Genomic DNA, 57671 nt, shown 5'->3' on the forward strand with positions numbered 1-57671 from the left:
ATAATGGCTTCGAGGAAGGTCAGGTTCGTAGCCACGCCGCGAATACGGAACTCGCGCAGCGCACGGTCCATACGGCTGATGGCCTCCTGCGGTGTGCCGCCAGACGCCGTGACCTTCACCAGCAGCGGATCGTAATAGCGGGTGATGATCGCGCCCGTATAGGCCGTGCCGCCATCCAGACGGATGCCAAAACCCGCGGCCGAACGATAGGCCGTGATACGCCCGTAATCCGGGATGAAGTTCTGTTCCGGGTCTTCCGTGGTGATGCGGCACTGCAGCGCATGTCCGTTGAGACGGATATCCGCCTGTGCCGGAACACCGGACTCCGGCGTGCCGATGGCAGCACCTTCCAGAATGTGGATCTGCGCCTTGACGATATCGATGCCGGTCACGACTTCCGTGACCGTGTGCTCGACCTGAATACGCGGGTTCACCTCGATAAAGTAGAATTTGCCGGTGTCAGCATCCATCAGATATTCGACAGTGCCAGCCCCGATATAGTTCGTAGCAGCAGCGATCTTCAGCGAATAGCCTGCCAGTTCCTGCCGCTGCGCCTCGGAAAGATAAGGCGCCGGTGCACGCTCGACCACCTTCTGGTTACGGCGCTGGATAGAGCAATCGCGCTCGAACAGATGCACCACATTGCCATGCGTATCGCCAAGGATCTGGCTTTCAACATGACGGGCGCGCTCGACGAGCTTCTCGAGATAGACCTCGTCTTTACCGAAGGCTGCCATGGCCTCGCGCTTGGCTTCGGTCACCTCCTTGGCAAGATCTTTGGGATCGCGAATGGCACGCATGCCGCGCCCCCCGCCGCCCCACGAGGCCTTCAACATAACCGGATAGCCGATTTCCTCAGCCATCCTGGCTACTATCGTCATATCGTCCGGCAACGGCTCCGTTGCTGGCACGACAGGAACGCCGACGGAAATTGCCAGGTTGCGCGCCGCCACCTTGTTACCGAGCTGGCGCATCGTATCCGGCCTCGGGCCGATGAAAATGATTCCTGCAGCGTTGCAGGCCTCAACGAATTCCGGGCTTTCAGACAGCAGGCCGTATCCCGGATGGATCGCGTCCGCGCCGGACGCCTTGGCAACCCGGATGACTTCCGGAATGGAAAGATAGCTCTCGATTGGTCCCAGATCACGGGCCAGATGCGGGCCACGCCCCACCTGATAGCTCTCGTCCGCTTTGAACCGATGCAGCGAAAGTTTATCTTCCTCTGCCCATATGGCCACCGTTTTGATGCCAAGCTCGTTGGCGGCGCGGAACACGCGGATGGCAATTTCGGATCGGTTGGCGACAAGAATCTTCCGGATTTGCAAAGCTATCCCCCTCGACAGTAACAGTGCATGTTGCACTGCGAAGGAACATTAGCGGCATTTTTCGGAATGGCAATTTCCGTCTTATTGAATCGTTTAAATTTATGTCAGTTTCACGTCAGCTTACGCCAGTCACGTCACGATCCCCGCCCGGAACGCCATCGCGATGACATGCTGCCTGTTGCGCGCATTGAACTTTTCCTGAATGACGTTGATGTACCAGTCGACCGTATGGTTCGAAATCTCCAGCGCCTTGGCGATTTCATTCGATGTCATTCCGTCGCATAACAAACGCAGAACCTCGAGCTGGCGCTGCGTGAGATCCGCCTCCAGCGCGGTGCGCTTTTCGAGCTCTGCTGCAGCGCCGCGCAATTCCAGCAATCGCCACAGTGATTTTCTGGCCACGGCCTCAAAGAGGCAGATCTCGACGGGAGAAAGGTCGATGGGCTCTCCCGCGATGGTCATCGTACCAATCAGGCCGGTCCTGCCATAGATCGGGAACACATACCCATCATAAAGACCATTCTTGGCTGCGTCCCGCAGGAGCCGCAACGCCTTCTTTTGCTGCGGATCATCCTGATACGCGGCAATGGCGTCCTTCCAGCGAAATGGGCGCTGCGTGACGGCAAGCATCCGGCGCAGCGGATCAATGGAGGCATATTTCCGGGCAGCATAATGTTTGCGCCATCCGGCCGGCCACCGACCCGTCAGCATGAAATCGGTCGTATCTGCAAAGACCTTGTCGTGAAACCAGATACCGTAATAGCGGAACGCATGGATATTAAGCAGGGATTCAAGCTCTCCCACGAGTTCGCTCGCGGTTTCCGCTTCATGGGATATCGCCAGAAATTGCACAAGCGAGTGAATATTCACTCCGTCCCCCAATTATCACGCATGTCCAGCAAGTTCCCGATCTATGCAGGCCAAGAGCGCATGCCTAAAATTTGTTTATATATGGTTGCATTTGTTTGGGTAGATCTCGCCTGATTGAAGATTAAGACACCGGGTGTCAATGTCAGCCTTGCAGATCATCCCATTCTTTCTATACCCGTTTATGATCGCGTTCACGCTGCATACAGGTGCGGGCTGCTATGCAACAAAATGTGATATCAGCATGAGGTAATGCCGTGAGCCTGTTTCAAGTGTACGCACGCGCCCTGAGATACCTGGGAGCTCATCGCCTCCGGGTCACGATGGTCGTCATCGCTAACATCGTGCTGGCAGTCATTACGATCGCTGAACCCATTCTGTTCGGTCGAATCATCGACGCCATCTCTTCACAGGGAGACGTAACCCCCATTCTTCTGATGTGGGGCGGCTTTGGTGTCTTCAATACAATTGCCTACGTGCTGGTCGCGCGCGAGGCTGACCGTCTTGCCCATGGCAGACGTGCATCCCTTTTGACGGAAGCATTTGGCCGCATCGTTTCCATGCCTCTTTCATGGCATCATCAGCGCGGCACATCCAATGCGCTGCATACGCTGTTGCGCGCCAGCGAAACGCTGTTCGGCCTCTGGCTGGAATTCATGCGCACGCACCTCGCTACGATCGTCGCACTCGTGCTGCTCGTTCCCACCGCCTTCTCGATGGATTGGCGCCTGAGCTCGGTGCTTGTGGTTCTGAGCGTGGTCTACTGGATCATCGGCCGTGTGGTCATGAACCGTACGAAAGAAGGCCAAGCCTCCGTTGAAGGCCATTACCATACCGTTTTTTCGCATGTCAGCGATTCCATCAGCAACGTGACAGTCCTGCACAGCTACAACCGCATCGAGGCAGAGACGAAGGCATTGAAGGGCTTCACCGAACGGCTGCTCTCGGCCCAGTATCCGGTTCTCGACTGGTGGGCAATTGCGAGCGCGCTGAACCGCATGGCTTCAACGATTTCCATGCTGATCATTCTCATTATCGGCATCTTTCTGGTTCGCAGTGGCGAGATCAAAGTAGGCGATGTCATTGCCTTTATCGGCTTTGCGAACCTGCTGATCGGCCGTCTGGATCTGCTGCGCCAGTTTGCGACGCAGATTTTCGAGGCACGCTCCAAGCTGGAGGACTTCTTCCGCCTTGAAGATTCGGTGAAGGATCGCGAAGAGCCCGCCAACGCCGGTGAGCTGAATGCCGTTCGCGGCGAGGTGGAATTCCGCAACGTTTCCTTCGACTTTGCCAATACCACGCAAGGTGTCCGTGATGTCTCCTTCACCGCCAAGGCCGGTCAGACGATTGCTATCGTCGGCCCGACGGGCGCAGGCAAGACCACGCTGGTGAACCTGCTGCAACGCGTCTACGATCCGCAGCAGGGCGCGATCTTCGTGGATGGCACCGATATCGCGACGGTCACCCGCCGCTCGCTACGCCACTCCATTGCCACTGTGTTCCAGGATGCAGGTCTGTTGAACCGCTCCATCAGCGATAACATTCGCCTTGGACGCGAAGGGGCAAGCGAGGCGGAAATCGTTGCCGCCGCCGAGGCAGCTGCCGCGACGGAATTCATCGAGAGCCGTCTGGCGGGCTTTCAGACGGAAGTCGGCGAGCGCGGCAATCGTTTGTCGGGGGGCGAGCGCCAGCGTATTGCCATCGCCCGCGCCATTCTGAAGAACGCTCCGATCCTGGTACTGGATGAGGCGACATCTGCACTCGACGTGGAAACCGAAGCACGTGTGAAGGAAGCCATCGACCGCCTGCGCCAGAACCGCACCACTTTCATTATCGCGCATCGTCTCTCGACCATCCGTGATGCCGATATGGTTCTGTTCCTGGATCATGGCCGGATCATCGAAAAGGGAACCTTCGACGAACTGAGCGCCATGGGCGGCCGCTTCGCCTCGCTGCTGAAGACCAGCGGCATTCTGGCGGATGAACACAAGCCTGCTTTGGAACAGAGACTGCTGCAGCAGGCATAGGCCATTTGAAGGCAAGGAACGATTGAAGGCGGCGGGCTTGTCCTGCCGCCTTTTCTATTTTCGTCAAATGAGACCATAGGGCTTCGAGGCAGGACGGTATCATTTGTAGAGGTGCAATGCGCGGTCCCCGATCTTCCAATCTCTTCGCAGCCACAGCAATCTCAAGCTTTTCGCTTCTCTCCAGGCCACGCAGGCGCCGGGGCTATCGACACCAATGTTTCTTTCGCTCTCGTTATGCGAGGAGCGGAACCGGTAACGGGACCCGCCAAGGTAGAAGATCAGCGAGTCGAAACGCTGCTGGTGCTTCGGTAGCGTCAAGTCATCGGAAGCTTGAAGCTGATCATGCAAAAACGCAGATACAACAAAGCCCGGCCTGCCATCAGCAGACCGGGCTTCATTATTTCAGCTCTAGGCACTCAGCCGATCACAAAACCCTCGTTCCCTGCTACCGCAGTGCCGTTGATCGTGACAGCCGCTTCGCTCGAACCGGCAGCCTTCTCCACCTTGATGGCAAAACTCTTGCCATCAAGCGTCAGCGTCGCCTCGAAGCCGGTCCACTCGGTGGGCAGGGCGGGACGAACGAACAGGCGGTCGCCTTCACGCTGGATACCGAGAATGCCTTCCACGGCAGCACGGTAGAGCCAACCTGCCGAACCGGTATACCAGGTCCAGCCGCCGCGACCGGTGAGGTCGCCAGCACCGTAAACGTCGGCAGCCACCACGTAAGGCTCGACGCGGTAGCGATCGGCATCATCCTTGCCCAGCGCATGATTGACCGGGTTCAGAAGCCGGAAGGCCTTCCAGGCATCGTCCCCGCGTCCAAGCCTTGCCAGCGCCAGCACGACCCAGGTGGCAGCGTGCGTATACTGGCCACCATTTTCGCGCACACCCGGCGGATAGGCCTTGATGTAGCCGGGATCCTTGGGCGTCGAGGCAAAGGCCGGTGTGAACAGGCGGATGATACTATCCTGCTCGGAGACGAGCTTGCTCATCACCGCATTCATGGCCTGTTCCGAGCGCGCCGGATCACCTTCGCCGGAAAGAACGCTCCAGGACTGGCCAAGCGAGTCGATCGCGCATTCCAGATTGCCATCGGCACCAAGCGGGCTGCCATCGTCGAAGTAGCCGCGACGGTAGTACTGGCCATCCCAGCCTGCCGTCTCCAGCGCCTTCTTCAAGCTTTCGAGATGGCCGGACCAACGGGCGATGCGCTCCTGATCGCCGCGCTGTTCGGCAAAGGCCAGGAACCGGCGAAGCGCTGCGGCCAGGAACCAGCCGAGCCAGACGCTGGTACCACGACCGCCGATACCGACGCGGTTCATGCCGTCGTTCCAGTCACCGCCAAGGATCAGCGGAAGGCCGTTCGACCCCGTGCGCTTGATGGCAAGATCAAGGGCACGCGCGGCATGCTCATAAACCGTTGCCGTCTCTTCGGAGATCTCCGGCTTATAGAAGGCGTCATGCTGACCTGGGGTCAGAGCTGCGCCCTTCAGGAACGGCAGTTGTTCGTCCAGAACAGACACATCACCCGTTGTCTTGATGTACTGATCGGCCGCGTAAGCGAGCCATACCACGTCATCGGAAATCGTCGTGCGGACGCCCGCGCCGGTGACCGGCAGCCACCAGTGCTGCACATCACCTTCCGGGAACTGACGACCGGCAGCCGTGACGATCTGGCGACGCGCCAGTGCCGGATCATGCATCATGAAGGCCAGCGTATCCTGCAACTGGTCGCGGAAACCATAAGCGCCAGAAGACTGGTAGAAGGCCGTGCGTGACAGGATGCGGCAGCTGAGTGCCTGATAAGGCAGCCAGGTATTGATCATGTGATCCAGCGCCTTGTCCGGCGTCGAGATCTTCAGGCGACCCGTAAAGTCGTTCCAGAAGCTCTTTGCCCCTTCGACAATCGTATCCGCACTGACGCCCCGAACTTCAGCGGCCAAGGCCGCCGCTTCGTCGCGATTGCCACAATCACCGAGGAAGAAGGTGATTGTCTTCTCTTCACCGGCTGCCAGTTCGATATCGCAGGCGAGAGCCGCGCACGGTGCGCCGTCCGGCTCCAACGATCCGGTCAGCGCAGCACCTGCAGCGACCGCCGCAGGGGTTGCCATGGAGCCGAAGCGGCCGAGGAATTCGCGGCGGCTGGTCGTGAAGCCCGAAACCGGAGCATCTGCCCCGAACAGAGCCGTGTGGCTGCTGTAATCGATGCTGTATGGGTTGCTGGCAAACAGCGTTCCGGTCGCCTCATCCCTGCTGGAGAGTATGAAGGCTTGCGTCCGCTGCGGGTTGTTGCCCAGAATCCATTCCGCATAGCCATAGACCCGCAGGCGGCGAGCCTGTCCGCTGGTGTTTTTGAGCACCAGCTTGGAGAACTTGACCGGACGTTCCCGGTCCACAGTCTGCGTAACTGACATGGCGACACCTTCGTCTTCCGAACGGAAGACCGAGTAGCCAAGGCCATGCCGCGCTTCGAAAGCAACGGAGGGCTTGCGAGACAGGGCCGCATAGGGCGTCATGACAGAGCCGCTGTCCAGATCGGCCACATACAGCGCCTCGCCCGGACGGTTGATAACCGGGTCGTTCGACCAAGGCGTCAGCTGATAATCACGCGAGTTCTGGCTCCAGGTGAAGGCAGCACCTTCAGCAGCAACGTGGAAGCCAAAGCGCTCGTTGGAGATCACGTTGATCCACGGATGTGGCGTTGCGGCCCCACCCTGAAGGCGCACGACATATTCCTGACCATCGGTCGAGAACCCGCCGTAACCGTTCCAGAAATCGAGATCAGATGCACCGGCCTCGTCCGCCACGGTGCCGAAGTCGGCAGCTGTCAGAAGGGCACGGCGGTCCATTTCCACTTCGACGCCGCGCTTGTCGGAGAAGAGCGAGACTGCGCGGTTGACCTGATCCTCGATCTTGCCGTTGCGGGCATGGAGCACGACACGCGAGGCAGCAATAAGCGCCGCCCACGTGGACTCGTCCATCAGGTCGCGGCGCAGGGCAAACACCTGCTGGCGGCCTTCCGATTGACCGAGACGGCGAATGCTTTCGCTGATCTGGTCAATGGCATGCTGCATGTCCTGCGCGTAAGATGCTGGCTTCTCGTTGACGATGACGAGATCCGCCATCACGCCGCGAGACCGCAGATATTCCTGCGCCGACAGCGCTTCCTTGACGACTTCCATGTCCATTTCGTCGTTCACGCGCAGCGTAAAGATCGGCAGGTCGCCGGAGATCGACAGGCCCCAGAGCTGGCGCTGCGAGGCAAGGCCGGCATTGACCGTGGCCGCATCGGCACGCAGGTGCATATCCGGATAGACCAGGTAGCGACCGAGATGCTGGAAGGCTGCCGCCTGCTGCGAACTGATGCCGATATGGCGCATTTGCACCTGAACACGCGTCCAGGCCTGCGTCAGTTCAGAGCCAAACGCATCCGGATGACGGTAACGTTCGACGGCAATATCCAGCTCTTCGCGGCTTGGCGCGGCAATCGTCCAGAAGATCACGCTGACCTTCTTGCCTGCCGGCACGCGCACGACACGGCGCATGGAAAGGATTGGATCCAGCGTAAAGCCATCCGTGCCGGAAAGTGTCGCATCCGCATCAAAGGCAGCCGCTTCTGCAAGCGTGCGGCCACGGCCGATGAAGCGGCGACGATCCGTTTCGAACTCTGTCGGGCGCGACGAACCGGCATTGTCTGCCGCCAGATGCGCAATCTGCATCGACGGCTCGTTCGGGTTGCGGCGGTTGCGCCAGGCGCGGATCACATCGCCACGCCGACCGATCTCGGTGCGAATGAACATGCGCGAGAAGACCGGATGCGCGTTGTCATCGTCCTCATGCGAGAGAACCGGCTCGATATAGGAGGTTACTTCGATGAAGCGATCTTCCGTCCCCTGGTTGAGCAGGGTCAAACGACGACCTTCCGCATCATGTTCAGTCGCGACAATCACTTCGACGGAGCTGGTGAGCGTGCCGACCGTCTTGACGAATTCGGCTTTCTCATCGCCGAACACGGTCTTGACCTTCTCGCCTTCCGCACGGCGCGGCTCTGACGTGGTCGACCACCATTGGCCCGTCGTCGTATCACGCAGGAAGAGGAAGCTTCCCCAGCGGTCCTCGACCGGATCCGCCTTCCAGCGGTTGACTGCCAAACCGTTCCAGCGGGCATAACCCGTACCCGTTGCCGTCATCATGGTCGAGTAGTGACCATTGGACAGCAGGATCAGTTCGCGATCGCGGCCGGCCGGATTCTGGATGGTGCGGATTTCCGAGCGCAGCAGATCGGCCTGCCCCTTGCCGGGCGTTTCCGGCTCGTACTTGGAACCCATGACAGGAACTTCGCGCGGTGCCTTTTCCTGCAGCAAGAGTTCTGCAGCTTCGACGACCGGATCGGCATGGAAGAGTTCGCGCAGCTTGCCATTGTTCACGACGTTGGCGATGGCCGCAATCGACATGCCATGGTGGTGGGCATAGTAGTTGAAAACCACGGCGCAACGCTTGCCTTCCGGCACACGGGTCGGCGTGAAATCGACCGCATCATGGAAGCCGTAGCGGCCCAGCGCGCCCACGGCCCGCAGTTTCTGAAGGTTTTCGAGCGCTTCCAGCGGCTTGTACTGGCTGGCGAGGATCGAGGCATAAGGCGCGATGACAGCGTTCTGGCCAAGACCACGCTTGAGGCCAAGCGTCGGAACACCGAAGTTGGTGTACTGATAGTTCAGGTTATGATCGCGGGCATTGAACGCGGCTTCCGAAATACCCCAGGGGATATTCAGGCGGCGGCCATGGTTCATCTGCTCTTCGACGATCAGATTGTTCGTCTGGTTCAGAATGCCACCCTGACGCTCCTGCATGACAAGCGGCGGCATCAGATATTCGAACATCGAGCCGGACCAGGAGATCAGCGCACCACGGGCCCCGATCGGCACGACCTGACGGCCAAGGCGATACCAGTGTTCTGTCGGCAGATCGCCCTTGGCAATCGCAAACAGGCTGGTCAAACGGCATTCGGAGGCCAGAAGGTCGTAGCAAGCCTCATCGAGATCGTTGCTTTCCACACGATAACCGATGGAGAGCAGGCGACGATCCTTCCGGTAGAGGAAGGTGAAATCCATGGCGAAGGCCAGCTGGCGCGTACGATCGCGTAGCTGGATGAGGCGCTGGCGCAGCGGCTCGATATTCGTCATGTCAAACGTCGTGTCCGCAATATGCGCTTCACAGGCTTCAACCAGCGATTCCGACCAGCGCACCAACTCTGCTGTCTGGTTGGAGCTGACTTCGTGGTCGAGGTTGGCCGCAAGCTTCTGGATATCGCGGGCAAGAACGGCCAGGTTGATGATGCGGATGGAGGCAAACTCGTGCTCGCGCTTCACTGCGGCCAAGGCATTGCCGAAACCGATGATGCGTTCGTCGATGCGGCGGCGCAGCGGACGCACCGTCTTGCGGTCGTCAGGCAGGTCCTTCAGCACTTCCGAAAGAATACCGGCAACATCGCCGATACCGTCGAGATTGGCCTGAAGATGCGCGGACGGCGCTTCTGCCCATTCACGGCAGGCAGACGACACAGCAATCAGGTGACCGGCAAGGTTGCCGCTATCGACCGTCGAGACATAGCGAGGGCCAAGCGTCGCCAGCGTATCCGTATGATACCAGTTGTAGAGATGGCCGCGGAACTTCTCCATTTTTTCGACGGTCGTGACTGTCTTTTCGATCCGCTCCAGCGTTTCCTGGAAGCTCAGCCAGCCGAAGTGGCGGGCAGAAACAACCGACAGAAGATAGACACCGATATTCGTGGGCGATGTGCGCTTGGCAACAATCGGCTCCGGCGTTTCCTGGAAGTTGTCCGGCGGCAGGAAGTTCTGGTCTTCCGTGGTGAAGGCTTCGTAATAGCGCCAGGTGCGACGGGAAATCTTGCGAAGCTCGACGGAGACTGCTTCCGGCACGAACAGACGGTCTTCCGTCTCCGCAGACTGGCTCACATACCAGGCGACGATCGGCGACAGGATCCACAGAAGCGCAAAGGGAATGCCGACGAGGAAGGCATTATCGTCCGGCAGGGCCGCAAACATGATGGCGAGGATAGCGGCGACCGGCGCATGCCACATGGAGCGGAAGTAAGCCTGCGGGCTGCCCTGAGCGGACGATTGAACGCTGGCGGCGGTTTTCCATTCCAGCATCAGCTTGCGGCTGACGAACAGGCGATAAACGGAGCGAATGATCGCATCCATCATCATGAAAGCGGAATCGGCAATGAAGACGATACGCAGCGCGACCTGCGCATTGGCCGAGCGGATATCCGACCAGACGGAATAGAAATGCGCGCGCGGCACAATATCGGTCGAACGCGGCAGAAGACCGGTGATGAGCGAAAGGGTCGGTGCCACGAAGAGCGAAAAGATCAGCAGGATCTGCCAGATCAGCGCCCCAAGCGGCGACATGAAATACCAGCCGAGAACGGACGCGAAGAACCAGGCGATCGGCGTCAGCGACCGGCGCAGGTTATCGATCATCTTCCAGCGACCGAGCGCAGTCACGCCACGGGTGGTATCGAGAATATAGGGCAGCAGCTGCCAGTCGCCACGCGCCCAGCGGTGCTGACGGGAAACTTCAACCTCGTAACGTGTGGGGAAGTCTTCCACCAGCTCCACGTCGGTGACGAGCGCGCAGCGGGAGAACGAACCTTCCAGCAAGTCATGGCTGAGAACGGCATTTTCCTCGATGCGGCCGCGAAGAGCCGTCTCGAAGGCATCGACATTGTAGAGACCCTTGCCGGTAAAGCTGCCTTCGCCGGTCAGATCCTGATATACGTCGGAAACCGTGAAAACGTAAGGGTCAATACCGCGGCTCATCGAATAGACGCGCTGGAAGACGGAGGCATCCTTGCCGGTCGTCAGCGACGGCGTCACGCGCGGCTGCAGCAGGCCGTAACCATGAATGACCCGGCCAGAGTTCACATCGTGAACAGGGCGGTTGATCGGGTGGTGCAGCTTGCCGACGAGCTTGGTCACCGCATCGCGCATCAGGCGCGTGTCGGCATCAAGCGTCATCACGTACTGAACGTTCTCCGGCACCGTGTTGGCACCCTGCAGATAGGTCGTATCCTTGTCGCCGCGCAGCAGCAGGTTCAACTCATGCAGCTTGCCGCGCTTGCGCTCCCATCCCATCCACACGCCTTCCGACGGATTGAACAGGCGGCGGCGATGCAGGAGGTAGAAGCGGGTTTTGCCGTCGAAGGCATAGCGGCCGCTGAGGGCCGCCACTTCGCGGCGGGCATATTCCAGCACTTCGAGGTCTGCATCGGACTGTTCGACATTGCTGTCTTTCCAGTCGCTCAACAGCGCGAAGTAGATTTCACCGTGCGGATTGGCGAGATAATGAACCTCGAGATTGCGAATGAGCTCGTCAACCGTGTCGCGATTGGTGATGAGGCAGGGCACCACGACAAGCGTGCGCGCCTCTTCCGGAATGCCTTCCTTGAACTCATAGCCAACCAGGCGCGCCGGTTTGACCACATAGGTCACCAGCGTATTAAACAGGCCTGTCGCGCCTTCCGAAGCAGGCAGCGAGAACATCAGCAGGAAGAGGATAATCACCGGCCAGGACATGCCAGCATGGCCAAGGAAAAAGCCGACAATGGCCAGTGCCAGGAAGGTCAGGAAAAGAACCGGGGCCGCAACGGCGAACCAGTTCATTTTCTGAACCGTCCGCAGCGCCTGCTGGGGCAGCGTCGGCGTATAGCCCACGCGCTTCTCCAGCTCTTCCCGATACATGCCGTTCAGGAAGGCACCGACATTGGCCTTGTGCGGATCGGGCACTGGAGCCTGAGCGGCTTCCTGGGCCAACGCAATTGCAGCGCTCGCCACTTCGATTTCGGTCTTCTTGGCGTAGCGTGCCAGCTTCTCGATGCGGTTACGGTAGGAGTTGCGAGAACCGAAATCGAGTTCGTTGTAATCGCTCTGCTCGCGCAGAACCTTGTCGACAAGGCAGACGTCCTCGAACCAGACACTCCATTCGGTGTCGTCGATCTCGCGCAGGCTCTTGATGATGTTGCCCATCGTCACGTTGCCGGAGGAGAGGCGGTTCTGCTCCGCCATCATCACTTCTTCGGTGTCCGTGCCAGCGGCTGCCAGGCGTGCTTCAAGCCACTGGATGGCAAAGCTTGGCGACTGCGACGCATTACGCAGGCGATAGAGGAACTGGGTCGAGAAGGTATTGTCCTCGGTCAGCGGCTCGATCTTTTTCAGGAGATCGGCGCTTGCCACTTCATCGTTCAGCTTGATGATCGCGTCCGCAGCGTCATTGGCCTGCTGGCGCATACGGCGCGATTTTTCCACGCGAATGGAAATGCGGCGCAGGTTTTCGATCAAAACAAAGCGCAGGAAGGACGGCAGCGCCCACAGCTCGCCGATTTCCAGCGACTGATGTACCTGGAAACCTTCCGTCATGGCGGTCAGGTTATCGCGGTTTACCGTGCTATGGGTGTGCGCCACGTAAAGCCATGCGAGCGCCAGAACGCGCGGGATCTCCATCGAGCCGATCCGCATGGTTGGCAGCTGACGGTAGAACTTCTTCGGAAAGTCGCGACGGACTTCCTGAATGGCTTCTTCCACGATGTAGTGGTTGTCCAGCAGCCATTCCGCAGCCGGCGTGATCGTGGCACCGGCTTCCACATCCTTGGCCGTAGACCGGTAGACGCGCAGAATTTCGCGCTCATTCTCCTTGTGCCGCTCGCGGAACTCGAAACTCATGAAACCCGGCAAGGTGGCCGCGCCATCGCGCGCCAGAGCCTCGCCACAGGACCGCAAAGCCTCGGCATTGAAGTAAGTGGCGCGGATCGCTTCATTATGATCGATCTGCTTGCCTTCGGTTTCGCGCGAGGAGGAAGCGGGCGTATTATGAAATGACATTGTGTCGACTTCTGATCAGGAGTTGGGCTGTCTTTAGCGGCTGGCCGAATGGCCGTCAGGCGTACGCGGTTAAACCATCAAAATTGGGAACGGTAGCGACGAGACTGACAAAGGATTGGCAACCTTCCGGGCCGGATTGCAGGACACATGAAGGCGGAAGACTTGCAGATAATCAACGGTCTCTCCAATACGAACGTCTCTCGCCACTAGCCGGACAGGCATGAATGAAACCTGAACGTATTCAGCTGTTTGGAATATAGGATACGATACATTTCCTGTTTCGCGCAGCAAGTTCCAGATCCGTGGCCTGGCCCTCAATTCTCTGCGTTTCACCAAGTTCCATGACACCAAGATGTTTCTTCTTCAAGCAACTTATTTTCACCCGACAATGACTGGCGTTTAGGGTCCTTCGATCTGGAAACGGCAGGAAAGGATTTACCCACAGCACCACGGGCTGCTATGTCTCATGCTTTGCTAATGATGCTTTAACTGCCAGCGGTGGTAACGATATGACAATCCAGATCTCGAACGACATGCCGGAACTCGTGGCGCTGCGGCGTTTCCTTCATCAGAATCCGGAATTGGGCCTGTCCGAGTTCAAAACCTCCGATTTCATTGCCGATCAGCTCACACAGATGGGTTACGAAGTCACGCGCGGGCTAGCCAAGACCGGCATCGTCGCCACACTGCGCAACGGCTCGAGCGAACGCGCGATCGGCATCCGCGCTGATATCGATGCCCTTCCGATCTTCGAGGAAACCGGCCTCGATCACGCCAGCCAGACGCCGGGCCTGATGCATGCCTGCGGCCATGATGGGCACACGGCCATCCTCTTGGGCGCCGCGAAGGCTCTGGCGGAGCGCCGGAATTTCGATGGGGCGGTTCATCTCATCTTTCAGCCGGCGGAGGAAAATTTCGCCGGAGCCAAGATCATGATTGATGACGGGCTGTTCGAGCGCTTCCCCTGCAACGTGGTTTTCGGTCTCCACAACGATCCATCCATCCCCTTCGGCAGGATTGCCGTGAAGGAAGGGCCAATGATGGCCGCAGCCGACGAATGCCTGATTGTCGTCAACGGTCGCGGAGGTCATGGTGCCGAACCGCAGGAGGCGCTCGACCCGATCGTTTGCGGTGCAAGCATCGTCATGGCCTTGCAGACGATCGTAACCCGCAACCTGCACGCCATGGATCAAGCAGTCATTACCGTCGGCGCTTTCAATTCCGGCAAGGCCAGCAATGTCATTCCGGAACGCGCGGAACTGGCGGTTACCATCCGCTCCTTTGACCCGAAAGTGCGCGACACGCTGGAAAAGCGCGTGCGTGAAGTGGCCGAAGGTCAGGCGGCCAGTTACGGCATGAGTGCTACGATCACCTATGAGCGTGGCTACGAGCCGACGATCAACCATGTGGAACAGACACAGTTCATTCGTCAGGTGGCGGAGCGCGTGGTTGGAACCGAAAACGTCATGGATCTGCCGCGCCCCAGCATGGGAAGCGAGGATTTCGCATTCATGCTGGCGGAGACACCCGGCAGCTACATCCTGCTCGGGACCGGCAGGACAGACCGCGATCCGCCGCTACATCATCCGAAGTTCGACTTCAATGACGATGCCTTGCCAATCGGCGTATCCATGTGGGTAGAAACGGTGGAGACTTACCTGAAGAATGACTGAACGAAAAAGCCCTTCCGTGGGCGGCACGGAAGGGCTTTTTTCAAGATCCGTACGGTGCGTACCGTTCAGATCAGGCGATGATACCAAGGGTAACAGCGCCGATGAAAGCGATTGCGGCAAATGCCAACAAAGTGGGTAGCAAGGCCGGATAGCCAATTCTGGCCGATCCCGGAGCGGCAAGCTCCACGGGAAGATGTTGCAAGGACTGGGTCATGAGATCCTCCGTCACATTGTCGCCTTATTCTGTAACATTACCTTAACACGACCAGATTGATAGAGATTTCCTTTCTCGGGCACGGCCTCTCTGGAAATATCCTTTCGCGATAATGCCAAGCGCGCAATAAATATGCTGCACCAGAGGCGAGTCTCATTTCAGAAGGGTTTTGCGAGTGATGGACACAGACGTGGTGGTGGTCGGAGCAGGCGTCGTGGGTCTCGCCTGCGCGCGCAGTCTTGCAAGGTCCGGCCATTCGGTCCTCATCCTCGAAAGGGAAGGCGCCATCGGCACTGAGACCTCATCCCGCAACAGCGAGGTCATTCACGCCGGTCTTTACTACCCGAAAGGCAGCCTGAAAGCGCAACTTTGTGTTCAGGGAAAGGCTCAAGTTTACGCCTTTTGCGAATCCCACGGCGTATCGCACCGCCAATGCGGCAAGCTGATCGTCGCGACATCTACAGAGGAATTGCCCCTTATCGAAGCTCTGAAGAGCAAAGGCGAGGCGAACGGCGTGTCGGATCTGGTGATGCTCGATCAGCGGCAGGCACGACAGCTCGAACCCGCCCTGAATTGCGTTGCAGCTCTCCATTCTCCATCTACCGGTATCATCGACAGCCATGGATACATGCTCGCTCTGCAGGGCGATGCGGAGGATGCGGGAGCAGCCATCGCGTTTCATGCACCTTTCGAGGGTTCAAGCCCGATCGCGGGAGGCTTCGAGATCCGGGTGGGCGGTGCAGATCCCATGACGATTACCAGCCGGATGCTCGTCAACGCAGCAGGTCTTCACGGCAGCCGTGTCGCTGCGTGCATTGAGGGATTGCCGGTGTCGGCCATTCCGCAAACCGGCTATGCCAAGGGCAACTATTTCATGCTGACAGGCCGCGCGCCGTTCAACCATCTCATCTATCCAGCCCCGCACGCGCACGGACTGGGCGTGCATCTAACCTTCGATCTTGGCGGACAGGCGCGTTTCGGTCCCGATGTCGAATGGGTGGATGAGATTGACTATGAGGTCGATCCGAACCGTGTCAACGGCTTCGAAGACGCCGTGCGGCACTATTGGCCGCAAATGCCTCGCAATGCACTCGTTCCCGGCTATAGCGGCATCAGGCCCAAGATTTCCGGCCCGTCTGATCCCGCGGCAGATTTTCGGATCGATGGCCCGCAAGCGCATGGCGTGAGCGGCCTCGTGAACCTCTTCGGCATAGAGAGCCCCGGATTGACTGCCTCGCTTGCCATGGCAGATCGGGTGAAGGACCTGCTGACGGCCTGACGTCACAGGGCAGTCCGTTGCCCGGGGGTGCGCAACAGAGCCTTGATCGGTAGATGGTCGGAAGCCACCCGCGCCAGTGCCGTGTCGTGGACATGCACCTTTTCAATCAGCCCCTCATGCGAACACATGATGCGATCAAGCGCCAGAACCGGCAGCCGGGAGGGAAAACTCGGCACCGCCGAGGGCATTCCGCGAAATGTCGAAGCGAGTGAGTTCAGCGACGAACGATTGCCCAGCCTCCACTCATTGAGATCGCCCATCAGAAGCGTCGGCTGATCGTCCCGCAACCGCAGGAGATCGAGGATCATTCTCGCCTGACTTTGCCGCGATCTGTTCAATAGACCCAGATGCGCAGCAACCACCCGCAAGGCTGTACCGTCGGCAAGCTCAAGTTCGGTCAGCAGCGCCCCGCGCGGCTCAAGGCCCGGAAGCTTGACCGGATGCACGTCGCGGACAGCGCCGTTCCGGAAGAAGAGGACATTTCCATGCCATCCATGCGCCTTAGCGATGCCGCTGATCGGCACGGGACAAAGCCCGGTTTCTCGCTCGATCCAGTGGAGATCCAGCAGACCGCGGCGTTCCCCGAAGCGGGTATCGGCCTCCTGCAGGGCAATCACGTCGGGATCGATTTCACGAATGACATGGGCAATGCGGGCAGGATCGAACTTGCCATCGACACCGACACATTTGTGAACATTGTAGGAGGCGACCCGCAGGCCCTCTCCTTCCGTCAACATCCCGTCCACCGCAGCAGCGCCACGAGTCTTGCGGTTTCGAAGGGAAGCGATGATGTTCGCCGGTATCGTTCTGGTCTTGGTCATGCGGTCACGATCGCTGCTTTAGCAGAGCATATAATGCCGTTCTCATCTACTTCCACCATCGGTCAAACACATCGGCTCAGAGATAGGGAGAACCGAGCCAGAGAATGCGCTCGAACAGACGCACGGCAAACGGTCTGGCACGCAACTCCTCAAGGCTGACCCTGCTCGCGGTCTCAATCGAGCGATCGATCCGCCTTTCCAGATCTTCGGCAAAGGGGATATCGAACACTTCGAGATCGACCTCGAAATTCAGGCGATGCGACCTGGGATCCATGTTCGACGATCCGACATAGGCCCAGCGGCCGTCGATCACCAGAAGCTTGGAATGGTTGAATGGGCCCGATGCGCGCCAGAGGCGGCAATGCCCTTTCAACACCTGATCGAACTGAGCCGTCATCGCCCTATCGACCAGTGTCAGGTTATTGGAGGCGGGCACAACGATGTCGACCACCACGCCGCGCCGCGCCGCTGTTGCCATGGCGCTGATCAACTCGCGATCCGGCAGGAAATAGGGTGAAACGATGCGAATGTTCGAGCGGGCGACCGAGAACGCGCCCATCAGCATCTTGTGATTGGTCTCCACGCTCCGGTCTGGACCGGAAGCGACCGCCCGAATGAGTTTGGCATGGCCCGGGGCATGGGCAGGCGCTGCAATCTGCCATTCCTCGCCATCGAGAATTTCATCGCTGGCATAGTGCCAGTCTTCGGCAGCAATGGCGAACAGATCAGCCACCACCGCGCCCGTAATGCGGAAATGGGTGTCGATCGCACAGCCTTCGCCCTTGCATGTGCGCGAGAAATCTTCGCGAATGTTCATGCCCCCTGTGAACGCGACCGCACCATCGACAATCATGATTTTCCGGTGCGTACGCAGGTTCGCATAGGGCTGGCGTAGCCCTACGATGACATTGCCGTTGAACACCGCGACGCTGATACCAACATCCTTCAGCATGCCGAGAACACTGGGCACGGAGTAACGCGCGCCAACGGCATCAATCAGAACCCGCACCTGAACGCCGCGCGCCACCGCTTCTCCCAGAGAAGCGACAAAGCGACGACCAATCGTGTCACGATCAAAGATATAGGTTTCCAGGATGATACTGCGCTTGGCTGTGGAAATGGCCGACAACATGGCCTCGAACGCAGCATCGCCACCGTCCAGCAACTGGATTTCATTGCTGCTGGTCATCGGGTGGCGCGCCACGCGATCACCAAGCGTCTTCATCGCCAGAAAACGCCGACCGAACTCCATGGCGACGCTAATGTCATCCGCATCGTAATTGTCGAGGTGGGCAAGAACACCGCCCTGCCGCAGTCGCCTGCGGTTGAAGATGACCTTCCGGCGAACGCGGTTGATGCCTGCAATAAGGTACAGCAGCGCACCGACGATCGGAGACAGCAGGATAACGCCCACCCAGCCGACTGCTGAGCGAACTTCCTCCTTGGTCATCGCCACGTGAATGGCAGCGGTCGCCCCCATGACGACCGACAAGACGAAAACGATGTGCGGCCAATAGGGCGAGAGGAAATCCAGCATGCCTCACGATATAGGCGCGGCGCAGGAAATCGCAATCGCTTCAGACGACGTCCCACGCGAAAGTCACCAGACGACGTGTCTAGATATCTAGACATGTAGACATCATTTGATCGTCATCGCAGCAACCGGAGGCTCCGCCCCTTCAGGAATCGGGCTGCGATAGGGCTGACCCTTCAATCTCTTCTTCAGGTCCGCCCAGGCAGCTTCACGCAGCTGCGGGCTCTCCAGTGCGGCGAGGCCCGTTGCCGCCATGACCTTGGCAGTGGCAATCATTCCCTTGTGCGCAAGAGGGCTTTTGCCCTGCGCCACCACCTGCCAGGTATGAAGCTGGGTGCCGATGGCGAGGGTGGGACCATAAGCCTGCACGGTCGGCACGACCCAGCTCACATCGCCCACATCGGTAGAACCACCCATCTGCCGCACTTCGTTATGCGCTGGCAGAATGAAATCGGGCAAAGCCAGATCGTCTTCCACATCCAACCGTTCCTGCGCCCAGCTGGCGGCAATGTCTTCGGCAGACAGCGTATTGCGGATCGATTGCGCAAAGGCCTTGTCTTTCTCATCGAATTCCGGTGTGCCAAGGCTCTGCCAGATGTCCTGCATCACATCCATCAGCGGCGTGTTGACCACAAGGTTGGAAACGCCCGCCAGAATGGTGCTTTCCATAGTGGTCTCGGTCATCAGGGCAGCGCCTTCTGCCACCTTTTTTACCCGCTCGATCAGCGAGAAGAGACCGGGAAGTTCCGGCGCTCGCACAACGTAGCGCACCTTGGCATAGGCTTGGACCACGTTTGGAGAAATGCCGCCCGCATCCAGAAGCGCATAATGAATGCGGCAATCCTGCTGCATGTGCTCGCGCAGGTAGTTGACGCCAACATTCATCAGCTCCACGGCATCGAGCGCACTACGGCCCAGTTCAGGACTTGCGGAAGCATGCGAGGCGCGCCCTCGGAAGGTGAAATCGATGCGGCAATTGGCCAATGACGTTTCGCGCTGAACGCCTGCGAAATTGCTTGGGTGCCAGCAGATGGCGATGTCGACGTCTTCGAACGCGCCTGCCCGCACCATGAAGGCTTTTGCCGCACCACCCTCTTCCGCAGGGCAGCCGTAATAGCGAACGCGACCCGGCATGCCGGTGGATGCCAACCAGTCCTTCAGTGCCGTTGCCGCCAGAAGCGAAGCGGAACCCAGAAGGTTATGCCCGCAGCCATGGCCGTTGGCATTCGGTACCAGCGGTTCAAAATGTGAAACATCCGCCTTCTGGCTGAGGCCCGCAAGCGCGTCATATTCACCGAGAAAAGCGATGACCGGACCGCCCTCTCCCGCTTCGCCAATCAGCGCGGTTGGAATGCCCGCAACATTCTCCGTGATCCGGAAACCTTGTTCTTCCAGCATTTCGCGATGGGCAGCCGCGGATTGGGTTTCCATGTAGCAGGTTTCCGGCGTTTCCCAGACGCGGTTCGCCAGTCCGATGAAAGCCTCCTTCTTGTTCTCGATGACATCGAAGACTTCAGGAAGGTTATTGCTCGTAGACATCGGACTTCACCTGTATGCGAAATATGAGATAGACACCGAACCTATCCCACGCTCGACAGAATGCAATTCTTTCTTGCACCCCTCAGCGCTGCCAATTTCCTGAGCAAAGAGCCGCCTCGACCCGCTGCCACTCGTCCGGTGCCGGAAGACCGATGCGAAGACAATCCGGCCTTTCCACAAAGCGCCGCACCAGAATTCCGGCCTGTCCCAGATACTGGTAGATGGCCTGCGCATTGTCATCCCGGATGTAACGAAACAGCATCGTCCCGCCTGCGACCTTGATTTTCGCAGTCTTCAGCAACGCATCCAGCCTGTCAGCCTCAGCCCTCAGCCTTTGACGCATTTCTGACTGCCATGCCTGATCCGCCAAGGCCTCAAGGCCGATATGCAGGGCCGGACCCGGAATGGCCCAGGGCCCGAGCCTCAGCCGCAAATCCTGTGCAAGCTCCGTTGGCGCGACCGCAAAGCCAAGCCGGATGCCCGCAAGACCGTAAAATTTTCCGAAGGAGCGTAGGACCACCAGACCGGCGTGAACCTTGCCCACCAGTCCTGACGGTTCATTCATGACATCGCGGAAGGCTTCATCGACCACCAGCAGGCCGCCCTTCGCCGCCAGATGCTGCGAAAGCGCCAGAAGATCATGATCCGCGATGAAACGGCCATCGGGGTTATTGGGGTTCACCACAATGGCGAGATCAGCCTGCGCAAGTGCTGCGAAATCAGTCGCTTCCACAGTTTGGAACCCCGCCATGCGGCAGGCATGTGCATGTTCTGCATAGGTGGGAGAGAGGATTGCCGCCTTTACGCTGGAGGCATCCCGCCCGCCGAAAATATACTGGCTGATCATCGGCACCAGCAGATGCGTGCCGGCAGCAGCCGCAATGTTCTCTCCGCTAGATGCGCCGTAGCACCGTGCCGCCGTCTCGCACAGTTTCGTCAGATCTGAAGGTTCCGGCAGGCGAGAGAAAGCGGTGGCGGGAACGGGTGAATAGCCATAAGAATGCGGATTGATACCGGTGGACAGATCGATCCAGGGTTTTTGCGCATCGGGAAACTGACGTGCCGCCCGCATCACGCTTCCTCCGTGTTCGATCCGCTTTTCATTTTGTGGCTGCATATCGATTTCCATGGCTTTCACGCTTGCCTTTATCGCCCTCGTTATTGAACGGCTTGTCGGCTATCCGCAATGGCTTGTGGAGCGCATCGGCCATCCGGTGATCTGGATCGGCAAATTGATCTCCGGACTGGAAAGGCGCTTTAACACGCGATCCGAAAGCTTCGAAACACGGCGTCGCAATGGTTTGATCTGTTTCGTCTTCCTTCTCGCCGGTACCATTGCGCTGGCGGCGGCGCTGGAAGGCGTTCTTTTGTGGTTGCCGCTGGGGCTCGGGCTGGTAGCCGTTGCCTCCTCCAGTCTTCTGGCGCAGAAAAGTCTTGAGGAGCATGTGCGCGCCGTCGCCGATGCGCTGGAAACCGGCGGTCTGGACGCAGGGCGCAAGGCGGTTTCCATGATTGTGGGCCGCGACCCGGACCAACTGGATGAGGCCGGTGTGTGCCGCGCAGCCATCGAAAGCCTTGCCGAAAATTTCTCCGATGGCATCACGGCCCCGGCCCTCTGGCTGGGTCTACTGGGGCTTGCTGGTGGCACAGCCTACAAGGCAACCAATACAGCCGATAGCATGATCGGCCATAAGAACGAGCGCTACCATGCCTATGGCTGGGCGGCAGCGCGGTTTGACGATCTCGTCAATCTACCCGCCTCGCGCCTGACGGCCCTGCTGTTCACTGCCGCCGCCTGGGCGACCCCCGGCGCATCACATAAGAACGCGTGGGAAGCGGTACGGCGGGATGCGGCCAAGCATAAATCCCCCAATGCAGGCTGGCCGGAAGCGGCCATGGCCGGTGCACTGGGTCTCGCCCTTGCCGGACCACGTATTTATGGCGGAGAACTGGTGGACGACCATTTCATGGGAGAAGGCGGACGGCGCGAGGCGACAGCCGCCGATATTCGCCGCGCTTTGACACTTGCCCGAACCGCCGATCTGCTGCTGATTGCCCTGTTCGGAGTTCTGGCGGTTACGATCAGCGCGCTAACCTGAGCAGCAAATCCAGATCGAGGTGCCGTTCGATATGCGCGGCAAGACGATCCAGAACCTCTTCCACGCCCTGCTCATAATCCAGCCTTGAGGCCTCGCCCCCCAGCCGCTTCAACCAGCTGGAACGCTGCGCATCATCGGCGAAAAGCCCATGCACATAGGTGCCTGAAACGAGACCGGAGGCGGAAACCGCACCTTCGGGCCGCCCCTCAATCGTTGCGAAGGAACGCCCGCAATCCGGCCCGACCGTTTCGCCCACATGCATTTCATAGCCGGCAAATGAAGCGCCATCGGCAGTCTGTCCCTGAACGGCCACAAGCCGCTTGTCGTCCGTCAACCGTGTTTCGATATCCAGCAGACCGAGACCGGTTTCATTTACACCTGCCGGTCCCTCGATACCTTCAGGGTCCGCAACACTTTTCCCCAGCATCTGATAACCGCCGCAGAGGCCAAGCACAGGCTTTCCCTGCCGCACATGAGCAGCAATGTCGATATCGAAGCCTGCGCTTTTGAGCGCCTGCAAATCTGAAATCGTTGCCTTGGAACCCAGCAGCAGAACGAGATCGGCATCAGCAGGCAGCACGCTACCCGGCCTGACACGGATCAGTTCGACATCCGGTTCGGCATCCAGCGGATCGAGATCATCAAAATTGGAAACATGCGGCAGGATCGGCACCGCGATGCGGATCTTTGCACCCGGCTTGCGTTCAGGCTTTGAATTCAGCGCCAGCGCGTCTTCCGCCGGAAGTCGGGAAGCCTCGGCAAAATGCGGCAAAAGGCCGATGGGCTGCCAGCCGGTAAAGCCCGCGATCATCCGCATGCCTTCATCGAACAAGCTCGGGTCACCACGGAAGCGATTGACGATGAAACCGTGGATCATGGCCGCATCTTCAACGTCCACCACCGTTTTCGTGCCTGCGAGGCTGGCGATGACACCACCGCGATCGATATCGCCGATCAGCACGACAGGCACATTTGCAACGCGGGCAAAGCCCATATTGGCGATGTCGTTGCGGCGTAGATTGACTTCGGACGCACTGCCTGCCCCTTCCACCAGCACCAGATCGGCTTGAGCCTTCAGGTGCTCGAAGCTTTCCAGAACAGCTGGCATCAGCCCCGCCTTGATCTGCTGATATTCGGCAGCCTTGGCATTGCCGCGCACCTTGCCCTGCACGACAATCTGCGCACCCACCTCGCTTTGCGGCTTCAGGAGAACCGGGTTCATGTGCACTGAAAGGGGAGCGCGAGCCGCACGCGCCTGTAGCGCCTGCGCCCGACCAATCTCCCCGCCATCGGTGGTCACGGCCGCATTGTTCGACATGTTCTGTGGCTTGAATGGCAGGACCTTCAGCCCGCGCAGCGTAAAGGCACGGGCGAGACCCGCCACGACAAGCGACTTGCCGACATCCGATCCCGTTCCCTGAAACATCAATGCCTTGGCGGGCGGCTTTACCATCAGAACTCTATCCCGGCCTGCGCCTTCACACCCGACTTGAAGTGGTGCTTCACCAGCGTCATTTCCGTCACCATATCGGCGGCCTCGATCAAGGCGGCCTTGGCGTTACGACCCGTGACAATGACGTGCAGGTCCGGCCTGCGGGCGGTCAAATCCGCGATGACCATTTCAAGATCGAGGTAATCGTAGCGTAGCGCGATATTCAGCTCATCGAGGATCAGAAGCCCCACATCCGGCAGCGCCATCATCTCCTTGGCCTTCTCCCAGGCACGCTCGGCGGCGGCGACATCCCGCTTCAGGTCCTGCGTATCCCAGGTGAACCCTTCGCCCATAGTGTGCCAGATAACGCGATCACCGAAAGCTTCCAGCGCCACCCGCTCGCCAGTGTCCCAGGCACCCTTGATAAATTGCACGACGGCAACCTTTCGCCTATGGCCCAGCATGCGCAATGCCAACCCGAAAGCCGCTGTCGATTTACCCTTGCCCGGACCCGTGTTGACGATCAGCAGACCCTTCTCGATGGTCTTGGAGGCCACTTCCGCATCCTGAACCGCCTTGCGATTAGCCATCTTGCGGCGATGACGTTCCGCTTCGCTTTCGTCGATCTCCTTCACCGGCCTCTCCTTGCATCCTGTCGATGGAGCGGCGGACTATAGTCAAAACGATCCGTGCGGCAATCGCCCCCTGCCGTGATCACCATTGACAGCCACTCACGCAAGGGCATAGTGAACCTCTGTGAACGGTCTTTTCCCGGCAACGGGAAAAGCTAAGAGGGAACGTGGTGCGGAATTTCGCCTAAACCACGGCTGCCCCCGCAACTGTAAGCGGCCTTCCACCTTTGGATGAAGGATGGAGCGTCCGGCGCATAAAGCCACTGAAGATATCTTCGGGAAGGCGGCGCAGGCACGATGGTCGCGAGCCAGGAGACCTGCCGTTTATGCATGAAATCCGCCGGGCGGGGTGCTCCGGGCAAGGATGTATCAGACCATGTGAGGTGAGAAGCCTGACATGGACGCGCCCCATTGTAACAATGATTTGGGGTGGATTCTTGGATCTCTCGACACGACCAGACAGACAGGATGCCGCAGCACGTGAGGTTGCTGATGTGGTGATCCATGTCTGCGAAACATGCCGCAGCGGACAGGAAGCCGCCGATGCGCCGCGCGATGGGGCCCTGCTGGCGGAACGCGCCATGGCGCTGGCAGCTGAGGGTGTGGAAATCCGCTCGGTTGCTTGCCTTGCCAATTGCAAGCGCGCCTTGAGCGCCAGCATTCAGAGTGCCGATGGCTGGTCCTATGTGTTCGGCGATCTCGGCACCGATGCGGCAAACGATCTTCTGGAAGGTGCTCGCCTACTGGCCGGTTCCACCGATGGACTGATGCCGTGGAAGGGTCGCCCCGAAAGCCTCAAGCGCGGCATGATTGCCCGCATTCCGCCGCTCAACCCAATTCTCCCGAACGTCGAAGGACAGACTTCATGACCAATTCGCTCGCCCGCGTGCCCTGCACCGTTGTCACCGGCTTTCTAGGGGCCGGAAAAACCACGCTGCTGCGTCACGCGCTGGAAAACATCAAGGGCAAGCGCCTGGCCGTGATCGTCAACGAATTCGGCGATGTCGGCATTGATGGCGAAATCCTGAAGAGCTGCGGCATCGAAAACTGCCCGGAAGACAACATCATCGAGCTGGCCAATGGCTGCATCTGCTGCACCGTGGCGGATGATTTCGTGCCAGCCATCGACAAGATCCTCGCCATGGAGCCGAAGGTCGATCACATTCTGATCGAGACCTCGGGCCTTGCTCTGCCGAAGCCGCTCGTTCAGGCCTTCCAGTGGCCGGGCGTGAAAAGCCGCGTGACGGTGGATGGCGTCGTGGCCGTGGTCGATGGTCTGGCGCTGGCCGAAGGTCGCGTTGCCGACGACATGGAAGCCCTTGCCGCCCAGCGCGCCGAAGACCAGTCGCTTGACCATGACGACCCCGTGGAAGAAGTCTTCGAAGACCAGATCGCCTGCGCCGATCTCGTGATCCTCACCAAGTCCGACCTGCTCAACGAAGCGGATCTCGAAAAGGCCCGCACCCATGTGGAGGACCACCTGCCGCGCGCCGTACGCATCGTGAATTCGCAGAATGGCGAGATCGATCCCGCAATTTTCATCGGCCTTGGTCTGGCGGTTGAAGACGATATCGAAAACCGCAAGACGCATCACGATGACGAGCTGGACCACGAGCACGACGATTTCGACAGCTTTGTGCTGGATATCCCGGCCATTGCCAGCCCGGAAGAACTCAGCAAGCGCATTGCCGATGTAACCGATGCCGAAAAGGTGCTGCGCATCAAGGGTTATGTGGAAGTCTCCGGCAAGCCAATGCGCCTTCTGGTGCAGGCCGTTGGCCCGCGCGTGAACCACTATTTCGACCGCCCATGGAACACCGGTGAAACCCGCCGTTCCCGCCTCGTCGTGATCGGCGAAAAGGGCATCGACGCCGAAAAGATCGGGAAGCTGCTGGCCGCCTGATGCATATACTCGCCACCACATCCTCTTCGCTCGACGATCTGATCGAGCCGGTCGATCTGAACCAGACGCCGGGGGATGTGGTGGTGCTATCCTTTACCGATAGCGACCTGAACGGCATTGCGAGCGCCTGGAACCGGCTGAACCCGACCGGGCTTTCCCTGCGCCTGGCCCAGCTTGCCGACCTGCGCCATCCCATGTCTGTAGACCTCTGGGGTGACAAGGTGGCCCGGCATGCGAAGCTGATCCTCGTGCGCATTCTCGGTGGCTACGACCGTTGGCGCTACGGGGTCGACGAGCTGGCGCGTATCGCCAGAGAGCGGAATATTCTGCTCTATCTACTGCCCGGCGAATGCAGCGAACGCGACGAGCGGCTGGAGACCGCCTCCACGGTGGATCTGGCGGAAATCCGCTCCGTTCTCGCCTTCTTCCGCACCGGTGGGCCGGATAATCTGGACAGGCTCGTTAGCCGACTTACCAATAAGCTATCCGGGGGTGCCGATATTGCATGCCCAGAGGCCGAGGACGTGCCGAAGCTCGGCATCTACCGGCCTTTGAAAGGCGTCGTTTCGCTGGACGAGGCCTTGAGCGAACGCGGAGAGAAACCGCTTCTGCCGCTGCTCTTCTATCGCTCCATGCTCTTGGCAAGCGACGTCGCCCCCGTGGATGCGCTGGTGGAAGCGCTGGAAGATAGAGGCGCCTGCGTTCTGCCCATCTTCGTTCCCGGCTTGAAGGATAGCGCAACGCTGACCCATCTACGGGACATGTTGGCTCCGTCAAAACCTGCGGCCATCATCACCGCCACCGCCTTTGCCAGCAATGCGGAACTGGACGGCCAGACGCTGTTCGACGTGCTTGGTGTGCCGGTGTTTCAGAGCGTGATTGCGACGACCAAACGGCAGGCCTGGGCTGAAAACCAGCGTGGGCTTGGACCTTCCGATCTTGCCATGCATGTGGTGCTGCCGGAACTGGATGGCCGCATTCTGGCAGGCACACTGTCCTTCAAGGCAGAGCGGCAGGCGGGCACCGATTTTGGCTTCACCGGCTTTGCCAATACGCCGGAGCCGGATCGGGTGGCGGCAACGGCGGAGCGCATCCTCAAGCATCTGGCGCTTTATGCCACGCCGAAATTCGAGCGGCGCATCACCATTCTGATGCCGGATTATCCCGGTGCCGATGGCCGCACCGGCTATGCGGTGGGCCTCGATGTGCCGGAAAGCGTGCTGCAGATGCTGCAACATCTTCAGGCAGCAGGCTATACGGTGAGCGATATTCCCGCGACCGCTAAAGACCTGATGGATCGTGTGCTGCGCCAGACGGAAACGCTGGATGCAGAGGTTTATAGCGACTATTTGGCCCGACTCCCCGAAGCCGCGCGCTCCGCCGTGCATAATACCTGGGGAGACCCCTTAGCCGACGAAGCATTTGAGGCGGAAAGGTTCCGCTTCAGGGCAGTTCGGTTCGGCAAGGTGACGGTAGCACTGGCCCCGGATCGTGGGCGAGAAGCGGATCGCCGCACCGATTACCATGATCCGGCCCGCCCGCCGCGCCATGCCCTGCTGGCCTTTGGCTGTTTCATGCAGAGAGAGCTTGGCGCACAGGCCATTATTCATGTCGGCGCCCATGGCACGCTGGAATGGTTGCCGGGCAAGAATGTCGCGCTGTCGGAAACCTGCTTCCCCGAGATCGTCACCGGCAATCTGCCGGTACTCTATCCCTTCATCGTCTCCAATCCCGGCGAGGCAGCGGTTGCCAAGCGTAGGATTGCTGCGCAAACGATTGGCCACCTGCCGCCCATGCTGGCGGAGGCTGGCCTTTCACCCGCGCAGCAAAAGCTGGAACTGCTGGTGGATGAATATGCGCAGGCCGACGGGCTGGACCGCAAGCGGCGCGACCGGCTGGCAAAACTGATTGTGGAGACGGCGGAAGAAACGGGGTTGGCGGCGGAGGCAGGCATTTCTCGCGAGGAGGACCCGGATACAGCCCTTTCGCGTATCGATGCCTTTCTCTGCGACCTGAAAGACTTTGCCATCAAGGACGGCCAGCATGTGTTTGGCCGCGCCGATCAAGAGGAAAGCGATCCGCTACGGCTCCAAAGCGCAAACGCCGAGCGCGAGGCTCTGCTGGCCGCGCTGGATGGCCGCTTCATCCGACCCGGTCCGTCTGGCGCACCTGCCCGTGGCCGTCGTGATGTCCTGCCGACAGGCCGCAATCTTTATGCATCCGACCCGCGCACCATGCCGACGCCAACCGCCTTCGAGCTAGGCAGGCTGGCCGCGGACGAGGTGATCCGCCGTTATCTTCAGGACCATGGCGACTGGCCGAAAAGCCTTGTGATCGACCTGTGGGGAAGCGCCAGCCTGCGCAGCGGCGGCGAGGAAGTGGCGCAAGGGCTGGCGCTGATGGGCGCAAGGCCCGTTCAGGATGCCGCGACCGGTCGCGTGACCGGCATTGAAGTTCTGCCGCCCGCGCAGCTAGGCCGCCCGCGTGTGGACGTTACCTTCCGCATTTCCGGCCTGTTCCGTGACATGTTCCCCTCGCTGATTGCGCTGCTGGATGCCGCTGCCCGCTCGATCGCCACCCGTGAGGAAGCTGATGGCGATAACCCGCTGGCGGAAGAGACGAAGCGGCACGGCCAAATCCCGCCACGCATTTTCGGCTCCGCGCCCGGAACTTATGGCTCCGGCATCGAGGAAAAGCTTTCCTCCGGCGACTGGCAGGCGCGTGAGGAGCTTGGCCGCGCCTATCTTGCCATGACCAGCCATGCCTTTGGCGGCGCTGATGGTGAAGGGTTCGAAGCCTCAAGCACCTTTGCCGAACGGGTGAAACAGGCCGATCTACTGGTGCATACCCGCGACGATCCGGGCCGCGATCTCTTGGATGGTTCCGGCGATGTGGCCTTCATCGGTGGTTTTGCCGCAGCCGTGGCTGCCCTTGGCGGCAAGGCGGACCTGATTTCGCTGGATACAACGAACCCGCACAAGCCCCGCGCCCGCTCGGTCGCGGAAGCCGTAACGCGCGTGGTGCGCGCCCGCGCCGTGAACCCGCGCTTCATTGATGGGCAGATGCGCCATGGCCCGCGCGGTGCTGCAGAATTTGCCGAGACGGTGGATCGCCTCGTCGGCTTTGCCGAAACCACGCAAGCCGTTCCCCAAAGCCTGATCGAAGCCATTTACGATGCCTATGTGGCCGATGAGCGGGTGCGTGATTTCGTGCTGGACCAGAACCCGGAAGCGGCTCGCTCCATCGCCGACCGGCTGATGTCCGCCCGCCGTCGCGGGTTGTGGCAGCCACGCCGCAACTCAGTGGATCGTGATCTCGAAATGCTGCACGGATCCGCGAATGCGAGGGCCAGGCGATGAACGCTGCGGCTTCTCCTATGGCCCGTGGTGCTTGCCCGGCGCTCGATGCGCCGATGCTGACGGGCGATGGCTACCTCTCGCGTGTCGCGCTGATCGATGCGATTACGCCCGCGCAACTGGCCGCACTTTGTTCGCTTTCAATCGCGCATGGCAATGGCATGCTGGATATTTCCGCCCGTGGAAACCTGCAAATCCGGGGCCTGACGCTGGCGTCGGCTGCAAAGCTGGAAGCGGATGTTCGTGCGCTCGATCTGCCGCTTCGCGAAGGTCTGGCGGTGGAATGGTCGCCGCTGGCAGGCCTTGAAACAGGCATTGACCCGCGTCCGCTTGGCCTTGCAATCATGGAGGCTGCCCGTTCGCTTCGCGGCAGTTTGGCACCGAAGCTTTCCGTGGTGCTGGAAATCGATGGCCTGATCCGGCTTGATGACCTGCTGGCGGATATCCGGCTGGTCGCAGCAGCTAATGCCGGGTGGAATGTCTTGCTCGGCGGCACGCGTCAGACCGGACGCGGTATCGGCTGTGTCAGCGATGAAAACGCAGCCGATTGCGTGGCAGCGCTGCTAGATCATTTCGCGAGCTTTGGACCGAAAACACGCGGACGGCAGATAGACATGTCGAGCCTACCTGAGAACGTGCAGCACCATTTGAAACCAGCCACGCCCCTCCACAGACTGCCGCAACAGAGCCTGTTCGGATTGTTTGCCGTTAGCCATCGCACCCACGCTTTGCGCATCGCTCTGCCCTTTGGCCAGATCAAGGCTAAGGCACTGGCGGAATTTGCGCAGCAGGCGGAAGGCTTCTGCATCGAGAGCATCAGGCCGGCACCCGATCACAGCCTTATTGTCTTCGGGCATGAGAAGGCCTGCGCAAACCTGCATGGCGTGGCGGAACAGGTGGGCCTTATCGTAAAGGGAGATGATCCGCTGCGGCAGATTGATGCGTGCCCGGGTTCGCCATCCTGCAACTCGGCGCGACTGGAAACACATGCTCTCGGGCGCTTTGCCGTTAGCGAGACACCCACTCTTTTTGATGGGTCGCTTCGGCTTCACCTCTCCGGCTGCGCCAAGGGCTGCGCCCACCCCACGCCCTCACCGCTTGCCCTCATCGGCACGGAAAATGGCAGCCATCTTGTATTCTGCGGCAAAACCACGGATACCCCGATCAAACACCTTGCCCCCACCGCTGAGAAAGCAGCGCTTGCAGCCCTTGCGCGTCTGATCGAGACGACGAGGCGGGATGGCGAAACAAACCATGATTGCCTTGTGCGGCTCGGTCCCGGCGGGATTGCGGCAGCCCTTGGCGAAGGACCTTGATGACGGACTACGATTACATCCGCGATGGCGATGCGATTTATCGCAAATCCTTCGCCATTATCCGCGAGGAAGCGGATCTTTCCCGCTTCACGGAAGAGCAAGCGGATGTCGCCATCCGCATGATCCATGCCTGCGGGCTGGTGGAAGCGGCAGCGCATTTCGAATTCTCAGCCGATTTCGTGGGGGCCGCACGCGCCGCCCTTCTGGCTGGAAAGCAGATTTTCTGCGATGCGCAGATGGTGGCCCATGGCGTGACCCGTGCACGACTTCCCGCGAACAACGAGGTGATCTGCACGCTGCGCGACCCGCAGGTGCCGGACCTCGCAAGGCAAGTGGGCAACACGCGCTCTGCCGCTGCCCTTGAACTGTGGCGGGACAGGCTAGAGGGATCAGTGGTCGCCATCGGCAATGCACCGACAGCCCTCTTCTACCTCCTGGAAATGCTGGATAAAGGCTGCCCGAAACCGGCGGCCATCATTGGCATGCCGGTCGGGTTCGTGGGCGCTGCCGAAAGCAAGGAAGCGCTGGCGGAAAGCGTCCACGGCATTCCCTATGCAATTGTCAAAGGCCGCATGGGCGGCTCTGCCATGACGGCAGCCGCCGTGAATGCGCTGGCGAGGGCGGGCCTGTGAGCGAGATAATTCCCGGCAAGATGTATGGTGTCGGTACCGGCCCCGGTGATCCCGAACTGCTGACGCTGAAGGCCGTAAAGGCCCTGAACAATGCGGATGTACTGGCCTTTTTCGCCAAGCGCGGTGCACGCGGCAATGGCCGCACCATCGTGGAAGCCCATGTACGTGCTGACATTCTGGAACTGCCGCTCGTTTACCCCGTCACTGTCGAAGAAGACAAGGACAGCGAAAGCTACAAGCGCGCCATAGACGGCTTTTTCGACCAGTCTGCGGCGGAAATTGCGGTGCATCTTCAGGCGGGCCGAAACGTGGCGGTGTTAAGCGAAGGCGACCCGCTGTTTTATGGTTCCTATATGCACCTGCATCTGCGGCTGGCACCACATTTTCCGGCAGAGGTCATTCCGGGCGTCACAGCCATGTCCGGCTGCTGGTCGTTGGCGGGCATGCCGCTGGTGCAGGGCGATGATATCCTGAGCGTTCTGCCCGGTACTCTGCCCGAGGAGGCACTGACGGCGCGACTGGCCGGAACGGATGGTGCGGTGATCATGAAAGTGGGGCGCAACCTGCCGAAAATTCGCCGCGCACTGGCCGCAACCGGCAAGCTTGATGGTGCAATCTATGTGGAGCGCGGCACGATGCCGACGGGCCATGCCATGCCACTCTCCGAGCGGGATGAAACGGCACCCGCCCCTTATTTCTCGCTGGTGCTGGTTCCCGGCTGGAAAGGCCGTCCGCAAGGAGTGCTGGCATGACGGGCAAGCTCACCGTCGTTGGCCTCGGCCCCGGCAGCCCAGAAGAGATCACGCCGGAAGCGCTGAGTGCCGTGGCGGAAGCAACCGATTTCTTCGGCTATGGCCCCTATGTGGATCGGCTGGATTTGCGCCCCGAGCAGCGCCGCCACGCCTCCGACAATCGCGAGGAAATCTCCCGCGCCGCCGCCGCCCTCACCCTTGCGGTACAAGGGGAAAAGGTGTGTGTTGTGTCGGGCGGCGATCCCGGCGTTTTTGCCATGGCGGCAGCCGTCTGCGAAGCTATGGAAACCGGCCCTGCGGAATGGCGCAATATCGAGTTTGCCGTGGTTCCGGGTGTCACCGCCATGCTCGCGGTAGCCGCAAAGGCCGGCGCGCCGCTGGGTCATGATTTCTGCGCCATCTCGCTTTCGGATAATCTGAAGCCTTGGAACGTCATTGAGAAACGCCTGATTGCAGCGGCGGAAGCCGGTTTCGTGATGGCCTTCTACAATCCCGTCAGCAAGGCGCGACCGCACCAATTGGGGCAGGCGTTCGATATTCTGCGTGCCCACCTGCCGGGAACGGTTCCGGTCGTCTTTGGTCGTGCCGCCGGTCGCGCTGATGAACGCATCAACGTGGTGCCGCTCTCGGAAGCGCAGTCAGACATGGCGGATATGGCGACCTGCATCATCGTCGGGTCCACGGAAACGCGGCTGATCGCGCGCGAGGGGCGGCGTCCGCTGGTCTATTCCCCGCGTTCCTGGATGGCCGGAAAGGCCTGATCCACATGGGCAGTGAGCGCTTTGACCGTCTGGAACGATGGCACCTCCGGCAAAGCCGGACGGCGGATCATGACGACCGGCAGCCCAAGCACCCGCGCCGCAGCGATCTTGCCGTAGCTGGCCGCACCGCCCGAATTCTTGGAAACGATCACCTCGATGTGGCTATCGGCCAGCAGCGCCCGCTCATCCGCTTCATTGAAAGGACCGCGCGCCGTGAGATAGCGAACATGCGGCAGAGTGAGCGGCGGCTCTACCGGATCGACACTGCGCACGAGATAATCATGCTGTGGGGCTGCCTCGAAAGGCAGAAGTTCCTGACGACCGAGTGCCAGGAAGGCACGGCGCGGCTCATGTCCCAAAGCGGCCGCTGCCGCCTCCACGCTTTCTACCTCGGTCCAAAGATCACCAGCCTGCCGTTCCCAGCCCGGCCGACGCAAAGCGATCAGGGGCACACCGGAAATATCCGCAGCCTTTGCTGCATTGGCGGAAATGCGGGCCGCGTAAGGATGCGTGGCATCGATCAGCAGATCGATAGCATTGGCCTTCATATAGTTGGAGAGACCTTCCGCCCCGCCGAAGCCGCCGACGCGCACGGGAACCGGCTGCTCAACGGGTACCTTGGTTCGGCCCGCCAGCGAAAGCTTCAGCCGGAAACGGTTCATGTCGCGCAGGGCGTCCGCCAGTTGCCGCGCTTCCGTCGTTCCGCCCAGAATGAGAATGGAATGCACCGCCATGGCTCCTGATCTATCTGCCTCTCTTCTACCCGGTCAGCCCTGGTTGTCCATCGTCGGCATCGGCGAAGATGGACTCGCCGGGCTTGGTGAGCGTTCAAGACAGGCAATTTCCGAAGCCGAATTCGTCTTCGGCGGCACCCGCCATCTGGAGCTTGCCAAGGCGGCAATCACAGGCGAAGCGCACGCGTGGCCGCAGCCGTTCGATAGCGGCATGAAAGCCGTGACGGCGCTGAAAGGCCGAAAGGTTTGTGTGCTAGCGTCGGGCGATCCCTTGTTCTTCGGCGTTGGCGTGACGCTGGCGCGGCAGATCCCGGCAGATGAATTTCTCGCCTATCCAGCCCCGTCGGCCTTCTCGCTGGCGGCATCGCGTCTGGGCTGGGCTTTGCAGGATGTCGAGACGGTTTCACTGCATGGACGCTCGCCGGATCTCATTCGTTCTCTGCTGCATCCAGGCCGAAAAGTTCTGGCTCTCACCTCTGATGAGCACGGCCCCGCAACGATTGCAAAGCTGCTGGCGGAGAACGGCTTTGGCGAAAGCCGGATCACGGTTCTTGAAGCGCTAGGTGGGGATCGCGAGAAGATAAGCCGGGTAAAGGCATTAAGCTTCGATCTGGTTGACCTCGATCCGCTCAACATCATCGCGGTGGACGTTCAAGCCGAACCACAGGCCCGCATTCTGCCGCTGGGCTTTGGTTTGGCCGATGAGCTTTTTGAACATGACGGGCAGATCACCAAGCGGGAAGTTCGCGCTGCAACGCTTGCCGCTCTCTCTCCCCGGCGTGGTGAATTGCTGTGGGATATAGGCGCGGGCGCGGGTTCGATCAGCATCGAATGGATGCTGGCACATCCCTCCATGCGTGCCGTCGCCATCGAGCATCATCCGGAACGGATTGCACGAATTCGGCGAAATGCCGCCTCTTTCGGCGTTCCGAGTTTGCAGGTGGTGGAGGGCAAAGCGCCTTCGGCACTTGGGGACCTGCCGACGCCGGATGTGATCTTTATTGGCGGCGGCGGCAGCAAGGACGGCGTGCTGGAGGCGGCCATCGCGGCGCTTCCACTCGGCGGCAGACTGGTCGCCAACGCGGTGACGCTGGAAATGGAACGCGTGCTGCTGGATGCCCACGCGCGGCTCGACGGCAGGCTCATCCGGCTGTCGGTAGATCGCGCCGAACCTGTTGGCCCGATGACCGGCTGGCGGGCGGCCATGCCAGTGACGCAATGGGCTTGGGTAAAAGCATGATGGCGCTTGGTATCGGCTGCCGTAAAGGCACATCAGCCAATGTAGTGCTGGCGGTCATTGACGAGGCACTGCAGGCGCATGGGTTAAAGCTCGTCCACCCGCTTGTTGTCGCCACCGGTGGCATAAAGGCGGGCGAAGAGGGCATTCGAGAAGCAGCGCTAAAGCTTGGTGCAGAGTTTGTCGTCCTGTCCGATGAAGCCTTGCAGGCCGTGGCTTCCCTTACCCTCACGCGCTCCGAGGCGAGTCTTGCCCATACCGGCCTGCCCAGCCTGTCTGAGGCAGCCGCGCTGGCCGCAGCCGGACCTGATGCCCGACTTCTTGGACCGCGCCACGTTTCACAAGGCGTGACCTGCGCCATTGCCCTTTCGGAGAATATGCCATGACCGTTCACTTCATCGGTGCCGGCCCCGGTGCCGCAGACCTCATCACTGTGCGTGGTCGTGATCTCATCGCCCGCTGCCCTGTCTGCCTCTTTGCCGGGTCCATCGTGCCGCGCGAACTTCTGGATTACTGCCCGGAGGGCGCACGCATCGTTGATACCGCTTCGCTGTCTTTGGATGAGATCGAGGCGGAATATCTGGCCGCGCAGGAAGCAGGTCAGGATGTGGCCCGCCTGCATTCCGGCGATCTCTCGGTATGGAGCGCTGTGGCCGAACAGATGCGGCGGCTGGACCGCCTGGGGATCGACTATACGCTGACTCCCGGCGTTCCCTCCTTTGCCGCCGCTGCCGCCGCGCTGAAGCGAGAACTGACCATTCCGGAAGTGGCGCAGAGCCTGATCCTGACACGCGTATCGGGTCGCGCCTCCAAAATGCCGGAGCGAGAAAACCTCGCCAACTTCGCAGCGACCGGTGCAACGCTGGCTATTCATCTGGCCATCCACGCGCTGGAGAAGATCGTAACCGAACTCACGCCTTTCTATGGCGCAGAATGCCCTGTCGCCATCGTGGTGAAGGCCACGTGGCCGGATGAGAAAATCCTGCGCGGCACACTTTCCACCATCGCCGCACAGGTGGCGGCAGAACCCATCGAGCGCACGGCGCTGATCTTCGTCGGCCCCGGTCTTGAGGCGGAGGAGTTCCGCGAAAGCGCGCTCTACAGCACGGATTATGTCCGGCGGTTCCGCTCGGGCAAAGGGAGTGATGAGACCTGATCCGACGGCGTAAATGGCGCGTTACCGACCAATTTGCCCTCTCGATCGAAAACCAGCACTTCCAGAGCTATTTCAGGTGACTGCAAGGCTTTTGCTGCCGTTTTCCAGGCAAGGGCTGCAACGTGATCACCCAAGGCAAGACCTTGAGCCTCTGCCAATTGGAAGGCGTGCAGAACAGAATTGGCCTTGGTAATCTCATCAGCTAAAGCCGCATCTGCACCGGCTTCGGTTGCCACTTTCGCCAGCGCCTCAAGATCCGCCAGACCGCGCTTGGAATGCACATCGAGCATGCCCTGAGCAAGCTTGGTCATTTTGGCGACGCCACCGGCGACGGTGACCTTCGGCACCGGGTGCTTGCGAAGATATTTCAGCATGCCGCCGACGAAATCGCCCATATCGAGAAGTGCGGTTTCCGGCAGATCATGATGCGCCTGCACCGCCTTTTCCGTCGTCATACCAGTGGAACCGGCAACGTGGGTCAGCCCCTCGGCGCGTGCCACATCAATGCCGCGCCAGATGGAATGAATCCACGCCGAACAGGAAAACGGGATAACGATGCCGGTGGTGCCAAGCACGGAGAGCCCGCCGACGATGCCGAGCCGAGGATTCAGAGTCTTCTGCGCCAGTTCTTCTCCATCGGGAATGGAGATTTCGACCTCAAAATCGGTGTCTGTGCCTGCCACCTCCGCAATGGCAGCGGCGATCATCTGACGTGGGACAGGGTTGATGGCTGGTTCGCCCGGCGGAATGGGAAGGCCGGGGCGCGTCACCATGCCCACACCTTTGCCAGCGAGAAAGCGAAGCCCCTTGCCCGCCTGCCCGCGACGCAGTGTCGCGATAACGAGAGCGCCATGGGTAACATCGGGATCGTCGCCCGCATCCTTGATGATGCCGGCGCGGGCAAAGCCTTCGCCTTGCTCTTCAAGGGCAAGAGAAAAGGCCGGCTTCTGGCCACCCGGCAGGGTTATCTCCACCATTTCGGGAAAGCCCTGCCCCAGAAGCGCAAGGCAGGCCGCCTTTGCCGCCGCAGCGGAACAGGTTCCCGTGGTCCAGCCACGACGCAACTCTTTGCCTTCAACGTCCATGGCTGCATCTATATCGTTGCGGTTGAGCATCGTCACTGGCAAAAGCATAGCATGACAGATAGCCGACTCACTCCCAAAGCCCTTATCATTGGCGCGCCCCGTTCCGGTTCCGGAAAAACCAGCGTTACCATTGGCTTGCTTCGCGCCTTTGCGCGACGTGGCATCCGGGTGCGCGGAGTGAAATCCGGGCCCGATTATATCGATCCGGGTTTCCATCAGGCGGCGACCGGTCTGGAAGGCCTCAATCTTGATAGCTGGGCCATGGAGCCGGATCTGGTGGCCCATCTTCTGGATCACGCGGCACAAGATACAGATCTGCTGCTGATCGAAAGCGCCATGGGCCTGTTCGATGGCATTGATGGCGGCGAGGGTCGCACCGGCTCCGCCGCCGATCTGGCGCGGCTTCTGGATATTCCGGTTCTGCTGGTGCTCGATGTATCGGGCCAGAGCCAGACGGCGGCGGCGGTCGCGGTCGGCTTCAGGCACTACGATGCAAAGGTCCGAACGAAGGGCATCGTCATCAACAGGGCGGGTAGCGAGCGCCACATACGCCTGTCGCGCACCGCCATCGAGGCAGCGGGCATGCCCGTTGTGGGTGCCGTTTTGCGCAGCGATGCGCTGGCTCTGCCCGAACGTCATCTGGGCCTGGTGCAGGCAAGCGAGCACGGCGGCATTCAGGACTATATCGACCGGCTGGCCGACGTGATGGAAACCTCTGTCGATCTCGACGCCGTGCTTTCACTGGCGCAGCCGATTGCCTTGCGGCGTGGAAACCCTGCTGCGGCCATTCCGCCGCCGGGACAGCGTATCGCCATAGCGTCGGATGCCGCCTTCACCTTCCTATATCCGCATCTGGGTGCCCACTGGCGGGCGCAAGGAGCGGAACTCGTGCCCTTCTCACCACTGAATGATGAAGGTCCGGCGCTCGATTGCGATATCTGCTGGCTGCCGGGAGGCTATCCGGAACTCCACGCAGGGCAGCTCTCGGCTGCCAACCGCTTTCGCAACCGTATTCGGCACTTTGCGCAGATGAAGCCGGTTCATGGCGAGTGCGGCGGCTTCATGGTGCTGGGAACCGGTCTCGTGGATGCCGATGGTGTTCGCCATGTCATGACGGCACTGCTCAGCCATTCCACAAGCTTTGCCAAGCGCAAGATGAACCTCGGTTATCGGCAGGTCCGGCTTTTGGCAGATGGTCCATTGGGTTCAGCCGGTGAGGTTCTACGCGGCCACGAGTTCCATTATGCCAGCGTCATCGATCCGGGTCGTGACGAGCCTTTTGCCGAAATCGCCGATGGAACCGGCCAGCCGCTTGGGCTGTCGGGCGGAAGGCGCGGCCATGTGAGCGGCACCTTCTTTCACGCGATAGCGCGGACAACATTGTAGACGCATTCCCGGACGGAAAACCGGTACCCACTTTTCCTGGGAATGCTCACAACTCTATACGCATTCCCGGACAAAAAACCGGTGTCCACTTTTCCTGGGAATGCTCTGGATCACTCAATGAAAACCCGCACGGTGGCAGCGCGTCCGCGCGAATCGATGACCGTGAGCGTCGAATAGCCCGCGCCATCCGGCTTCCACTCGGAATTGCGCGTGCGCGCCGTATCCTCCAATGGTTTGCCATTCGCCAGCCAGCGGAAGGGTGCCCGCCCGCCCTGCAATTTCAGCATGAGCGGCGCGATTTCTTCGCCACTACGCGCTCCAAGGTCCACTCTCGCACCTTCTGGAGGGTAGACGATCTGCGGTGCCGGTTCCCGCGAGGTGGACCGCAGCAGGCCATTTGCCATGACCGAATAGCGCCTGAGACCAATCGGCAGATCCGTCAGTGCCAGTCGTTGCGCACCGGGGGGCGCAGAGGGATGACCGGAGATGGCAAGACCAGAACGCGCAAAGGCCTCGAACAGAATGGGGGCCGCAGTGCCATAGCCTGTAATGCCGGGAACCGCGCCATTGTCTGGCCGGCCAACCCACACACCCAGCACATAACGCCCGTCATACCCGACGGACCAGGCATCGCGGTAACCGTAGCTGGTGCCGGTCTTATAGGCGAGACCGAGCTTCGGGCTCCCCTGCGGGGGAAGAACGTCGGAGAGGATATCCGTGACCTGCCAGACGGCGGAAGGCTCCAGCAGCGGCTGCATGCCATCCCGCTTCGGCTGATCCCGCACGCCATCGCCGAGCTTCACCGGCCAACCCTGATTGGCAAGCCCGGCATAGAGCTGCACGAGATCCTTCAGCGTCATGCCGACGCCGCCGAGACCGATTGCAAGCCCCGGCGCTTCGCCCGCCGGCAGAACGGGCCGAACCTCTGCCCGCCTGAACCGCACCATCAGACGGCTGGGGCCAACGCCCTCCAGAACCCGCACCGCTGGTACGTTCAGCGACAGTTGCAGGGCCTGGCGAATGCTGACATCGCCCTGATAGCTCATGTCGAAATTCTTCGGTCGATAGCCGGAGAAATCGGAAGGACGATCCTCGATGATCGTTTCCTGCGCGACTAGCCCTTCCTCGAAGGCGAGGCCATAGATGAAAGGCTTCAGCGTCGATCCCGGCGAACGGTTGATGCGCGTCATGTCGATCCAGCCGGACCGGGAAGCATCGAAATAATCGGCGGAACCAACATCGGCGATAATCTCTCCCGTGGTCGAATCCGCCACCATCATGGCCAGAGAAACCTTGGGCGGCAGCCGCGCACCTGCTTCTCGTGCCACGCGTTCCAGCGCGTCCTGCACCGGCTTGCGCAAGGTCGTTCCGTAAACTGCCTCACCCGGTGCCTTGCGCAAGGCAGCCTCTGCCAGATGGGCGGCAAGGGCTGGCAGCTGCCGTCTCTCCCGCGGCACAGCCACCAGCGAGGCGCGATCTGCCTCGCCTTCTCCCACTGCGGCTTCCACATGGGCGCGGGCCAGAACGCGCTCGCGCGCTGCCTTGGCTGCGTCTGGAAAGCGATCCGGCCTTCTGCCTTCCGGCGATTGCGGCAGGGCCACCAGCAGCGCGGCCTCCGCCACCGAAAGCCGCTTTGGCTCTTTGCCGAAATAGGCAAAGCTTGCGGCCCTTACCCCTTCCAGATTGCCGCCATAGGGTGCCAGCGAAAGATAGAGGTCGAGAATTTCCGCCTTCGACAGACGGCGCTCGATCTGCACCGCCCGCGCCATCTGTTTAAGCTTGGCAAAAACGGATCGGCTTTCGCGCGGCTCGATGAGGCGCGCGACCTGCATGGAAAGGGTGGAGCCACCGGACACGATGCGCCCATGCGTGACAAGCTGAAACGCCGCACGCCCCAGCGCCCGGACATCCACCCCGGAGTGCTGGTAGAAACGATGATCCTCATAGGCGATCAGCATGCGGATGAACTGCGGATCGACATCGCCCGCTTTTGTCTTCAACCGCCACAGACCATCCTTCGTGGCAAAGGCGCGCAGCAACTGCCCGTCTGCATCGCGCACCTCTGCAGACCGGGCACGCGCTGCCTCCAGCGGTGGCGGATAGGCGCGGTCAGCGGCTTCGAGTGCCATGGAAAGGGACACGGCGACAACAAGCATTGTCGCCGCCCCACCTGCCAGCCACGTGCTGAGCCGCCTGCCCATACCCTTTACTGCGCTTCCTGAACCTGCATGCGGCCCGCCGCAGAGCGCGCCGACAATTCTGGCCGGTACATATCTTCCACGCTGGCTGCTGGATGATCATAGGTTCCGGGTGTCACCGCCCGCACGACATAGGCCAGCGAGAACTCGCGGTTATCGCCCTTGTTACGATCGAACGCCGCGACAAAACGGTCGTTGCGGAACTCCGTATGGGCCACCTGCACTTGGCCGACCCATTCGAAATTGGCCAGCTGCGCGCTATCCACGAGATTGGGGTTGTCGATCTCGAAGCCCGCCGGAAGCAGATCCTGCACAAGGATGCGGGACGGCCAGTCATTCGTTTCGTTGACAGTCAGAACCACAACATAACGCTCGTTCTGCTTAGCCTCAGTGACATTCGCTTCCTGCCCATCCAGCGTGTAGTAGGCACGGGCGATGGCAAAGCCATTGCCTCCCGCTGCCGGTGGCTGCTTGGGCGAAGCATAGGTGGTGATGACTGCCGAAACCGGCTCGCTGGCGCGGTTGGTCAGCGTCACCGGCTTTGCCAAAAGCTCATCACCCGTCATCTGCTGGCGGTAGGCACCTGTGGTCACCTGCCCGTTTACATCCACCTTCAACCCGCTATCACCGTTTTGAAGGGCACGCGCCGCCAGAAGCATCCAGACCTGCTCCTGCGTGCTCATGTACTTCCTCTTGCGCGCTTCCTTGGCAACGGCTGCCGCAAGTTGCGGAACGATTGCCGGAACCGGGCGGCTTTCCGCGGCCAATGCCAAAACCGCCGCACCATCTCGCAGAGTGGAACCATAATCCGACCGCGACCAGCTGACTTGCGTTGCAACAGCCTGTTCTGTCATCTGAAGGGCGGAGGCGAACACTGTCTTCGACCGTTGCGTATCGCCGTAAAGCGAAAGGGCAGCGGCCAGATGTGCCTTGGCCAGCGGTGTGGGGAAATCGTTCAGCATTGTATCGGCGTAGTAGCGCAGATCGCTGATCGAGGCCTTGCGGTTACGGGCGAGAACATAGAGCGCGTAGGAAACCTGCTCGCCCTGATCCTTGATGTTGACCTCATAGGCCAAAGAGTTCTGCAGGTTTTCCAGCGCCTGCACCAGCGCCCGATCCGGCACATCGAGACCCTGTTCACGCGCCCGGGTCAGGAATTCCGTCACATAGGCATCCAGCCAGCGATCGCCCGAACCAGGCCCCCAAAGGCCAAAGCTGCCGGACGAAGACTGATAGGCCAGCACACGGTAGATGGCATCCTGAACCCGCTTCTTGACATCGGGATCGTCCGCCATGCCGCTTTGCCTGGAAAGCTCGGAAAGATAAAGCAGCGGCACCGCACGGCTGGTCGTCTGCTCGGCGCAGCCATAAGGATAGCGATCGAGCGACATCAACAGCGCCGGGATATCGAAATCTGCCGAGCGGGTTACGCCAAGCGTCAGGCTTGCGCCCTGCAATTGCGCATCTGCCAGCAGGTTGCCATCCACCGTGAGGCTCTGGTTCGGCGCAAGCGAAATGATGCGCTTTTCAGTAACCGGCAGCACCGCCGGGCGCACCGGCAGTTCAAGACGCTGCTGCATGGGCGCAAGACCGTTTCCAGCCAAAGTCACCGTCAGCGATCCATCGCCAACACGTGCGCCCTTGATGGCAAGGTTGACCGTGCTCTTGGCACCGGTATTCAGCTTGACGGTGCGGGATGCATTTGCCCCTGTGACACTGATCTGCGGGCTGGCGGCGATGGAAACCTGATAATCACCCGCCGGTGCATCCGTGTTGGCGATATCGAGCCGCAACATGGCCTCATCGCCGGGGGCGAGGAAACGCGGCAGGCTTGCGGTCAGGACGACCGGGTCGCGGATCACCACATCCTTCGTGCCATGGCCGACTGCGGTTTTCGTCCAGGCCACAGCCATCACCCGGGCCGTGCCGTTGAACTGTGGGATATCGAAGCTGACATTGGCCTTGCCATCCGGCCCGACGCGCACGATGCCGGAGAAGAAGGCAATCAGCTTTTCCTTCGGCGGGCTGCCTTGCAGCGCCACGCTTCCGCCATCGCCGCCGGTGCGCAGCTTGCCCGTCGCGCCCAGCGACCCATCGATCAGGCGACCGTAGATATCGCGGATTTCGAGGCCAAGACGGCGCTGTCCGAAATACCAGTTGTCGGGCGCAGGCGGTTCATAGCGCGTGAGGTTCAGGATACCGACATCGACAGCGGCAACCGTGACATAGGCTTCTTCGCCAACGCTCGCGCCCTTCACATCCACGCCGATCTGCAGCGGTTGGCGCGGCAAGGTCTTGTCCAGCGCCGTCAGCGAAACAGTCAGATCGCGATCCTGCGGGTCCACCTTCAGCCAGGTTACGCCGATGGCGCGCATGGGCATGCGGCTTTCGCGTGCATTGCCGGGACGATAAAGCGAGGCGGTGACATAAGCCCCCGCGCCCCATTCCTTCGTCACCGGAATGGAAACCTCACCGCCTTTATCGCCGATTGAGACATTCTGCACGGAGATCAGATTTTCCGCGCCATTGGCGATCATCAACTGGCCGGCATAGCGGGAGGAAACTTTGAGCTTCGCCGTTTCCCCAACCTTGTAGGAGGCCTTGTCGAGCGCGATTTCCAGCGCATCCGGTGTTTCGGTCGAGGTCGCGGTCACGAACCAGCCCGCATCGAACTCGACGCTGGAGGCGGGCGCATCCGGCTCGGGGCCGGTGACTTCCAGACGATAGCGGCCCCATTGGACGGGAACGGAAATCTTGCCGCCATCTACCGCTGCGACATCCACCTTGCCATTGGCGATCTGCTTCGTGCGGTTGACCGGTTCGTAACGCCAGGAATTGCCTTCGCGATACCATTGATAATCGCGCTCGATCTTGACGAGCTTCCACAACAGGCCAGGGGCAGCCCGCTTCTGGGCATCGGCACCGATCATGATGACGTTGAAATTCGCCACAGCATTCTCGGCGAGATCGCCCGAGAATTCCGGCTTGATACCGATGCGGTCGCCATCGGCGCGAACGGGCAGCGTCAGCGTGCGTTCGACAGCGCGACCGCCGCCTTCTTTCAGGCGCACGACGATGTTCGCATCCGTCAATTGCGTGGTATAGGCAAGCTCGGTCAACCCGCCGTCAAAGCTGGCTTTGCCCTGCTCGTCGAGCGGATCAAGCGCTTCCAGCGGCAGCCGCTCGGCCTCACTTGCCTCTTCGTCAGCCAGACCAAAGAAATAGCCTTTGAACGCTTCGCGCTCTCGCGTGTGCTTGAGCACGATTTCGCCTTCGAGCCCAAGTCCGGCAGCCGGCGCGCCATAGAGATAACGGCCATCGACGGTGATCGGCGTCTGTTCGCCCACGACGATTTCTTTTGCCTCGCTCTTCAGATCAAACTCGATCCGGTCGGGCACGAAATCATCGACGAGGAAGCGCTTTTCAGCAATGGCGGTCGCCTTGGGGTCCGTGAATACCTGCATGGTCCAAGTGCCGCGCATGGCGCTGGCCAGAACCGGCAGATCCACTGCATAGCCGCCCAGCGTTCCCGTTCCCGTCATGCGGCGGTCTTCAACGCCGTCAGGCCGCAAGAACACGAAGGTCAGCGGCAATTGATCGATGGCGTTGGATGTCACGTCACGCGCCAGAAGCGCTGCATGAACCGTTTCACCGGGTCGATAGATGCCGCGTTCCGTCCAGGCGTAGACATCGATAGCACCCGGAGCCGGACGGCCCGTCACGCCGCGATCGGACAGGTCGAAGCCTGCGCGTGTCATGTCGAGGAAAACGAAATCCTCGCCGCCCTTCGAAGCCATCAACACGGCTGGAACCATGCTCGCCGTGCCGCGAATGAGACCCACGCTGAACACGGCCTTGCCATCGGCGTCGGTCTTGGCGGTGCCGAGGATCTCGTTGTTCTTGGCCAGCAATTGCAGGTCCACGCCGACCGCCGGTTCGGCAGAGCCAAGCGAGCGCACGAAAACGTTCAGACCGTCGGTTCCGGCAAAGGTGCTGAGGCCCAAATCGGACACCACGAACCACTGCGTGGCCTTGTTCTCCCATTCATTGACATTGCCCGTGCCAGTCGCCGCCGTCAGCACATAGACGCCGGGCTTGCGCTTCGGCAAAACCTCATCGACCGGGAAGCTCGTCACCACATCCTTGTTGATGTCCTGAGCGATATCGATAGAGCCCTGCCAGACCAGTTCGCCATTGCTCTGCCCGACCTGACCGGCGGTGTAACCGTCCATCTGGGTGAGAAACTGCGAATTGGCGAGCAGCGGCGCAATGCCTCGGTCGCCAATACGGTAGAGCTTCAGATTGGCGCTGCTGGTGTTGACGGATACGATGGGAATGCCGCGCCGCGCCGTCGATGGCAGAACAAAGCTGTCGCCGGTGAAGCGCACAGCAGGCGAGCGATCCTTGACGTAAATATTGAGGTCAACGGCTGCCGGCAGGCTTTCATCGACGCTGGAGGGAAGGCCACGGCGCAGGGTCAGCTTATAACGCTCGCCATGCTTCAGACCCTCGACGCAGATTTGCTTGTCCTTGGCTTCCACCGCTTGGGGGGCCTGGCCGTTGAGCACCACGAACTGGCCGTAATCCGTACCGGTTTTCAAAAGCGCTTCGGAAAACTGTACGCAGGCGCGCGGGCTTGCCGCATCGGCATCCACGCTGTTTCCCACGACGCGGAAGCCAAAGCGCTCCTTCAGATCGTTGTAACGGGCCTGAACGGTCTTGGACGGAACGAGCGCCAGGCTTTCCTTCAGCGCATCGATAGCACCCCGGTGGTTTTCCTGCGCATGAAGCGCATCACCCAAGAGGGCAAGCGCCTCGGCGCGGCTCTGCGCCGTACGAGAGGCATCATAGGCGTTGATCGCCGCCGAGACCGCCTTCGTCTTGGCGTCGGCATCATCCTTGATCTGCGCGGATGCCCTGGAAAGCTCGCTCCACAGGCCTGAATCATCCGACTCGATGCTGAGTGCCGCCGTCAACGCATTGATGGCCGCTACCGGATTTCCATTGACGAATTCAAGCTGCGCCAGCGCCTTCAGGCTTTCCAGCCCCTGCCCTTCCAGTTCTGGCGGAACGGCCAATTCATCGCGAAGAGCAGCAGCCTGATTGGTCGCCTCATCGCCAACCATGGAAAGCGCTGGCGGCGCACCGATATCCGGCTGGCTGTTGGCGACAACGATCTTGCCGGCAACCGCACCGGCAAAGCTGTTCAGCTGGTTGTAATCGGATTTCAGAAAACACCACTTCGCCTTCACATTGAAGGTAAAAGCGCGGCATGATTTATCGTCGATGCAGGCCGTCTGGCACTGCTGGAGCGTCACGTTTTTGACCGTCCTCAGGTCGAAGCCGATGTAATCGCTCTCCTCAGTCGTTTCGATTGCGCGGTTCGACTGCGGCGCCTTGGTCGCCTGCTGCGCCTGGACGGGACCGAGAAGGCCAAGGGCCAGAAAAGAGGCGACCGCAAACGAGATTCGCTTCGACATGATGTCCTCCCACCGCAGCATGAACGGCAATGTCGGCAATGATCGCCGATCAACAAAGTCTTCTGTCGTTAACGTATGGTTGTCAATTGAAAGCATGATGACGCTCGGCCACAATGGACGCTCGTTGAACTGCTGACGGCTCCACACAGGCTCATCCACACCATGTCAAATCCGCCCGATCAGACCCTGCAGCCACTGCTGAAAGTTGCGTTTCCGCCCGGAGAGCGGCTTGGGCGCGGCAAGATCGAGCTGCTGGAGCATATTCGTGAAACCGGGTCCATTTCGGCAGCCGGTCGCCGCATGGATATGTCGTATAGGCGTGCCTGGCTGCTGGTGGATGCGATCAACACGATGTTTGCAAAACCGTCAGTTGAATCCCAGCGCGGTGGCAAGCAAGGCGGCGGAGCGCAATTGACGGAATTTGGTGAAGAACTGATCCGCCGCTTTCGGCATATGGAAGTCATTCTCCAAAGCGCGCTTGCAGACGACCTCGATTGGCTGAATGAACATCAAAGCAAGATCAGCGCGCGCGACCCGGCGGATCCAGCGCAACCGTCTTGATGATGGCGTGAATGGATTGCCCCACCATCAGGTCCATTCGCTTGGCAGACAGACCAGTAATGCGGGCCCGCAGCACTTCCTCCCCGCACAGAAGCGCTATATCCACCGCGCCACCATCCGAACCTGTCATGGCGCGGATTTCACCTTTCAGAACATTGAGGGCTGAGATCCCTTGCGGCTTTGAGGTCGCCAGCAGAACCTCTCGGGCAGGAATATGGACGCGAAGCTTTTGCCCTTCATGGAGATCGCCGCGTGGAACCAGGAGACGACAGCCGCGAAGCGCGATGGCCGCAAGATCGGGATCCTCATCCTGAAGCCGCACCAATCCTTCCAGAACGCTGCCGCTTTCGCGCCCCGTGGCAATGGTCTGGATGCCCAGAATTTCGGATGCATTGCCGATGCCGGTCACACGTCCATCCGCCATGGCGACGACGCGGTCCGCCAGCCGTGCCACCTCGCCCACTGAATGGCTGACATAGAGAATGGGCAGGTTCAGATCATCGCGCAGCCGCTCGATATAGGGCAGGATTTCCGCCTTGCGCGCCTCATCCAGCGCCGAGAGCGGCTCATCCATCAGCAAAATACGAGGGCTCGCCAGAAGTGCTCGGCCAATGGCCACTCGCTGCTTTTCCCCGCCTGACAATGAACCGGGACGACGCGGCAGCAATGCCTCCAGCCCCAGCATGCCGATGATCCTGTCCGGATCGGCAAAGGAGGACCGGCTACGCGCAAACCACTGCCCGTAGTTCAGATTCTGGCGTACGCTCAGATGCGGAAACAGCCGCGGCTCCTGAAAGACATAACCCAGACCCCGCCGATGCGGCGGGAGGCATATACCCTTGCTTGTATCCAGCAGCACCTGATCGCCGACGAGTATGCGCCCGTGATCGGGCCTCACCAAACCGCCGACAATGCGAAGCACGGATGTTTTTCCAGAGCCGGAACGTCCGAAAAGAGCTGTCACGCCCCCTTCCGATGTGAAGTCCGCCTCAATGCGAAAATCTCCTTGGCTATGACGGATCTCGACAGCGAAAGTCATTCGGCTTCGATCCTGTTGCCCACCCGGCGCGCCAGCGCTTCGGAAAGCAGCAATGCTGCCATGGAGATGATAATCGAAATGACAGTCAAGCGAAGAGCGCCCGCATCGCCCCCCGGCACCTGGGTGAAGGTGTAGATGGCGGCGGAAAGCGTTTGCGTTTCACCGGGAATGTTCGAAACAAAGGTGATCGTTGCGCCGAATTCCCCCATGGCCTTGGCAAAGGCGAGAACGAGACCGGCGATAACTCCCGGCAGCATCAGGGGCAGCGTGACCGTGAGAAACACCATCACCGGCGATGCACCCAATGTTCTGGCCGCCTCCTCCAGCTTCAGGTCCACTGCCTCAATGGAAAGTCTTATGGAACGCACCATCAGCGGAAAGCCCATGACCGCACAGGCGAGTGCTGCCCCCGTCCAGCGAAAGGACAGAATCAACCCGAAAGTACTTTCCAGAAATGAACCGATGAACCCGCGTCGCCCGAAGGCAATCAGCAGCAGGTAGCCGGTCACGACTGGCGGCAGAATGAGCGGCAGGTGGACGATGCCATTCAGCAGCGCGTGTCCCCAAAAGCGCTTGCGCGCCAGGATGTAAGCAACCGCTACGCCAAGCGGCAGACTGGCAAGGACGGCAACGCTGGCAACCTTCAGGCTGAGCCTGATCGCCGTCCACTCCTCTTCACTCAGACTTGGAAGTTCCACGCATGCGCCCCGTTTGTGAGAACTGTAACCGCGTGAACGCCGTTATGCGAGGGCATCATTTGAGGATTGTGAAGCCTTGTGCCGTGAAGAAACCTGAAGCTTCATCGGAAGACAAAAACTTCAGGTAATCGCTGGCCGCCGCGCTCTTGGCGTCGGTGACCTGCGCCACCGGATAGATGATCGCAGGATGGCTGTCTGGCGGGAAGGTGCCGACGATGGAAACGCCGGGATCAGCGGCTGCATCCGTCTGATAAACGATGCCATAGGGTGCTTCGCCACGCGACACCAGCAGAAGTGCCGCGCGAACGTTTTCCGCACCTGCCACCTTGGGCGCAACAGCACTCCAGGCACCGAGCTTTTCCAAGGCCGCCTTGCCATATTTGCCAGCGGGAACGCTGTCGACTGCTCCCATGGCCAGTTTGCCGTCTCCCACCAGCGCGGAGAGATCGAAACCGGCCTTGATGTCGACAGGCTTTGCTTTGTCCTTCGGCGCAACCAGAACGATGCGGTTGCCCAGCAGGTTCTTTCGACTGTCCGGCTTGATGAGGTTCTTCTTCGCCAGATAATCCATCCAGTCCAGATCGGCGGAAATGAAAACGTCTGCGGGCGCACCAGCCTCTATCTGCTTCGCAAGCGCCGAACTGGCTGCGTAAGAGGCCGTTACCTGATGACCACTTTTCCTAACGTAGACGGCATTGGCTGCATCCAGCGCCGTCTTCATGCTGGCAGCTGCAAAGACGATTATCTTTTCAGCAGCAAAACTTTGTGCGGGCAGAACAGGAAGCACTGCCAAAGCCATGGCAGCGATGAGTTTGAGAACCAGACTGCGGGTTTTCATGAGCTCTCCCAAAGCGAAATATCTGTGGGAATATAGCGAACCTCTTTCGATATTCCAGCATTATATCCGTACGGATATAATGAAAGAAATTCAGCGCCTTCTGGACAGCGATCCTGCGTCGCCACACATTCCCCTCATGATCGAAATGCAGGACGGAACCATGGCGGATGAACACAATGAGCCTGAAGCGACAAAACTCACAAAGACCAAACAAAAATGGGCGGCGGAAGGCAAATTTCTAACCGGAAAGATAACAAGACCGGAAACCGACCGGCTGCCACCGGGCCAGCACCTGGTGCAGAACTGGCCGGTTCTGGATCTTGGCCAGCAGCCGGTGATTTCTGCCTTGCAATGGCGGCTCGACATCAGGGGCGAAGTGGAAAATCCGCTGACGTTCAACTGGGATAAATTTCAAGCGCTGCCGCAATCGAAGCTCACGACCGACATTCACTGCGTGACCACCTGGTCGCGTTATGACAATGAATGGACCGGCGTAACGACGCGGGAACTGCTGGATCAGGTGCATCCGAAAGCAGAAGCGGATGCCGTGATGCTGACGAGCTATGACGGCTACACGACCAATCTGCTGCTTTCCGACTTTGCCGTGGAAGATGCCATGCTGGTCACGCATTGGCAGGGCGAGCCACTCACCGCCGAACATGGCGGGCCGATGCGCCTCGTTGTTCCGCATCTTTATTTCTGGAAGAGCGCCAAGTGGCTGACCCGCATTGAGTTCACGCGTCAGGACAGACCGGGCTTCTGGGAAAAGAATGGCTACCACATGCGCGGTGATCCATGGGCCGAAGAGCGCTATTCCGAGGACTGAAAATAGTGCAGGAGCCGCCCCCGCCAAACGGCTCCTGCGGCAGCAATCTCAACTTTCCTTGAAAATAGGATCGTTGACGAAATTGCCGCCCTGATAGACGTGAAGGGCCGCTTTCGGGTCTGGTTTGCCAAGTGCCGCGTCGATTTCCGCGCGATAATGTTCGGCATTGTCCTGCGGCTTCCAGCCCAGATAGCTGGCATGCGAGTTGTCCCACCAGGCTGCATCATTGTTGGAGATGCCCCAGATCACCGGGCACCCCAGCATCGGCGCCCGGAACGTGCATTCGATAAGACGCTTGAAATCCGCATAGGACATCCAGCTGGACAGCATGCGATGATTGCTTGGCTTTTCCATGCAGCTGCCAATGCGAACAAGCGCCGTTTCCTGACCGAATTTCTCGAAATACATCCGCGCCAGCTGTTCGCCGAAACATTTGGAGACACCGTAAAGACCATCCGGCCGCGTTGGTGATGTCGCATCGATCTTATCATCCTGACGGTAGAAGCCGACCGTGTGGTTGGAACTGGCAAACAGGATGCGCGGATGACCGTTGGCGCGCGCCGCCTCATAGAGGTTGAACATGCCGAGCAGGTTGGCATTCAGGATCTTGGAAAACTTGTCTTCAACAGACACGCCGCCCAGATGTACGATCCCGTCGCACCCCTCGACCAGTCTGTGCACGGCATCCGCATCACCCAGATCGCATTGAACGAGTTCCTCGTTCGGTCCGGCCTCACCCAGATTGCTGATATCTGACAGGCGCAGGATATCGGCCACATCGGCAAGACGCGTGCGCATGGCACGCCCCAGCGCGCCGGCGGCACCGGTGATCAACAGTCGTTTCAAGATTTCCTCCATCGGCAGGCAGCGCGCCACAACTCGTAGGCTCGCCGGGTCAACTCATCATACATGTTGGCAGAAGCGCGTCAACACGCTACAGCTATTGCATTGATGTACAGGCTGGCGAGCAGACCATCCGGAGATGCAGGCTTTGAAGGAGATGTCCATGGCAATTGCAGGCAAGAGCGGGACACCGGGCGGTGCTGGCACGCTGGCCTCTCGATTGGGCGACGTTCTGCGACAGTCGATCATGGCAGGGCATTATCCGCCCGGCACCAAGCTGCCGAGCGAAGCACAACTGGGCGAACAACACGGCGTGAGCCGAACTGTGGTGCGCGAGGCAATCGCAGCACTGCGGGCAGACCGCCTCGTGGAGGCGCGTCAGGGCGCTGGCGTTTTTGTGTTGGAACCGCCGGTTGCCAGCAGTCCTGCCCCCATGTCGATCGAAAACATCGACTATGCGCGCGTTTCCTCCGTCATCGAATTTCTGGAACTGCGCACGGCGGTAGAAGTAGAGGCGGCAGGCCTTGCTGCTCTTCGCCGTTCTCCCGCACAGGAAGAGGTTATCTTTGAGCGTCACTATGCGGTGCAGGCCTGTTTCGAGGCGAACAAGCCGACCAGCGAGGCGGACTTCGCGTTGCATCTGGCAATTGCCGAGGCGACCAACAACTCGCGCTTCAGAGATTTTCTTTCCCTGATCGGCAAGAACATCATCCCCCGTGCAGCGCTTCGCAATGAAGAGTCGGAAGCCGATCAGGCAGCCTATATCAAGCTGCTGAACGAAGAGCACAACGCCATCATTTCTGCCATTTCAGCTGGGGATGAGGAGGCAGCTCGCGATGCAATGCGCAGGCATCTGCGCGGCAGCCAGTCTCGCTACCGGACGCTCCTCAGAGAACAAAGGCAATTTGTAAGATAAGTTATTGACACTTGTATGTTGAATCTATACGAAATTGAGCGGAGGAGACTTCTACAAAGGATACACTGATTATGACGCCTCAAGAGATCAAGGCGGCGCTCGGCGCTGGCCTTTTGTCTTTCCCAGTGACGCATTTCGACGGCGAAGGCCAGTTTCAGGCTGAAAGCTATCGCCGCCATATCGAGTGGCTGTCCGGCTTCGAGGCGCCCGTTCTGTTCGCCGCAGGCGGCACTGGAGAATTCTTTTCGCTCTCACCCGATGAAATCCCGGGTATCGTCAAGGCAGCAAAAGAAGCCGCGGGCAAGACTGCAATCGTCTCCGGCTGCGGCTTTGGCAGCCACGTCGGCACTGAGCTGGCAAAATCTGTCGAAAAGGCTGGCGCAGACGGCATTCTGCTTCTGCCGCATTACCTCATCGACGCGCCGCAGGAAGGTCTCTATCAGCACGTCAAGAAAATCTGCCAATCCGTTGGCATCGGCGTCATGGTCTACAACCGCGACAACTCGGTGCTTTCCGTCGACACGTTGAAGCGTCTGTGTGACGAGTGCCCGAACCTTGTCGGCTTCAAGGATGGTACGGGCGATATCGGCCTCGTGCGCCAGATCACGGCGACCATGGGCGATCGTCTCACCTATCTCGGCGGCATGCCGACTGCCGAACTGTTTGCCGAAGCCTATCTCGGCGCTGGTTTCACGACGTATTCCTCTGCCGTCTTCAACTTCGTCCCCGGCCTTGCCGTCGAGTTCTACAAGGCGCTGCGGGCTGGCGAGCGTGAGCACTGCGAGAAGATCCTCCGGGACTTCTTCTACCCGTTCATGGCGATCCGTAATCGCCGCAAGGGCTACGCGGTTGCCGCCATCAAGGCGGGCGTGCGCCTGCAGGGCTTCGATGCTGGCAAGGTTCGTGCGCCGCTCGACGACCTGACCAAGGAAGAAGAAGGCATGCTGCTGGACCTTATCGGTCCCTGGAAGCGTGGCTGATCCAACTGACTGAAGACTGGGCGTTTCATCCGACCTGGTGCGGATGAAACGCTGCAACGGGAAAAACCTATGAAGATTGCCGAAGTTCGCACACATCTGTTGGAGCACAAGCTCGACGTGGCATTCGAGAGCGCATCCATGCGCTTCGACCGCAGGGCACATATTCTGGTGGAGATCGTGTGCGACGACGGCACGACAGGCTGGGGCGAATGCCTTGGACCAGCAAGACCCAATGCGGCCGTGGTTCAAGCCTATGCCAACTGGCTGATCGGCGAAAATCCGCTCGAAACCGAAAAGATCTGGGCTCGTCTCTATAACGCGCTTCGCGATCAGGGTCAGCGCGGCCTTGCTGTCACAGCACTGTCCGGCATCGACATTGCGCTTTGGGATATCAAGGGCAAGCATTTCGGCGTGCCTGTGTCGATCCTGCTCGGCGGGCGCTTCCGCGAAAGCATCAAGGCCTATGCAACCGGCAGCTTCAAGCGTGACGGTGTGGACCGCGTCGAGGACAATGCGACGGATGTTGCCCGCTACTGGAAGGAAGGTTTTCACGCCACCAAGATCAAGATCGGATTCGGCGTCGAGGAAGATCTGCGCGTCGTTCGCGCTGCCCGCGATGCCGTCGGTTCCGAGATGCGCATCATGGTAGACGCAAACCATGGTTACGACGTGGTGGAAGCCGTGCGCTTCGGCCAGGCAGCCGCAGAACTGAACCTCGACTGGTTCGAAGAGCCTGTGGTGCCGGAACAACTGGCCGCTTACCGGGAAGTACGCGCCCGCCAGCCGATTCCCGTTGCCGGTGGTGAAACATGGCATTCGCGCTGGGGCATGCGCGAGCCGGTGGAAACCCGCTGCGTCGACATTCTCCAGCCTGATCTCGCAGGCGTTGGCGGCTTTACCGAAGCAAAGCGCGTAGCCGATCTGGCAGCGCTGCACGGCATTCGCGTCGTGCCGCATGTATGGGGCACAGCCGTGCATATCGCCGCTGCCCTGCAATTCATGGCGGCCATGGTGCCAAGCCCGGTTCGGGTAAACCCGATCGAGCCAATCCTGGAATTCGACCGTACCGACAACCCCTTCCGGCAGGCCATCGTCAATACGCCGATCGAACACGTCAATGGGGTGGTGACAATCCCCAACGGTCCGGGACTTGGCATTGAAATCAATCGCGATGCACTCGCCGAATTCAAGATGAAGGACGCATGATGCTCGTTCGCCCCACCTCCGGCCGCCAACCCGCCATGTCCCTGCCAAAAGGCACGGTCGACACGCAGATGCACATGTATCTGCCGGGTTATCCTGCTCTTCCCGGCGGCCCCGGATTGCCTGCGGGCGACCTGCCGACGCCGGATCAGTACCGCGAATTCATGACATGGCTCGGCATCGACCGCGTCATCATCACCCAAGGCAATGCCCAGCAGCGGGACAATGGCAATACGGTTGCCTGCCTCAAGGCCATGGGCAACGTGGCACGAGGCGTGGCGGCTGTCGCACCGGAAGTTTCCGATGCAGAGCTTGATACACTGGGCGAGGCTGGTGTCGTTGGCCTGCGGATCATGGATCTCCCCGGCGGCGCAACCGATCTTTCTGCATTGGAAGCACTGGATGCCAAAGCCGCCGCACGCGGCTGGATGCTGGCCGTTCAGTTCGATGGAAGCAACATTCTGGACCACGAAACGCGCCTCGTGCGCCTGCGTTCGCGCTGGGTGCTGGATCACCACGGCAAGTTCTTCTGCGGCATCACGCCGGATAGTCCGCATGTCGATGCCGTCAAGAGACTGATCGATACAGGACGCTGCTGGTTCAAGTTTGCCGGGGTCTATGAAAGCTCAAAGACTGGCGGCCCGGATTACGACGACGTGGCAGCCATTGCGCGCCTTGTGGCGTCTTATGCGCCGCAGCGCATCGTCTGGGGCACCAACTGGCCGCACAATCTGGCCAAGGAACAGAAAGATTACCCGGACGACGTGAGCCTGCTCGAAACGGTGCTCGGCTGGCTGCCGAACGAACAGAGCAGGCATCTGGCACTCGTCGAGAACCCGGAAGAACTTTTCAACCTGCCCAAGTGGCAGGTCTAGCAAAGCTACATAAACAGCGGGGTTGGAGGAGACAACCACGCGACAACAGGAGGAAAGCATGAAACTGACCAAGATTCTTGGCCTCGCGATTGGCTTGGCCATGAGCACGGCACTGGCCGCACAGGCGCAGCAGATTACCCTGCGCTCGGCGGACATCCATCCGGATGGTTATCCGACCGTCGATGCGGTGAAATACATGGGCAAGCTCGTTTCCGAGCGCACCAATGGCCGCATCAACATTCAGGTCATGAACAATTCCGTTCTCGGCAGCGAGAAGGATACGATCGAACAGACCCGCTTCGGCGTCATCGACATCAACCGCGTCAATGCGGCACCGTTCAACAACCTCGTCAAGGAAACGGTCGTGCTCGGCATGCCATTCCTGTTCCGCTCGACGGAACACATGCACAAGACGGTGGACGGCCCGATCGGCGAAGAAATCCTGAAGGCCTTCGAACCGCATGGTCTCGTTGGTCTTGCCTATTACGATTCCGGTGCGCGCTCTTTCTACACGACGAAGAAGCCGATCCAGAAGCTTTCCGATCTCAAGGGCCTGAAGATCCGCGTTCAGCAGTCTGACCTCTGGATCGCCATGATGCAGGCCTTCGGCGCCAACCCGACGCCGATGCCGATGGGCGAAGTCTATTCCTCGCTCGAAACCGGCGTGGTCGATGGTGCGGAAAACAACTGGCCATCCTACGAATCAGCCCGTCACTACGAAGTTGCGAAGAACTACACGCTGACGGAACACTCGTTGAACCCCGAAATCCTGGTCATGTCCAAGATCTCCTGGGACAAGTTGAAGCCGGAAGACCAGAAGATCATCAAGGCGGCAGCCAAGGAATCGGTCGCCAAGATGCGTGAGCTCTGGAGCGCGCGCGAAAAAGTCTCCGAAGAGAAGGTTCGTGCCGGTGGCGTGAACGTGATCAAGGTAGACAAGAGCGAGTTCTCCGCTGCCATGAAGCCCGTCTACGACAAGTTCGTGACCGATGCGAAGCTGAAGGATCTCCTGACACGCATTCAGGACGTCAAATAAGTTGACGATTGCAAGCCGGCTCCACAAGGGGCCGGCTTTTTCAATGCGCCTGATCTCACAGTAGCGCAGAAGGAATTCGGGGAAATGAGAAAATTCATGCTGGGCATCCGCCCGTTTTTGGCCGCGTTAAGCCGGCTTTCGCTCTACATCGCCGGGACTGGTATCGTGGTGATGACATTCATAGTCGGCTGGCAGGTCTTTGCGCGTTACGTTCTGAACGATTCTCCCAGTTGGTCGGAACCGCTTTCGCTGCATCTGATGCTCTGGTTCATCATGCTGGGCGCCGCGGTTGGCGTGCGCGAGAGCGTGCATCTTGGCCTCGATATCGTTCGCTACGCCATGCCCCGCTCGATCCAGCGCCTGATGGATCTGGTGAGCCTCGGGCTCGTCGCCTTCTTTGGCGCCGCCATGGTCTACTATGGCGTCCAGCTTTCTGCAGGCACCTGGGGCGCAACCATCCCCGTTCTGGGCTGGCCCGGCGGCGTCGACTTTTTCCCCTTGATCGTGGGTGGCGCAATGATCGCTCTTTTCGGCCTTGAACGCTTTATCGACGTCGCACTCGATCTCGAGCCCGCTGCCGACACTGAAGTCCTGGAGGCGGCATAATGGCCTATACGATCCTCTTCGGGTCCTTCACCCTGCTCATGCTGATCGGCATGCCCATCGCCTTCTGCCTGGGTATCGCCTCACTCGCCACCATTCTCTATATTGGGCTGCCTCCCATCGTCATCTTCCAGCAGATGAACTCTGGCATGAACGTCTTCGCAATGATGGCGATCCCGTTCTTCATTTTCGCCGGAGACCTGATGGTGCGCGGCGGAATTGCCACGCGTCTCATCCGCTTCGCTGCCGGCATTGTCGGCCACCTGCGCGGCGGCCTGGGGCAGGTGAACGTCGTCGCATCAACCTTGTTCGGCGGTATCTCCGGCTCTGCCGTGGCGGATGCGTCGGCTGTCGGTGGTTTGATGATCCCGCAAATGGCCGCACGCGGCTACGACCGTGGCTATGCCGTGAACGTGACCGCAAATGCCGCGATCATCGCCCTGATGATTCCACCATCGCATAACATGATCCTTTACTCGATTGCCGCTGGCGGCAATGTATCGGTGGCGGATCTTTTCACGGCAGGCATCATTCCCGGCCTTCTTTTGGCCGCCGCCCTGATGTTTACGGCATGGTTCGTGGCCAAGCAGCGCGGCTACCCCTCCGAACCCTTCCCCGGCTTTGCGAAGGTTCTTTATTTCTTCGTATCGTCGGCACCGGGCATCCTGTTGATCGCCATCATCTTCGGCGGCGTTCGTTCCGGTGTTTTCACGGCAACGGAAAGCTCGTGCATCGCGGTACTCTACGCACTGCTTGTGGCCATGTTCGTGTATCGCGAACTCGACTGGCACGGTTTCGTCGAGGCGGTCATGGGTGCGGTTCGCACCACGGCCATGGTACTCCTCGTCATCGGCACCGCCGCTTCCTTCGCCTGGCTGATGGCTTTCCTTCAGGTGCAGGGCCTGATGATCA

Annotated in this window: 42 protein-coding genes and 1 riboswitch (2 of these 43 cut by a window edge); of the genes, 24 read left to right on the top strand and 18 right to left on the bottom strand. The window is 60.1% G+C overall.

All coding sequences use genetic code 11. From position 1 onward, the window contains the following. Positions 1 to 1325, bottom strand: the 5' portion of a protein-coding gene (gene pyc, locus ASD54_RS19625) for a pyruvate carboxylase (RefSeq protein WP_062556229.1). 2134 nt of this gene lie to the left of the window's left edge; 1325 of the gene's 3459 nt are visible here — the first part of the coding sequence; the start codon lies at positions 1323 to 1325; the stop codon falls past the left edge of the window. A 129-nt stretch (positions 1326 to 1454) separates the two neighbouring features. Then, positions 1455 to 2195, bottom strand: a complete 741-nt coding sequence (locus tag ASD54_RS19630; protein ID WP_062556230.1) for a LuxR family transcriptional regulator — start codon at positions 2193 to 2195, stop codon at positions 1455 to 1457. 254 nt (positions 2196 to 2449) lie between these two features. Here ASD54_RS19630 and ASD54_RS19635 point away from each other — a divergent pair, with 254 nt between their 5' ends. Next, the gene (locus ASD54_RS19635) at positions 2450 to 4219 is read left to right on the top strand and encodes a glucan ABC transporter ATP-binding protein/ permease (RefSeq protein ID WP_062556231.1); all 1770 of its coding nucleotides are present in this window, start codon (positions 2450 to 2452) and stop codon (positions 4217 to 4219) included. Positions 4220 to 4635: 416 nt separating this feature from the next. On the opposite strand, the gene ASD54_RS19640 is transcribed toward ASD54_RS19635, so the two are convergent. Further along, positions 4636 to 13122 (bottom strand): glucoamylase family protein, encoded by an 8487-nt coding sequence (locus ASD54_RS19640; protein WP_062556232.1) that lies wholly within the window; start codon positions 13120 to 13122, stop codon positions 4636 to 4638. Between the two features lie 509 nt (positions 13123 to 13631). Here ASD54_RS19640 and ASD54_RS19645 point away from each other — a divergent pair. Continuing rightward, positions 13632 to 14795, top strand: coding sequence for a M20 aminoacylase family protein (locus ASD54_RS19645; RefSeq protein WP_244484801.1), 1164 nt, complete (start codon positions 13632 to 13634; stop codon positions 14793 to 14795). Positions 14796 to 14865: 70 nt separating this feature from the next. Here the strand turns inward: ASD54_RS19645 and ASD54_RS26715 are convergent, their stop codons facing one another. Further along, entirely contained in the window at positions 14866 to 15009 is a 144-nt protein-coding gene (locus ASD54_RS26715; RefSeq protein ID WP_156379299.1) for a hypothetical protein, read from the bottom strand. A gap of 130 nt (positions 15010 to 15139) precedes the next feature. Here ASD54_RS26715 and ASD54_RS19650 point away from each other — a divergent pair, with 130 nt between their 5' ends. Beyond that, positions 15140 to 16288, top strand: coding sequence for an NAD(P)/FAD-dependent oxidoreductase (locus ASD54_RS19650; protein WP_280139210.1), 1149 nt, complete (start codon positions 15140 to 15142; stop codon positions 16286 to 16288). A 2-nt stretch (positions 16289 to 16290) separates the two neighbouring features. Here the strand turns inward: ASD54_RS19650 and ASD54_RS19655 are convergent, their stop codons facing one another. From ASD54_RS19655 to cobD, 4 genes are all read right to left on the bottom strand, one after another. Beyond that, positions 16291 to 17109: an endonuclease/exonuclease/phosphatase family protein gene (locus ASD54_RS19655; RefSeq protein ID WP_062556234.1), complete on the bottom strand. Its 819-nt coding sequence runs from the start codon at positions 17107 to 17109 to the stop codon at positions 16291 to 16293. A 76-nt stretch (positions 17110 to 17185) separates the two neighbouring features. After that, the gene (gene cls / locus ASD54_RS19660; RefSeq protein WP_062556235.1) at positions 17186 to 18646 is read right to left on the bottom strand and encodes a cardiolipin synthase; all 1461 of its coding nucleotides are present in this window, start codon (positions 18644 to 18646) and stop codon (positions 17186 to 17188) included. Positions 18647 to 18748: 102 nt separating this feature from the next. Further along, positions 18749 to 20182 carry a M20 family metallopeptidase gene (locus ASD54_RS19665; RefSeq protein WP_062556236.1) on the bottom strand — a complete coding sequence of 478 codons (1434 nt, stop codon included), beginning with the start codon at positions 20180 to 20182 and terminating at the stop codon, positions 18749 to 18751. A gap of 82 nt (positions 20183 to 20264) precedes the next feature. After that, positions 20265 to 21299, bottom strand: coding sequence for a threonine-phosphate decarboxylase CobD (gene cobD, locus ASD54_RS19670; protein WP_156379300.1), 1035 nt, complete (start codon positions 21297 to 21299; stop codon positions 20265 to 20267). 10 nt (positions 21300 to 21309) lie between these two features. Between cobD and cbiB the strand changes: the two genes are divergently transcribed. Beyond that, complete coding sequence (gene cbiB / locus ASD54_RS19675; protein WP_062556237.1) at positions 21310 to 22281, top strand: adenosylcobinamide-phosphate synthase CbiB; 972 nt, start codon at positions 21310 to 21312, stop codon at positions 22279 to 22281. Here cbiB and ASD54_RS19680 read toward each other — a convergent pair. Together ASD54_RS19680 and cobO are read right to left on the bottom strand one after the other, a co-directional pair. After that, positions 22265 to 23734: a cobyric acid synthase gene (locus ASD54_RS19680; protein WP_062556238.1), complete on the bottom strand. Its 1470-nt coding sequence runs from the start codon at positions 23732 to 23734 to the stop codon at positions 22265 to 22267. The two genes, cbiB and ASD54_RS19680, sit on opposite strands and share 17 nt — an antisense overlap. Then, positions 23734 to 24348 (bottom strand): cob(I)yrinic acid a,c-diamide adenosyltransferase, encoded by a 615-nt coding sequence (cobO, locus tag ASD54_RS19685; protein WP_062556239.1) that lies wholly within the window; start codon positions 24346 to 24348, stop codon positions 23734 to 23736. Before cobO ends, ASD54_RS19680 begins: the two co-directional genes overlap by 1 nt. 109 nt (positions 24349 to 24457) lie before the next feature. Continuing rightward, a riboswitch (cobalamin riboswitch) is annotated at positions 24458 to 24685 on the top strand. 97 nt (positions 24686 to 24782) lie between these two features. On the opposite strand from cobO, the gene ASD54_RS19690 reads away from it, so the two are divergent. Genes ASD54_RS19690 through ASD54_RS19720 form a run of 7 tightly spaced genes read left to right on the top strand, consistent with a single transcriptional unit; the run spans position 24783 to position 33065 of the window. Further along, positions 24783 to 25214 carry a DUF1636 domain-containing protein gene (locus ASD54_RS19690; RefSeq protein ID WP_062556313.1) on the top strand — a complete coding sequence of 144 codons (432 nt, stop codon included), beginning with the start codon at positions 24783 to 24785 and terminating at the stop codon, positions 25212 to 25214. Then, positions 25211 to 26248 carry a cobalamin biosynthesis protein CobW gene (cobW, locus tag ASD54_RS19695; RefSeq protein ID WP_062556240.1) on the top strand — a complete coding sequence of 346 codons (1038 nt, stop codon included), beginning with the start codon at positions 25211 to 25213 and terminating at the stop codon, positions 26246 to 26248. The genes ASD54_RS19690 and cobW overlap by 4 nt, the downstream gene beginning before the upstream one ends. Further along, positions 26248 to 29607 (top strand): cobaltochelatase subunit CobN, encoded by a 3360-nt coding sequence (gene cobN / locus ASD54_RS19700; RefSeq protein ID WP_062556241.1) that lies wholly within the window; start codon positions 26248 to 26250, stop codon positions 29605 to 29607. Before cobW ends, cobN begins: the two co-directional genes overlap by 1 nt. After that, positions 29604 to 30920, top strand: coding sequence for a precorrin-3B synthase (cobG, locus tag ASD54_RS19705; RefSeq protein ID WP_062556242.1), 1317 nt, complete (start codon positions 29604 to 29606; stop codon positions 30918 to 30920). Before cobN ends, cobG begins: the two co-directional genes overlap by 4 nt. After that, positions 30920 to 31552, top strand: coding sequence for a precorrin-8X methylmutase (locus ASD54_RS19710; RefSeq protein ID WP_062556243.1), 633 nt, complete (start codon positions 30920 to 30922; stop codon positions 31550 to 31552). The genes cobG and ASD54_RS19710 overlap by 1 nt, the downstream gene beginning before the upstream one ends. Positions 31553 to 31572: 20 nt before the next feature. Next, positions 31573 to 32304, top strand: a complete 732-nt coding sequence (locus ASD54_RS19715) for a precorrin-2 C(20)-methyltransferase (RefSeq protein ID WP_062556314.1) — start codon at positions 31573 to 31575, stop codon at positions 32302 to 32304. Then, the gene (locus ASD54_RS19720; RefSeq protein WP_062556244.1) at positions 32301 to 33065 is read left to right on the top strand and encodes a precorrin-3B C(17)-methyltransferase; all 765 of its coding nucleotides are present in this window, start codon (positions 32301 to 32303) and stop codon (positions 33063 to 33065) included. The genes ASD54_RS19715 and ASD54_RS19720 overlap by 4 nt, the downstream gene beginning before the upstream one ends. Here ASD54_RS19720 and ASD54_RS19725 read toward each other — a convergent pair. Next, positions 33029 to 33799, bottom strand: coding sequence for a cobalt-precorrin-6A reductase (locus ASD54_RS19725; protein ID WP_062556316.1), 771 nt, complete (start codon positions 33797 to 33799; stop codon positions 33029 to 33031). The two genes, ASD54_RS19720 and ASD54_RS19725, sit on opposite strands and share 37 nt — an antisense overlap. On the opposite strand from ASD54_RS19725, the gene cbiE reads away from it, so the two are divergent. Genes cbiE through cobM form a run of 3 tightly spaced genes read left to right on the top strand, consistent with a single transcriptional unit; the run spans position 33798 to position 36192 of the window. Beyond that, positions 33798 to 35039 (top strand): precorrin-6y C5,15-methyltransferase (decarboxylating) subunit CbiE, encoded by a 1242-nt coding sequence (gene cbiE / locus ASD54_RS19730; protein WP_162249595.1) that lies wholly within the window; start codon positions 33798 to 33800, stop codon positions 35037 to 35039. The two genes, ASD54_RS19725 and cbiE, sit on opposite strands and share 2 nt — an antisense overlap. Continuing rightward, positions 35036 to 35422 (top strand): cobalamin biosynthesis protein, encoded by a 387-nt coding sequence (locus tag ASD54_RS19735; RefSeq protein WP_062556246.1) that lies wholly within the window; start codon positions 35036 to 35038, stop codon positions 35420 to 35422. Before cbiE ends, ASD54_RS19735 begins: the two co-directional genes overlap by 4 nt. Then, entirely contained in the window at positions 35419 to 36192 is a 774-nt protein-coding gene (gene cobM, locus ASD54_RS19740; protein WP_062556247.1) for a precorrin-4 C(11)-methyltransferase, read from the top strand. Before ASD54_RS19735 ends, cobM begins: the two co-directional genes overlap by 4 nt. Here cobM and ASD54_RS19745 read toward each other — a convergent pair. Then, positions 36147 to 37277 carry a cobalt-precorrin-5B (C(1))-methyltransferase gene (locus ASD54_RS19745; RefSeq protein ID WP_062556315.1) on the bottom strand — a complete coding sequence of 377 codons (1131 nt, stop codon included), beginning with the start codon at positions 37275 to 37277 and terminating at the stop codon, positions 36147 to 36149. The two genes, cobM and ASD54_RS19745, sit on opposite strands and share 46 nt — an antisense overlap. 51 nt (positions 37278 to 37328) lie before the next feature. On the opposite strand from ASD54_RS19745, the gene ASD54_RS19750 reads away from it, so the two are divergent. Continuing rightward, entirely contained in the window at positions 37329 to 38663 is a 1335-nt protein-coding gene (locus ASD54_RS19750; RefSeq protein WP_062556248.1) for a cobyrinate a,c-diamide synthase, read from the top strand. A 110-nt stretch (positions 38664 to 38773) separates the two neighbouring features. Here ASD54_RS19750 and pbpC read toward each other — a convergent pair whose 3' ends face one another. Beyond that, positions 38774 to 40864, bottom strand: coding sequence for a penicillin-binding protein 1C (pbpC, locus tag ASD54_RS19755; protein ID WP_062556249.1), 2091 nt, complete (start codon positions 40862 to 40864; stop codon positions 38774 to 38776). A gap of 5 nt (positions 40865 to 40869) precedes the next feature. Beyond that, the gene (locus tag ASD54_RS19760) at positions 40870 to 46341 is read right to left on the bottom strand and encodes an alpha-2-macroglobulin family protein (RefSeq protein WP_062556250.1); all 5472 of its coding nucleotides are present in this window, start codon (positions 46339 to 46341) and stop codon (positions 40870 to 40872) included. 162 nt (positions 46342 to 46503) lie between these two features. On the opposite strand from ASD54_RS19760, the gene ASD54_RS19765 reads away from it, so the two are divergent. Beyond that, positions 46504 to 46902 (top strand): winged helix-turn-helix domain-containing protein, encoded by a 399-nt coding sequence (locus ASD54_RS19765; RefSeq protein ID WP_062556251.1) that lies wholly within the window; start codon positions 46504 to 46506, stop codon positions 46900 to 46902. On the opposite strand, the gene modC is transcribed toward ASD54_RS19765, so the two are convergent. From modC to modA, 3 genes are read right to left on the bottom strand one after another with little or no spacing between them, the layout of a single operon-like run. Next, on the bottom strand, positions 46862 to 47941 hold the full coding sequence (gene modC / locus ASD54_RS19770; RefSeq protein WP_062556252.1) for a molybdenum ABC transporter ATP-binding protein: 1080 nt from the start codon (positions 47939 to 47941) through the stop codon (positions 46862 to 46864). The two genes, ASD54_RS19765 and modC, sit on opposite strands and share 41 nt — an antisense overlap. Continuing rightward, on the bottom strand, positions 47938 to 48639 hold the full coding sequence (gene modB / locus ASD54_RS19775; protein ID WP_062556253.1) for a molybdate ABC transporter permease subunit: 702 nt from the start codon (positions 48637 to 48639) through the stop codon (positions 47938 to 47940). Before modB ends, modC begins: the two co-directional genes overlap by 4 nt. Before the next feature lie 55 nt (positions 48640 to 48694). Next, positions 48695 to 49477 carry a molybdate ABC transporter substrate-binding protein gene (gene modA / locus ASD54_RS19780; RefSeq protein WP_062556254.1) on the bottom strand — a complete coding sequence of 261 codons (783 nt, stop codon included), beginning with the start codon at positions 49475 to 49477 and terminating at the stop codon, positions 48695 to 48697. 160 nt (positions 49478 to 49637) lie between these two features. Here modA and ASD54_RS19785 point away from each other — a divergent pair, with 160 nt between their 5' ends. Beyond that, the gene (locus ASD54_RS19785) at positions 49638 to 50303 is read left to right on the top strand and encodes a sulfite oxidase-like oxidoreductase (RefSeq protein WP_062556317.1); all 666 of its coding nucleotides are present in this window, start codon (positions 49638 to 49640) and stop codon (positions 50301 to 50303) included. A gap of 48 nt (positions 50304 to 50351) precedes the next feature. On the opposite strand, the gene ASD54_RS19790 is transcribed toward ASD54_RS19785, so the two are convergent. Continuing rightward, positions 50352 to 51149 (bottom strand): NAD(P)-dependent oxidoreductase, encoded by a 798-nt coding sequence (locus ASD54_RS19790; protein WP_062556318.1) that lies wholly within the window; start codon positions 51147 to 51149, stop codon positions 50352 to 50354. A 160-nt stretch (positions 51150 to 51309) separates the two neighbouring features. On the opposite strand from ASD54_RS19790, the gene ASD54_RS19795 reads away from it, so the two are divergent. From ASD54_RS19795 to ASD54_RS19825, 7 genes are all read left to right on the top strand, one after another. Continuing rightward, on the top strand, positions 51310 to 52062 hold the full coding sequence (locus tag ASD54_RS19795; protein WP_062556319.1) for a FadR/GntR family transcriptional regulator: 753 nt from the start codon (positions 51310 to 51312) through the stop codon (positions 52060 to 52062). Between the two features lie 71 nt (positions 52063 to 52133). Beyond that, positions 52134 to 53042, top strand: coding sequence for a 5-dehydro-4-deoxyglucarate dehydratase (gene kdgD / locus ASD54_RS19800; protein ID WP_062556255.1), 909 nt, complete (start codon positions 52134 to 52136; stop codon positions 53040 to 53042). A 69-nt stretch (positions 53043 to 53111) separates the two neighbouring features. Next, positions 53112 to 54248, top strand: a complete 1137-nt coding sequence (locus ASD54_RS19805) for a mandelate racemase/muconate lactonizing enzyme family protein (RefSeq protein WP_062556256.1) — start codon at positions 53112 to 53114, stop codon at positions 54246 to 54248. Beyond that, positions 54245 to 55120: an amidohydrolase family protein gene (locus ASD54_RS19810; RefSeq protein ID WP_156379302.1), complete on the top strand. Its 876-nt coding sequence runs from the start codon at positions 54245 to 54247 to the stop codon at positions 55118 to 55120. The genes ASD54_RS19805 and ASD54_RS19810 overlap by 4 nt, the downstream gene beginning before the upstream one ends. A gap of 58 nt (positions 55121 to 55178) precedes the next feature. After that, positions 55179 to 56156, top strand: a complete 978-nt coding sequence (locus ASD54_RS19815) for a TRAP transporter substrate-binding protein (protein WP_062556257.1) — start codon at positions 55179 to 55181, stop codon at positions 56154 to 56156. 84 nt (positions 56157 to 56240) lie between these two features. Continuing rightward, positions 56241 to 56762, top strand: a complete 522-nt coding sequence (locus ASD54_RS19820) for a TRAP transporter small permease (protein WP_062556258.1) — start codon at positions 56241 to 56243, stop codon at positions 56760 to 56762. Further along, positions 56762 to 57671 carry the 5' portion of a TRAP transporter large permease gene (locus tag ASD54_RS19825; RefSeq protein ID WP_062556259.1) on the top strand. 371 nt of this gene lie beyond the right edge of the window, so 910 of the gene's 1281 nt are visible here — the first part of the coding sequence; its start codon is at positions 56762 to 56764; its stop codon lies off the right edge, out of view. Before ASD54_RS19820 ends, ASD54_RS19825 begins: the two co-directional genes overlap by 1 nt.

The organism is Rhizobium sp. Root149 (assembly GCF_001427345.1).
In the GTDB taxonomy this organism is placed as follows: Bacteria; Pseudomonadota; Alphaproteobacteria; order Rhizobiales; family Rhizobiaceae; genus Neorhizobium; species Neorhizobium rhizoryzae.

What these genes read in the sequence shown, in the direction of transcription:
- ASD54_RS19640 (WP_062556232.1), bottom strand. Translation starts at nt 13,122, where the DNA reads ATGTCATTTCATAATACGCCCGCTTCCTCCTCGCGCGAAACCGAAGGC.
- ASD54_RS19645 (WP_244484801.1), top strand. Translation starts at nt 13,632, where the DNA reads ATGACAATCCAGATCTCGAACGACATGCCGGAACTCGTGGCGCTGCGG.
- ASD54_RS26715 (WP_156379299.1), bottom strand. Translation starts at nt 15,009, where the DNA reads ATGACCCAGTCCTTGCAACATCTTCCCGTGGAGCTTGCCGCTCCGGGA.
- ASD54_RS19655 (WP_062556234.1), bottom strand. Translation starts at nt 17,109, where the DNA reads ATGACCAAGACCAGAACGATACCGGCGAACATCATCGCTTCCCTTCGA.
- cls (WP_062556235.1), bottom strand. Translation starts at nt 18,646, where the DNA reads ATGCTGGATTTCCTCTCGCCCTATTGGCCGCACATCGTTTTCGTCTTG.
- ASD54_RS19665 (WP_062556236.1), bottom strand. Translation starts at nt 20,182, where the DNA reads ATGTCTACGAGCAATAACCTTCCTGAAGTCTTCGATGTCATCGAGAAC.
- cobD (WP_156379300.1), bottom strand. Translation starts at nt 21,299, where the DNA reads ATGCAGCCACAAAATGAAAAGCGGATCGAACACGGAGGAAGCGTGATG.
- cbiB (WP_062556237.1), top strand. Translation starts at nt 21,310, where the DNA reads ATGGCTTTCACGCTTGCCTTTATCGCCCTCGTTATTGAACGGCTTGTC.
- ASD54_RS19680 (WP_062556238.1), bottom strand. Translation starts at nt 23,734, where the DNA reads ATGGTAAAGCCGCCCGCCAAGGCATTGATGTTTCAGGGAACGGGATCG.
- cobW (WP_062556240.1), top strand. Translation starts at nt 25,211, where the DNA reads ATGACCAATTCGCTCGCCCGCGTGCCCTGCACCGTTGTCACCGGCTTT.
- cobN (WP_062556241.1), top strand. Translation starts at nt 26,248, where the DNA reads ATGCATATACTCGCCACCACATCCTCTTCGCTCGACGATCTGATCGAG.
- cobG (WP_062556242.1), top strand. Translation starts at nt 29,604, where the DNA reads ATGAACGCTGCGGCTTCTCCTATGGCCCGTGGTGCTTGCCCGGCGCTC.
- ASD54_RS19710 (WP_062556243.1), top strand. Translation starts at nt 30,920, where the DNA reads ATGACGGACTACGATTACATCCGCGATGGCGATGCGATTTATCGCAAA.
- ASD54_RS19715 (WP_062556314.1), top strand. Translation starts at nt 31,573, where the DNA reads ATGTATGGTGTCGGTACCGGCCCCGGTGATCCCGAACTGCTGACGCTG.
- ASD54_RS19720 (WP_062556244.1), top strand. Translation starts at nt 32,301, where the DNA reads ATGACGGGCAAGCTCACCGTCGTTGGCCTCGGCCCCGGCAGCCCAGAA.
- cbiE (WP_162249595.1), top strand. Translation starts at nt 33,798, where the DNA reads ATGGCTCCTGATCTATCTGCCTCTCTTCTACCCGGTCAGCCCTGGTTG.
- ASD54_RS19725 (WP_062556316.1), bottom strand. Translation starts at nt 33,799, where the DNA reads ATGGCGGTGCATTCCATTCTCATTCTGGGCGGAACGACGGAAGCGCGG.
- ASD54_RS19735 (WP_062556246.1), top strand. Translation starts at nt 35,036, where the DNA reads ATGATGGCGCTTGGTATCGGCTGCCGTAAAGGCACATCAGCCAATGTA.
- cobM (WP_062556247.1), top strand. Translation starts at nt 35,419, where the DNA reads ATGACCGTTCACTTCATCGGTGCCGGCCCCGGTGCCGCAGACCTCATC.
- ASD54_RS19745 (WP_062556315.1), bottom strand. Translation starts at nt 37,277, where the DNA reads ATGGACGTTGAAGGCAAAGAGTTGCGTCGTGGCTGGACCACGGGAACC.
- ASD54_RS19750 (WP_062556248.1), top strand. Translation starts at nt 37,329, where the DNA reads ATGACAGATAGCCGACTCACTCCCAAAGCCCTTATCATTGGCGCGCCC.
- pbpC (WP_062556249.1), bottom strand. Translation starts at nt 40,864, where the DNA reads ATGGGCAGGCGGCTCAGCACGTGGCTGGCAGGTGGGGCGGCGACAATG.
- ASD54_RS19760 (WP_062556250.1), bottom strand. Translation starts at nt 46,341, where the DNA reads ATGTCGAAGCGAATCTCGTTTGCGGTCGCCTCTTTTCTGGCCCTTGGC.
- ASD54_RS19765 (WP_062556251.1), top strand. Translation starts at nt 46,504, where the DNA reads ATGTCAAATCCGCCCGATCAGACCCTGCAGCCACTGCTGAAAGTTGCG.
- modC (WP_062556252.1), bottom strand. Translation starts at nt 47,941, where the DNA reads ATGACTTTCGCTGTCGAGATCCGTCATAGCCAAGGAGATTTTCGCATT.
- modA (WP_062556254.1), bottom strand. Translation starts at nt 49,477, where the DNA reads ATGAAAACCCGCAGTCTGGTTCTCAAACTCATCGCTGCCATGGCTTTG.
- ASD54_RS19785 (WP_062556317.1), top strand. Translation starts at nt 49,638, where the DNA reads ATGGCGGATGAACACAATGAGCCTGAAGCGACAAAACTCACAAAGACC.
- ASD54_RS19795 (WP_062556319.1), top strand. Translation starts at nt 51,310, where the DNA reads ATGGCAATTGCAGGCAAGAGCGGGACACCGGGCGGTGCTGGCACGCTG.
- kdgD (WP_062556255.1), top strand. Translation starts at nt 52,134, where the DNA reads ATGACGCCTCAAGAGATCAAGGCGGCGCTCGGCGCTGGCCTTTTGTCT.
- ASD54_RS19805 (WP_062556256.1), top strand. Translation starts at nt 53,112, where the DNA reads ATGAAGATTGCCGAAGTTCGCACACATCTGTTGGAGCACAAGCTCGAC.
- ASD54_RS19810 (WP_156379302.1), top strand. Translation starts at nt 54,245, where the DNA reads ATGATGCTCGTTCGCCCCACCTCCGGCCGCCAACCCGCCATGTCCCTG.
- ASD54_RS19815 (WP_062556257.1), top strand. Translation starts at nt 55,179, where the DNA reads ATGAAACTGACCAAGATTCTTGGCCTCGCGATTGGCTTGGCCATGAGC.
- ASD54_RS19820 (WP_062556258.1), top strand. Translation starts at nt 56,241, where the DNA reads ATGAGAAAATTCATGCTGGGCATCCGCCCGTTTTTGGCCGCGTTAAGC.